Here is a 57,671-nt window from a genome sequence, read left to right as displayed (position 1 = left end):
CTCAGCCACACCTGCTCGCCCTCGTGCACGACAGGTCCGAAGCTGCGGTTCTGGGCGAAGACCGTGACCACCCCGAGCCCGGGCAGACTCACCTGGTACGAGGTGCTGACTCCGCTGAACGACACGTCGGTGACCCGTCCGGGACCGACGATGTTGATTCCGGATGCCGGCACCGGCTCGTTCGCGTGGAGCTCGATCTTCTCCGGGCGCACGCCGACTGCGACCTCGCCGCTGTGGCGCTGCGAGCGTGCGCGAGGAACCTCGACCCGGTAGCCGTGGACATCGACCACGATCGACTCGTCGCTCGACGAGACCACCTTGCCGCCGAACAGGTTCGACTGTCCCAGGAAGTTGGCGACGAACGCCGTGCGCGGGCGCTCGTAGAGCTCTTCCGGGGCGCCCATCTGCTCGATACGCCCCTTGTTCATGACCGCGACGGTGTCGGCCATGGTCATGGCCTCTTCCTGGTCGTGCGTGACGTGCAGGAAAGTGAGGCCCACCTGCGCCTGGATCTCCTTCAGCTCGAGCTGCATCTGCCGACGCAGCTTGAGGTCGAGCGCGCCGAGCGGCTCATCGAGCAGCAGGAGCGCCGGACGGTTGACGATCGCTCGCGCGAGGGCGACGCGCTGCTGCTGCCCGCCCGACAGCTGGGCGGGACGGCGCTGAGCGACGTTCTCCAGCTCGACGAGACGCAGCGCCTCGCGCGCCTTTCCCAGCGGATCCTCGATGCGCCGACGGCGCAGCCCGAAGGCGATGTTCTCGATCACCGTCATGTGCGGGAACAGCGCGTAGCTCTGGAACACCGTGTTCACGGGACGCTGGAACGGCTTGGCGTCGGTGACGTCCTTGCCGCCGATGAGAACCCGACCCGTGGTCGGCTCCTCGAGGCCCGCCACGATACGCAGCGTCGTCGTCTTGCCACAGCCGGACGGCCCGAGCAGCGCGAAGAACGATCCGGCCGGGATCGTCAGATCGAGCTCCTCGATCGCAGTGAAGCCAGGGAACCGCTTGGAGACCCCGCGCAGCTCGAGGTCGGCACCTGAGGTGCCGAATTCGTTCTTACTCATGTATCAGGCTCCGAGCAGGATGCTTTGGAACTCGGCGCCGAACTCCTGCTCCTCGCCGCTGTCGAGGGTGCGGAAGGTGTGCGCCTTCGCGAGCGTCTCGTCGCTGGGGAAGATCAATTGGTTCTCGGCGAGAGCAGGGTCGATCGCAACGGCCGCCTCGCGGGCGCCAACCACCGGGCTGATGTAGTTCACCCAGGCGGCGACTTCTGCCGCGATCTCGGGCTCGTAGTAGAAGTTGATGAGCTTCTCCGCGTTCGTCTTGCGGGGAGAGCCGATCGGTACGAGGAAGAGGTCGTTCCACAGCGTGCAGCCGGCATCCGGAATCGCGAACTCCCACTTCTCCTCGCCCGCCTCCGCGTTGAGAATCGTGATGTCGCCCGACCAGCAGATCGCGGCAAGCGTGTCTTCGTTCGCGAGATCCTCGCTGTACGAGTTGCCCTTCACATTGCGAATCTGCCCCGAGCTCACCTGCTCACGCAGTACGTCGAGGGCCTTGCCGAATTCTTCGGCACCCCAGTCTCCGCTGATGTCGACGCCCTGCTCCAGCATCAGCAGGCCCATGGTGTCGCGCATCTCGCTGAGCACGCCGACGCGACCCTTGAGCTCAGGGTTCCAGAGATCACTGACGCTGCGGAGGCCGTTCGGAACCTTCTCCTTGTTCCAGCAGATGCCGGCGAAACCGCCCTGCCAGGGCATGGTGCGCTTGCGACCCGGGTCGTAGTCGGGATCCGCGAGGGCCGGGTTCAGGTTCTTCATGTTGGGGATGTTGTCGTGGTTGAGTTCCTGGGTGTAGCCGAGACGGATCCACCGCGACACCATCCACTCCGTCAGCACGACCGTGTCGGCCTTGATGTCCTGCCCGAGCGCGAGCTGGTCCTTGACCTTGCCGTAGTAGATGTTGTTGTCGTCGACGTCGACGCTGTAGTTGACCTTGATGCCGGTCTCATCCTCGAACTGCTGCAGCGTGGGGTGATTGCCGCTCTCGTCTTCATCGAGGTACAGCGGCCAGTTCACCCAGTTCACGGTCTTGTCGGATGCCGACTTGTCTTCGGCGGGCTTCAGTTCCGTTCCCGTGCCTCCGGCGCAGGCTGTGAGCGACAAGGCCGCGGCGCCGCCGCCGACACCGGTGAGCAGTGCACGCCGCGACAGTTGCGCACGGCGCGCCTCGATCACGAGCCGGCGGATGAGCGGGTCTTCGGGAAGATTGCGGGCGGCCATCGGGGAACTCCTTCGATCCAAGGGCGTCCTGCGCCCCATCGTTGAGAGCGCTGGAACGATCGTTGCATATCAGCGGCACTGCAGTGATAACGAAACGAGCAAATCGCCGGTTTCTCGCTCAGATTCTTCGGATTCAGTCTCCGTTGCACCATCACTACGACGAAATCCATCGTGAAACGCGCTTGCAAAGCGCTACGCTGGGCTCGTCGGAGGCGCTCGATCGGCCGGGCGCATAGCCGACGTGTTCGCACGCCCGACGTCGCGGGCGCCCGATTGACAGGAGTAGCGATGAGGGTCGCGGTTCCAAGCGAGATCAAGAACAACGAGTACCGGGTGGCGATCACCCCATCGGGAGTGCACGACCTTGTCGCCTCAGGCCATGAGGTGTTCGTGCAGCAGGGTGCCGGCGAAGGAGCGTCGATCAGTGACGCCGACTACGCCGCGGCCGGAGCGACGCTGCTTCCGGATGCCGCGAGTACATGGCAGCGCGGCGAACTGGTGCTGAAGGTCAAGGAGCCGGTGGAGAGCGAGTACCGGTACTTCCGCGACGATCTCGTGCTCTTCGCCTACCTTCACCTCGCGGCGGAGCCCGCGCTGACGCGGGCGCTGCTCGAGTCGAAGATGACAGCAATCGCCTACGAGACGGTGCAACTGCCGAACAGGGCGCTGCCGCTGCTTGCGCCGATGAGCGAGGTCGCGGGGCGACTCGCTCCCCTCGTGGGCGCGCAGGCGATGTTCCGGCCTGCCGGCGGTCCCGGCAAGCTGCTCGGCGGGGTGCCTGGCACCTACCCGGCGAAGGTCGTCGTGCTGGGCGGCGGTGTGGCCGGCACGAACGCGGTGGCGGTCAGCGTTGGCCTCGGCGCCGACGTCACCGTGCTCGACACGAATCTGCAGCGCCTGCGCGAGATCGACGCCCACTACGCCGGACGCGTGCGCACCGTTGCGTCGAACTCGTTCGAGATCGATCGAGCCGTGATCGATGCGGATCTCGTCATCGGCTCCGTGCTGATCCCTGGCGCCCGAGCGCCGAAGCTGGTGACCGATGAGATGGTCTCCCGCATGCGACCCGGCAGCGTGCTGGTCGACATCGCGATCGACCAGGGCGGATGCTTCGAGGGCAGTCGCCCGACGACGCACGCAGACCCGACCTTCCGGGTGCACGAGTCGATCTTCTACTGCGTCTCGAACATGCCTGGAGCGGTTGCTCACACGTCGACCTATGCCCTGACCAACGCGACCATGCCATATGTGCGAGCGCTGGCGAACCTCGGCTGGAGGGACGCGCTGCGGGCGGACGCGGCGCTCGCGGCGGGCCTCAACACGCACGATGGCGGCATCGTGAGCGCGCCGGTCGCCAGCGCGGCCGGGCTCGAGCACTTGCCGCTGGACGAGGCGCTGGCCGCCTGAGGTCACGCGAGGCTGATGCGCTGCGGGCGCTGGCCCCGGCGCAGCAGCCAAGCGGCATCCGCGCGAGTGATCGGCGGGAGCGCGCGGCGCTCGCCCGTCAGCTGGCGCACCTGCGAAGCCGTGATCTCGTGCGCAATCACGTCGTAGTCACGCTGCAGGTTCTGCAGCACTCCCCAGGCGGCGAGCCATTCGTCGGGGTGCGCCACGAGTGCGCGCCGCACCCCTCCCTCTGAGACGGCGAGCTCGGCCTGCGAAGGGAGCGCGACGATGAACTGCCGATCACTGAGATCGCGGCCCTCGTCGGCTGCTCGTCGCAGCAGTTCAAGCGCCCGCTCGGGCGCGCCTGTCACGACGGCGTAGTCACGGTCGTCGCGGAGCTGGAACAACCGAGCGTCGAACCCGGCGGCGGCGGAATCTGACGAGCGCGGCCGCGCAGCGTCGTTGCTCACCGACTCTGGGTTCACCGACTCTGGGTTCACCGACTCTGAGTTCACCGAGCATGGCGAGTCTGCTCGTGAGTCGCCGCGGCCATCGCCCGAGAACGCGTGGCCCCCGTCGGGAATGGCCAGCTGGATGCGTGCGCCCCGCCACTCTCCCGCTCCGGGGCCGAGTACAGACGAGTACAACTGCGGGTCGCCGCCCAGCATCAGGTGGTCGTGCCGGTCGGTCAGCCTCAGCAGGAGGCGCGAGTCGAAGTGGTGCAGCAATTGCTGCACCACCGGTGCTGCCCGGCGAGCCGTCATGACGACCACCGCACGATCGGCCCGCATGATGCGGTTCAGGCGGGCCGTCAGCTCCGCCCGCTGTTCCTCGTCGAGCAGCCCGTGCACTGCGTCGATGTCGTCAAGGAGCAACATCCGCGACATCTCTCGGGGCCCCGGACTCGCGGCATCCGCAGCTTCCACGGCGTCCCAGACCGCTTCGACGCCGCGCGCCGGCATCGGCTGATGCGGCAGAGCCGATTGCAGCGATCGAAGCAGCGTCGACTTGCCGGAACCGCGGGCGCCGACGATCAGCAGAGGCCCATCCCTGTGCGGCGCATACACCGCCAACTCCCGACGCTGCTCGCGCGGGAGGTCGACCGCGCCGATCGCGAACGGGCTCGCGAAGGAACGCGTGCACGGCGCTGCTGTCGGGCTCGTGTCGGTCTTGCGCGAGACGCGCCCTGCCACGCGGGCGAGCTCGTTGTGCGTGATGAACGACGGCAGCGGGTCGAGCCAGGGCCGTCGGAGCGGTGCGCTGGGGGCCGGCGACCCTGCCACGATTCTGTCGACGTCGGAAGCAGTCGCCATGGCGAGCTGGACCGGCGACTCCCGCCCGGCGATCCAGGCGCGGCCAGGCGTGTCATCGGGGTCGTGCGCCGTTCCGTCGCCGATCACAGCGACACTGTCGGCACGATTGTTGACGCGCAAGCACACCCTGATCCCTGTATTCGAGAGCACATCGTCATCGACCACCCCTGTCGGTCGTTGTGTGCACAGCACCAGGTGCACTCCGAGTGACCGACCGCGGGAGGCGATGTCAGCGAGCAGCCGTCCGATGGGGGGATGCGCTCGCATGAGCGCCGCTGCTTCATCGATCATGACCACGAGCCTGGGAAGCCCGTGCCCGTCATCGTCGATGCTGCGGCACCGACGCTCCGAGAGGCGCTCTTCGCGGAACCGGAGTTCTGCCTCCAAACTGTGGAGCGCGCGCGCCGCGCCTGCGTGGTCGAGATCGGTCACGATCCCGACGCAGTGCGGCAGCGCGGCCAACCCGGCGAAAGTGGCGCCGCCTTTGAAGTCGACGAGCAGCACGACCACGTCATCAGGGGAACGGCCTCGCACCAAAGAGAGCACCCAGGTGATGAGCAACTCGCTCTTCCCCGTGCCGGTCATCCCCGCCACGAGCGCGTGGGGTCCGCGCACGAGGTCGAGCTCGACGGGACGACCGTGGCGGTCAGCGCCGATGACGGCGCTGAGCGATCCTGGTGCAGGATCCACCGATCCATGAGGCAGCGACGAGAAGGTGAGCCGCCCGGGCAACTCGGGGTCGGTGGCCGTCGTCGAGCCTGCGTCTGCCGCGTCAGCGGATGGAGACTTCATCCGCTGCAGTTCGCGAGCGATCGCGCGCGCGTGGGCCTCATCGACATGACGAACCGCGAGCGCTCGCCGCTCACCGGCGCGCATGCCGAGTGCTCCGCGAACCGCGGTCGCGCGCACCAGCACACCTTCGCCCGACTCACCCGGGAGTTCGATCGCCGCTGCGGCACTCGGCAGACCCGCACGCAGCCGATAGGCAGGGTCCCGCGCGAACCAGCCCAGTTCGTTGCCGTCCGCTCGTCGGATCACGCGCACCGCATCCGGGTCGCCGTCAGGATCAGTGTGTGGAAGGCTCGGAGCGTTCGGCGAGCGCTGGCACTCCTGAGCGAGGAGCGGCCCTGCCCACGCGCGATGCGTCTCGCCCGCCTCGATGATGGCGTCAGCATCGGAACGCGCGAACAATTGCAGCGCGAGTGAACGGATCACCGCCTTCGCCGCGATAGCCGGCCCGCGAACGATCACGCCGTTCGACGCATCGGCGAGCGCAGGAGCATCGGCCAGCAGTGCGGCACGGTCGGCGAGCGATTGCACAGCGGTGTCGAAGTCGTCGTGCGAGCCCGACGCTTCTGCCGACCCAGCAGCGTCGCTCGGCGTGTCGAGGCGGAGCCTGCTCGTCAGCGGTGCCGAGCCGAGCACGATGGGCTCGTCGGCACGAGATGGGAGGCCCGCAAGAGCCCCAGGTGATGTCAGCACCGCCTCCACCGCTCCGAATCCTGGCGAGGCCGCCCAGGCTTGGCGGCGTTCTCTCGCATGCGCTTGATCGATCTGCTGCCCGGCGCGCTCCAGGGCCTCTGCATGCTCGCGCCTGCTGCGCCTGAGCGCCTTGCGTCGCTGACGTCGCGCGTCGACCATGGTGCCGAGGGCGATGACGGGGCCCAGGACCGCGAAGACGAGCGCATAGGGCGAGCGGGTGACCGCCCACAGCACCGCCGCTCCGAGCACCGGCGCGATCAGCGCCATGAGCGGGAACGCCGGCGGTGGGGGCGGTGCGGGTCGCGCTGGCAGCGTGATGCGCGGTGGAGAATCCTGCATCGGGCGAGTCCAACAGGCGGGATGCCGCGAAGTAGCCGTCAACTGTCGGCCACTCGATTCGATGCCACCAGCCGGCGGATGTGGAGGGCACCGCTTGCCATCGGCGCGGGCGCTCTCACCGCCGGTGGACCTTGCGCCAGACGTCGAACGCGCGAGGTCGCGAGCGAGGCTTCCCGCCGGAGAAGGGGCGCCTAGCTGATCACGAAGAACTGGTCGCCGATGTCCACTCGGGTTCCGCGGGGCACCGCGTACCGTTTTCCGCCCTCGCATCGGCGAGGCTCGGCATCCGGCACGCGCACCACGGAGCCGTTGCCGGAGAACCGGTCGAGCACCCAGAACCCGCCATCCTCCTGCCCGAACTCGAGGTGGGTCTTCGATACTGAACGGGCGGGATCGCGGATGACCACCAGATGCTCAACGTGCTCTGCCGGCTCAGGCTGCGGGTTGCGTCCGATGAGACCCCGTCCTGTGACAGTGAACTGCTCTCCAGTGCTGAACTGCAGCACGAAGCTCGCCAGGCGCGAGGCCTTTCGCACGACACGGGTCGCGTCGTGCTCGACTGGATCGCCCGGCGGTGCGAATCCGTGCGGGCCCGCTGCAACAGGGCGCTCCAACGCGTCACCCGCGACGGGCATCGTGTCGCTCGATACACCAGCGCTCGGAAGGGTCGGACCGGGCTCAACGATCGTCGGCAGTGAGCCGGCCGTCGCGGCCGCACGGCCGCCGTCAGCGGCTCGAGCGGAGAGGTCTCCCTGCCCCGGTTGCCGCGCTCGACCGGCCGCCCCGGCATCCATCGACCACGCTTCCGTGACCGAGGAGGCGACGTGCCCGCACTGAGCGCAGAAGATGTCGTTGGGCCCCATCGCCTGGCCACAGGCGTCGCAGTGAAGCGCTGCGGCGGCCGCGGCCCGATTGCGAGCCGGAGCGGTGACGGTTGCGCCGCACTCACCGCAGAACATGGCCGTCGACGGCAACTCGGCGCCGCACCGCTCGCACACCATGCCCGCGGTCGTCATGACACTGCCTCCCCCGCTTCTTCGCGCCGCCCGCCAGTTCCGCGCGCAGGCGTGCGGCGCACGCGTTTGCCACTATAACGATCGACGCTGGAACGGCCCGGCGTCGGGGCGCCGGGTGTGGAGCGCTCGTCGGCTTCACGCGCGCGCTTGGATGAGCCCGGGCGAGCGCGGCGGAGGCTCGCCGGAGAGGCCAGCGCTCGCAACCGCTCTCTCCGATTCCGCGCCTCATTCAGTTCTGCACGCAGCACATCGACCGCATGCCAAACGCTCGCCGCATGGTCCTCCGCAGGCGCTTCTGGCGCGAATTCGGCGCGGTCGACCGCATACGCGAGCGCTGCGGCGGTGGCAGACCCGGCGGCCACCGCGACTTCGCTGCGGGTGGCGCTTGCGGGCAATGAGAACCCATGGTCGATGAGCGCGTCTTCGAACTCGCGCCATGCTCCGTCGATCTGAGCGGCGGGCGTTGGCGCTCGGCGCCGCGCGCGCCTGCGCCGCGCCTTCATGAGCGCGACAGCGGCGAGGGGCGCGAGCACGACCAGCGCGAGCACGAGCACGGCACCAACCGATCGCAGTACTCCGAGCAGCACGCCGAGCCAGGCATCGGCAGAGGGCTGATCGAACTGCTCGGCGGATGGCGTCTGCACCTCTGGAACGGGCGGGTCCTGCTCATCTGGGGGCGGAACGACGCTGCGCGGATGCGACGTTTCGGGCTGCGGCTGGGGCTCGCGCTCGGGCACTGGACGAGGGTCGGGATTCGGGTCGATGGCCACCCAACCGAATTCGGCGGTGTCCACCTCGATCCACGCGGTCGCGTCCTCGCCCGTCACAGCGATCACGCCGTCGCCTGGCGCGCTGATCGGTGCGAAGCCCACCACCACTCGGGCGGGGAACCCGATCTGGCGCGCCATGAGCGCCGCCGCGACCGCGTATTGCTCAGCGTCGCCGACCATGGGTCGCGCGGTGAAGAGTTCCCCGATGCGGTCGGCGGAATGACCGGAACGGCTCGGCGCTTCGCCTTCGAGACCATGGCTGACGTACCCCTGCCGACGCAGCTCGGCCATCGCCGCGAAGAGTCTTGCGCCAGGCCGCTCGATCGCCCCGACCGCCTCATCGAGCCAGGCAGTCAGCGCTGCGGGGGGCGTCGCGGAGTCGGGGAGGAACGCCGTGCCCGGCGTCACTGCAGCCAGTTCGGACCCACGAGGCTGCGCCTGGAGCACGCACTCCATGCGGTACGCCGTACCGCGTTGCAGCGTGCCGGTGACCGCCGCCGCGCGAGCCCCCTCGCCGTAGTAGAAGCGGTCGGCGAGAGCGCGCGGCTCGATCGCCTCGAACGACTCCAGCACCCCGACTGTCGGCAGCCAAGGTCCCGTGTACTCCCCGATCTCCACCTCCACCCGGAAGCGACTGCCCGCGCTCTCGCGCTCGACCCGGTAGGGAAACCGTTCGAATGCGTTTCCCGGATTCCTTGCCGTATCGGCGAGGCCGTACACGACGCCGTCCCAGCGATCGAGCGCGGTCAACCGCACTCGCGCGTCTTCTGGAAGCCCCCGCACCGTGAACAGCACCTCTCGACTGCGCTCAGGTTGAAGGTTCGTGCGATATCCGACGAGGGGGCTGACGAATCGGCTGTGGTCGAAGGGCTGCTCGACGATGGTGCGCGCCACGGTGCGATCGGATGCCGGGGGCGCGAGCACGACCAGGCCGAGCGCGGCGAGCGAAGCCACGGCGAACACCGCGCCTGCGCCGAGCAATGAGCCCCCGCCGGTTCCCGCGAGTGCCGCTGCGCTCCTCTCCGGTGCCGCCTTGGCCTCCACCCCGTCGCCCGGCGCCGCCTCCGCAGACGCTCCTCCTGCGGCCAGCACCGCGAGCGCGGCGCGACGCCGTTCCCGTCGGCACCACATGAACCAGAGCAGGCAGACGGCGAGCAATCCGAGCACGACGATTGCCGGCATCCACGCCGACTCGGGGCCGAAGGCGATGCCGAGACCCGCGAGCGCGATCGAGGGAAGCATCGCGAGCTCAGGCCTCCGGCTGCGGAGCGCGATGGTGGCTGCCAGCAGTGCGGCGCAGAGCGTCGACACCATGGCGGGCACGAGCAGCGCCTGGTACTCGCCGACAGGCAGCGAGATCGTCAGCAGGCGTTTCCAGCCGAGCGGAACTGCGGCGAGCAGTTCCACGATGCCTCGCGCGGAAGGGAGCAGTCCTGCTGTCGCGCGGTCAGGTACGGCGAGCGGCACGCCGATGATGAGGAAGACGAGGGATGCCGTGATCGTCAGCGCGGCCGTGCCGAGCTTCCAGCGGTACCCCGCGTACGCGACGGCGAGCGCCGCCGGGATCGTCGCCGCCGCCATGACGACGAACGCCGGGGCCCGGTAGATCGGCCACCAACTGCACAGTGCTATCCCGGTCGCGGCCGTCACTGCGACGAGTGCGACCAGGGCGTTCCGTTTCTGGCCGGCGGATCGCGGGGGTCGGGTGCTCGACCTCATGGCAGGCGTGCGGTTCGGGCCGAGGCCAGTGACCTCGACAGGGCCGACTTCAGGTCATCGAGGTGCCCGATGGTGAGAACTGTCATTCCGTTTGCGCTCCGGATGCCCGGCACGGCCTCCGGCTCGCACACGACGACGATGACCTGCACGCCGAGGGGAAAGCGCGCCGCAGCACCGCGGAGCGCTCGAAGCGTGGGTGTGGAGCCCACAACGAGGAACACCACCGAGGTATCGGTGGCGCGATCACCGATGGCTCTGGCCAGGTCGGCGATGGGGAGCGCCGTCAGGGCAGCCCCCACGGCGGCGAACTCGTCGAGCAGGCGCACGGGTGTGGTGCTCGGCAACGTGCGCACCTCGGCCACCCGGCGCTTGGCGTACTCCGGCGTGAGAGCGCTCACCATCACTGAGAGGTCACGGCCGTCGCGCACCGCTCTCACTCCGAGGCTCGCTGCTGTGCTGACGCCGAGTTCGAACTCCGCTTCGTCGGCGAAGTCGGCCTGTGCGAGGCTGAGCGCCACGATGATCCGGCTGCGCCGGGTCTGCTCGAATTCGCGGACCATGAAGGTTCCGGTGCGCGCGCTCGCCTTCCAGTGGATGTTGCGGCGCTCGTCGCCGGCCACGTACTCGCGCAGAGCGTGGAACGAGATGTCGCTCGAAGAGAGATCCCGCGTCGGGTTCCCCTCGAGGTCGCGGATGAGGCCTGAGCTGGTCGCCGGCACCGCGATGGTTCGGGGGTGCACACGGAGAAGCTGCGGTGCTCCCCACTCCAGCTCGCGGCGCACCAGTCCAAAAGGGTCAGCACGAATCGTTCGCGCCGGACCGATTTCGTATGCACCGCGATCGCGGATCCCGATCGTGAACTCCTGGTGCTGCCGGACCCCCGGCCCGACGGGCGGGATGATCACCTCGCTGAGGCCCTCTCCCACTGGGATCTCGACGATGACCGAGCCGTGCCGGCGAGCGGTGCTGGTAGCGGTGATCGTGCCCTTGGCGACCTCGCCGGCCACGATGCGGTCACGCGCAAGCCGCAGTTCCAGACGCAGCGGCGCGCGGCCGATGAGGTAGGCGGTGGCCGTAGCAAGGAGCACCAGGCCGGCCGCGCCGAGCAGTACGAGTTCGACGATGCCCAGGAGATACCCTCCGGCGAGCGCGAACGGTGTGATGGCCGCGAATGACCAGCCGAGCGGTGTCACACCCGCTCGCAATCGGTGGATGACCGCGTCAGCTGCTGCTCGCAATGATTGGAGGAATCGCGCGCTGGCCACGACCGCATCTGCGATCGGCCCTGTGCGGGAGCCGACGATCCGCTCCCGCCGATTGCCGATCGCCGCGGTGGCGGTCGCGTAGTCCCCCGGATCAACATCGGCAGCGGCAGCGGAGGTGCCCCATTCGCTGCGGGTGGCCGAGCGGTGCGGCGTCACCCCGATTGCCGTTCACTCGGGGGCGGTGTCTCGAGCACGACCTGCGCGATGACGCTCGAGGCACTTACCCCGTCGAACTCCGCCTCGGCGTCGAGCACGAGTCGGTGCGCGAGAACCGGATCGGCGAGCTGCTTGATGTCGTCAGGCACCACGTAATGGCGGCCGTTCGCGGCCGCGAGCGCGCGTGCGCATCGCACCAGGGCGAGCCCACCCCGCACACTGACCCCGAGGCGCACTTCCTCGGCGCCGCGAGTGGCATCGATCAGGCGAGAGACGTAGTCATTGATCGAGACATCGACATGCACTCCTCTTGCGAGCCCCGCCATCTCAGCGACGACCTCGGCGGTGACGATCTCCGGCACCTCAGTGTCGTGCGCCCGGATGGCGGCATCGCCCAGGATGCGCATCGTCGAGGCGTGGTCGGGGTAGCCAATGGTGGTCTTCATGATGAACCGGTCGAGCTGCGCTTCGGGGAGGCGGTAGGTACCCGCCTGCTCGATGGGGTTCTGGGTGGCGATGACCATGAAGGGCCGAGGCACGGGGTGCGACTCGCCGTCGACGGTGACCCGTGACTCCTCCATCACTTCAAGCAGCGCGGCCTGTGTCTTGGGGCTCGCGCGGTTGATCTCGTCCGCGAGCACGATGTTGGCGAAGACCGGCCCGCGATGGAACTCGAACTCGCGGGCGCGCTGGTCATAGATGCTCACACCGGTGATGTCGCCGGGAAGGAGATCGGGGGTGAATTGGATCCGCGAGTTGGTCCCGCGCACCGACTGAGCCATTGCTCGAGCGAGCGAGGTCTTCCCCGTGCCGGGGTAATCCTCGATGAGCAGGTGTCCCTCGCTGATGAGCGCGACGAAGGCCAGGCGGATCACATGCGACTTGCCGAGCAGCACCCGTTCGACGTTCGTGACGAGCCTGCCGAAGGTGTCGGCGAACCATGCGGCCTGCTCAGCTGTCGTCGTCACTCGGTCTCCTTGTCGTGGTGATCACTGGCATGCGAACGCGCCTCCGAAGGCGGGGTCGGTGTACCGCTCGCCGCCGAGCGACACCGTAGCCCGAACCCTCACCTGCGTTGCACCGACCGGGACTCGGTCGCGCTCGTCGAAGGCGAACGCACCGAACACGCCCTGCGCGTCGGCGTAGCTGAAGCGATAGGTCACCTGCCCGGAATTGGCATTTGCCGGCGGGGCTGCGACCGGAAGTTCGCCCGGCGTGCACGTCGTCATGCTCGCCACGCGAGTGTTCACCGGTGTCACGCTCATGGGACTCGACGCGGCACCACAGAATTGCGAGCCGGAGTCGCGGCATCCGCGGATCTCAACGCGCTGAGCGACTCCGTACACGGAAGCATCCGCAGCCGAGGTGAGCCAATCGCCGACCGCCACCGGGCGCCACGCTCCCCCACCGAGTCGGGCCTCGTATCGCACGGCGGTTCCGCTCGCCACGCCGAGCGCGTCGACACGCACGTCGAACTGGCCGGTGTCGCCATGGGCCTGCACGCTGACCGAGCCACGGCCCTCTCCCGGCGGCCGCTTGGACTCGACCGGCGGGCTGGCCGACACGGTGCAGTAGAGCCCGTTGTCCGAGTACACGACATAGCGGTAGCCCGCGCCATCGGAGGTGTCCGAGTCCACCCAGCCGGAACTGACCGCGGCGCCTGAGATCTGGCCCGGCTTCGCAGAACCCGGGCTGCACGCCGCCGGCAGGGCCGCACCGGCATCGAAGCGGGCGACGGAGTACGTCACGGATGCCGCGCCGTTCGGACGGCTGGGACCCCATTGCACAACGATCCGGCCCGAGCCGTCGGGCAACGATGCGGCGCTCGGCGCCGGCTCGGTCGGGGACGGCGGGCCGACCGGTCGCACCACAGCGGAACCCCGGCGCCACTCCTCGGCCCCCGCATGCGCACCGTTGCGCGCATGCACGGTCACGGTGTAGTCGACGCCCGGTCGCAGCACCATATTCGTTGCCGTCGTACCACGCGGTGCCTCGCGCCGCACGACATGGCCATCTGCCCCAGTGGCGATGATCACATAGTCGATCACTGCGGAGCCCGGCGAGGGGTCGGGGACGGCGGCCCACGACACGTCGACAGCGCCTCCGGAGGGCGCTGCAGCGGTCGCCGTCGCGGTGACTCTCGCGGGGGCGGCGGGCAGATAGTCCGAGCCGAGCGGCGCACTGGCGGCACTCGGCTGGGAGGCTCCGATGCCGTTCACCGCTACCACGACGAACTCGTACCGTGCCCCCGGCACCAGGTCGGTGAGGGTGCAGCGCAGCGTCGCACCGCAATCGTGTCGGTATCCGCCATTGCTGTTGCTCGACACCTCGTATCGCACGATGGGCGAGTTGTTCGCCGGAGGCGCGGTCAACTGCAGGGTGAGCGATCCGTCCTGATGCGCACCTGCGGCACGCACCGGCGGCGTCATCGAACCCGGAACGTCCTGCACGGAGATCGTGACGGTGCCCCATACTGCCCGTTCTGGGTCGCGGGTCGCGTCTTCGACTCGATACTGGAGGGTCGCGTCGATCGGTTCGCCCTGGGCCGACGCCGAGACGGCGAGCACGCTGCCGCCCCCGCCGGGCGCGACCGTGATTCCGGCCGGGAGCGAGGCGCCGTCGATCCCGCGGATGGCGGTCACGGTGAGCGGAGAGCCCGGGAACGGGTTGCCCGCCAAGTCGTTGGCGAGCACGTCGACCGACGTCGAGCCGCCGCGTTTGACGGTCGCGGTGTCGGGAGCGGGCTTCGCAAGTGGCCGACTCGACGCGACGACTCGCATTCGTATGCGCCCCGAAGTGCCGTCCGCGGCGGCGTCCGCAACGCCGATCGACACCGCCGCAGCGGTTCCCTTGGGAGTCGACTCGTGTGCGCGGACGGTCAGCGTGCGCTCCGACAGCGATACGTCGAACCCGCTCGGTCGGGGGTCGAGGATCGAGAACCGGAGCTCGCCGAGGTCGTGGGGGTACGGGTACGTGGTGAGGCGCAGGAGGTCGAATGTGCGTTCCTGGCCCGGCTCGAAGTCGACGAGGGCGCCTCTGAACTGCGGAGGCTGGTTCTCTTGCGGCATCACCGTGATCGGCACGACGAGCGTCGCAACACGGCCTTCGGGATCGTCTGCGCGCCTGCCGTCGGTGACCTCGACCGTGATCGACGCCGGGCCGAAGTACAGGGGCGCCGACACGAAGCGGAGCGTCTCGGAATCGACGACCGGATTCGATCCGTCGGAGTGCGTGGCAACCACTCTGGCGGTGTCGGTGATCCGCACGCTGCCGCCGACGGAGATGACTCGGTCGTTCAGCGGCACGATGAGCTCGTCTCCGCTCACGACGGTGAGTGGAGGCGCCGTGCGGTCGAGCTGCGGCAGGGCATCGGCGAGACCGGGCACCTTGATGAAGGCGTAGCTGACGATCGAGGTGTCGGCTGGGTGGGCGACGGCGAACGGGATCACTTGGCGTCGCTGAGCGACGGCCACTCGCACGGTGCCGTCATCCGTGATCTCTGCGTTCGCCGAGAACCCTGGAACGAGCGAGAGCCGCAATTGCGAGACGGGGCCGTCGGCGAAGAACACATTGGCGAGCACATCCACGTCGACCTCGTCACGGTCGAGGATGTCGGCGAGCTCGAGCGCGGTGTCGCGCACGACCGGCCGGGCGAGCGGCGCTTCTGGATCGACGACCACCGTGATGTAGTTGGAGCTTCGCCCGCCGAAACGATTCTCGATGGTGTACACGACGCCGTAGCGACCGGCGCGGTCCGGAGGCGTCACCCGCACCGCGTCGCCCTCGACGATCTCCGCTTGGACCGTGGCCTCGCCGGGTTCCGCAGCCACGACGACGAGTTCGGTGCCTGCTGGGTCGATGTCGTTCTCGAGCACGGGCACGAGCACGCTTCGACCCGGGCGCACGGCGACGTGATCCTCCACCGCGACGGGCGCGGGCAGAGCACCCGTGCGGGGCACGATTCCCACCCTCACGAGCCCGGTAGCTCGTGCACCAAGCCCATCAGCCACTGTGTACCGGAACTCATCCGTGCCGGCGGAGTAGTCTCCAGCCCGGTAGGTGAACGACGAGTCGCCCACTGCCGTCACGGCGCCGCGCTCCGGGCTCGTCTCCTGCCCGAGCAGCTGCACCGGGTCGCCGTCGGGGTCGATCCCCTCCAAGGGGATGGCGATCTCGATCTCGTCGCCGGCGAAGGCGCGCGCGGTGACCGTACGAGGCGAGGGCGCTCGGTTCGACGTGTCGACGACCTCTCGCACATTGAGCGTCAATTGCGCCTGGGCCGCGCCTCCTCCGGGTCCTGTGATCTCATATACCGCGGTATAGACGCCGGGCACTGCGGGCGCGAGATACCGCAGCACAGAGCCGGAGACGAACAGCAGGCCGCCGCCGGTCCCGACTTCCTGCACGAGCTGAGGCGAGAGCGTGATCGAGTCGCCGTCGGGGTGATAGTCGTTGGCGAGCACCGGAATGTCGATGGCCGCTCCAACGCGGACATCCGCAACATCGTCGACAGCAACCGGCACTTGCGGCCTCTGCGGCGGTGGGATCTCGATGATCGTGACCGTGCCCTCGGCTGAGGCGACCCCGTTCGACACGGTGTAGCCGAGTTGCGCGGTGCCGCCGGTCAGCGGAGCCGTGAGCGTCACACGCACCGCCCGCTGTTCCACGATCTCGGCTCGGATGCCGGCGCTTGCCGGCGTCTCCTCGATCGCCGTGAGCAGCAGCACGCCACCCGCCGGGTCGACGTCGGTGAGCGTGACATCGATCGCCTGACTGGAGAGGGTGCGCACGAACAGCGTCTTCGGCACCGTGATCGGTTTCGCACCGGCATCCGGCCTGGGCTGCACTTCGATCCGCACCACTCCCGAGGCGGTGCCGTTGGCGTCGGCGACAACGTATTCGACGAGGTGGGTGCGCACCTGCTCGCTTCGGAAGCTGAACGTGCCCTTGTCGAAATCGGGCGAGATCACTGATCCGGGACGGGCTGGCACGGCGTTCAGTCGCACTGTGCCGCTGCCGCCGCGCACATGAGAGAGAGGGGCGACGGTGACCGGATCTCCTGCGGTTGCGATCACGGCGAACGACTCGGCGTTCAGCGGCGTCGATGAAGAGGGATGAACCTCGACGGTCAGTGCGCCGGCCGCCTCCGCGAGCCCGTCCGATACGACCAGCGCGGCCGTTCGCACAGCGCCCACGCCACCGCGCTCGCTGAAGATGACCGACCCTGAGGGCCGATGGGTCACTGTGTCGGGGGCCGCCGTGGACGCCGACACCAGATACACCGGGTCGCCATCAGGATCGACCCAGTCGCCCAGCACATTGACCGTCGCCGCGCCCCCGGTCTCGACGACGGCGGTGCTGCTGCGGACCTGAATCGGGGGCGAGTTCTCACCGGGAGCCCGAACTGTGACGGTGACCGTCGCCGACGCGGTGCCGCCTCGTCCGTCGCTGATCGTGTAGGAGAAGGAGAACACGCCCTGCGCGTCCGGCACGAGCATGAGCTGCACACGCTGGCGCTCCGCGACCAGTTCGAGCCGGCCGAGCGTCTCGTCGATCTGGGCGACGGAGTCGATCACCAGCGCATCGCCGTTGGCGTCGTAATCGTTGAGCAGCACCGGTAACGCCGTCGTGCGCCCCGGGCGGACGCCGAACTCGTCATCGACAGCGACCGGTGCCCGCTGGGTGCGCTCGAGCTCCGGCGGGGACTGCGCGTCATCGGGCTGAGGCGACTCCGATTCCTCGCGCTCGTGAACCAGCCCGTCCCAATTGTCGACGAGTTCTCCTCGGGCCTGCGCCGCCCAGCTGGCGCCGCCCTCCGTATCGTTCAGCACGACATGGTCGCCGTTCACCGCGAACTCGAGCGCGGCTCGACCGGACATGCCTTCGAGCGGCAGGATCTCGTTCGCCCCACCACCGCAGTCGCGCCACAACGCGCCGCCGCTCCACGCCGCGAACGAGCAGGATTCGACGACGACCGGCCTGGCTGGAGCCCCGACCACCGCGATCTCCTCCTGGCGCGGCGAACCGCCCCCGAGCGGCACACTGATGATGGCGTCGCCGGTGGCGATGAGGGCGTGGTCGCCTGACGCCGACGACGACTGCAGCTGAGCGATGGATGCCGGCGCCAGCACGTCTTGCAGATCGATGCGCCCTCCGGGCACGAACAGGACGCGTTCGCCGCGATCCAGCACCGCCCAGCCGTCGCCGATCACCGCGAGCTGATAGTCGCCCTGCCCCTCGAGCGGGAGGTCGATGCGTTCCTCGAGAGCGCCGGACGAGCCGTCGATGACGTTCAGCCGACCGCCTTCCGGCGTGAGCACGATGACCGCTCCCCCATCGGATGCGGCGAGCATAGACCCCGCTCCGAGGCTGAGGGACGGCGGATCCGTCGAATCGAAGCCGCCGGCATCCTGCACTGGGTGGAGCCACAGCTCTCCCGTGTCGCTTGCGAGCACGGCGAGCGTCTCTCCCGCGATGGCGAGCTCAGGCGCCTGTGGAGGGAGTGCGACGCTCTCCGCCGGCTCCGCAGTCGCCGGGTCGATCACGTCGAGCCTCGCATTGGCGCTGTCGGCCACGAGCAGCGCTGACGGCGTCTGGAGGATGCGAGTGGCCGGCGCGTCGAGCTCGACTGCGGTGTCCAGTGCCGGGAGCTGCGTGTTCAGTCGGCCGATGACCTGCTGCTCACTGTTCGAGACCCAGACCGAAGCGTGGTCGAGGTCGAGTTGCTGCGCCGAGTATCCGTCCGAGAGCACCGCCGCGCCCGTGATCGCCCCAGCGATCAGCGAGGCGCTCAGGATCGTCGCGATCCCGCGCCGCCTCGCCGTGAACCAGGACTTGTCGATCATGCGGCGGAATCACTCATCCTGCAGCGTCACTCAGGGAGCTCAACGCACTTCTGGTCGGACGGCTCCCCGTTCCGGCCGTCGCGGTTGACCACGACCATCAGGCAGACGCGTTCACCCGGCTGCGCGTCGACGATGAACTCGTTCGTGCGCTGCATCACGGGCGGGTTGTCGCCGAGGTGCACGGAGTACTGGTCGGCGTTCGTCATCCCCGGATCCGCCCAATTGAAGCGCACCGAGTCTGCGGACCGTTCGGCTCCGATGTTGGCGACGCGGGGTATCTCACCGGGCTTCGCCCTGATGAGCGACATGGTCGCGACGGTGCCGACGGCGATGAGCACGATCGCGACCGTTGCGAGGAGCCAGGTGAGCAGTTGGTTGCGGCGCTGCTCGGGCGATGGGCCGGTGCCGGGCGCGTGCGTGTCGGATGAGTGGCGCACGAGCGTCGCCACGGAGGGGGAGCCGCTTCGGCGACGGCGACGGCCGCCGGCCACGGCACGGCCGCCGTTGCCGCGCACGAGCGTGCGGTCGTCGAGTTCGGCGATGGATGCCAGCGCCCAGTCGTCCATCGCGACGTCGATCGGGGTGGCCTCGCCGCCGAGCTCGCGCTCCGCAGCCTGGAAGTCGCGCACCAGCTCGAGCACGCTCCGTTGACGCTGCTCGGGACGGCGCGACATCGAGCGCTTGAGTGCCGCCTCGAGGCTCGCTGGGGCGTCGGGTCTGCCGAGCGGCGGTAGCTTTGCTCGCGCGATGCGTGCCCTGAGTTCGTTGGCTCCGTTCTGCTCACCTGGAATCTCGAACGGCGAGCGCCCGGCGAGCAGCGAGTACACGGTGGCGCCGAGAGCCCACACTTCGCTTGCGATCGAACCGGCGGTCTCCTCAGCGAGCACCTCGGGCGCCGACCAGGGAATGCTGATGCCGACGAGCTCGTCGTTCGCCAGTTCGCTCAGCGAAGCCGCGATACCGAAGTCTGCGAGCACGGGGTGACCATACGCGGTGAGCAGGATGTTCGACGGCTTGATATCGCGATGCAGAACCCCGGCCCGGTGAGCGGTCTCCACCGCGCTGCCGATTCGGATCGCGATACGCAGTGCTTCGAGCACCGACAGGGGCGCCCGTCGATAGCGCTCGGCCAGCGCTCCCGAGCAGAGCTCCATGACCAGATACGGACGGCCGTCGGATGCGACGCTCGCCTGGTAGACGGTGAGGATCGACGGATGAGAGCTCAGCTGCGCCATGAGATTCGCCTCGGACTGGAACATGCGGCGCACGTTCTCGTCGACGACCTCGCTGAGCAGCACTTTCACGGCGACCTTCCGACGCGGCATCCCCTGCTCGTAGAGGAACACGTCGGCGAAGCCGCCCGAACCAAGGGCGTGCAGGTACGAGAAACCGGGGAGCACCGGGGGTTGTGACGGGAGCCGTCGAGTCAATGCCCCTCCCCCCGGGTAAGCCGGCCTCGATGGTGCCAATTGTAGGCAGCGGCTTCTCTCGCGCGCACCCTTCTGGCCCCCGAAGGGGCGTGGGCCGCGCGTCGGCCAGAGCCCGCGGAGGCATCCGAGCGGAACTACGCCTCGGCGACCTCGGCGACGTCGACCAGGATGAGCGTGACGTTGTCGCGGCCGCCGTGCTCGAGCGCCTCTTCGACCAGTGCGCGGGCGGTGTCCGCCGCAGCGCCACGCTCGGCGAGCCTGCTCTCGAGGCGCCCGAACGGCACCTCTTTCGTCAGCCCGTCGGAGCACACCAGGAGGCGCTGGCCCGGCCGCAGTGCGATCGTCCAGTAATCGGGCTGCGGCGCGGCGCCGAAGCCGATCGCCCGGGTGATGACGTTGCTGTCCGGGTGCTGTTCCGCCTCGTCGGCGCTGATCAGCCCTGCGTCGACCATCTCCTGCACCACCGAGTGGTCGACCGTGACCTGGTGCAACCGTTCGTCGTCGTAGAGGTAGACGCGGCTGTCGCCCACGTTGAACACCAGGAAGGAGGGCACGCCCTCGTGCACGACGATGGCAGCCCCGGTGACGGTGGTGCCGACACCGAAGAGCGCTGTCTCGGATGCCTTGTCGATGTCTCCGGATGCCGCGACCAGCGACTCCTCGATCTCACTGATCGTCGCGACGGTGCCGACGAGACGCTCGGCCAGGCGCGAGACGACCGCGTCGCTCGCGATATCACCGTAGGAGTGGCCGCCCATCCCATCGGCGATGGCGAAGATCGGCGCCTGAGCGATCACGCTGTCTTCGTTGTGGTCGCGCTTGCGACCGGTATCGGTGACAGCCGCCCAGGAGAGTGTCACCGAGCCGGCTTCACCTGGCAGCACGATCCGGTGGTCGGTGACGTCGGGGCCGATCTGGGTCACGGTGTGCTTTCTGAGTCTGGGCGCTCCCCGTCATGGTCGCGGGGGCGCCGCGGCGGCGATGGCGCAGAGCGGGCGGTCCCGAAACGGAGACCGCCCTTCAACTCTATTGCGCACCGCCGACGTGATCACGCACGAACTGGGCGAGCGGCCGAGATCGCGCGAGCCGAAGCGCGCGCGCTCTCGGCTGCGGCCGTGCATCGACTCTGAGGGGTCACTCCCCGATGTACGACATGACGTGCTTGATGCGCGTGTAGTCCTCGAACCCGTACATCGAGAGGTCTTTGCCATAGCCCGAGTGCTTGAAGCCGCCGTGGGGCATCTCGGCCACGACCGGCAGGTGAGTGTTGATCCATACGCAACCGAAGTCGAGCGCCTTGGCGCTGCGCATCGCCCTTCCGTGGTCGCGAGTCCACACGCTCGACGCGAGCCCGTACTGCACGCCGTTCGCTGAACGGAGCGCCTCCGCCTCGTCGCCGAAGCGCTGCACGGTGATCACGGGGCCGAAGATCTCTTGCTGGCTCGCTGGGTCGTCGTGCCGCAGCCCGCTCACGACGGTCGGCTCCAGGAAGTAGCCCCGGTCGCCCTGGCGCTGCCCGCCCGCGCGAATGGTCGCGTGGTCGGGAAGCGCTTCGAGCATGCCGGTGACCCGGGCGAATTGGTCGGCGTTGTTGAGCGCCCCGTACAGGATGCCTTCGGCATCCGGTGCGCCCGTCTTGACGTTCGTCGTCGCGTACTCGGCGAGCGCCGCCACGAACTCGTCATGGATGCCTGCCTGGGCGAGCACCCGCGTGGCCGCGGTGCAGTCCTGGCCCGCGTTGAAGTACCCGGCTGAGACGATGCCCTCGACGGCGCGACTGATGTCCGCGTCGTCGAAGACGATGACGGGTGCCTTGCCTCCGAGTTCGAGATGCACGCGCTTGAGGTCTCCGGAGGCCGCCCGCGCCACTTCCATGCCGGCGCGCACCGATCCGGTCACCGAGACGAGCTGCGGTGTGCGGTGATCGATCATCTTCGCGCCCGTGCTGCGGTCACCGAGGATCACGTTCAAGACCCCGGGCGGCAGGAACTCCGCCGCGATCTCGGCGAGCAGCAGGGTGGTCTGCGGCGTCGTATCGCTCGGCTTGAGCACCGTGGTGTTGCCGGCCGCGAGGGCGGGCGCGAACTTCCACACGGCCATGTTGAGCGGGTAGTTCCAGGGGGTCACCTGCGCGACGACGCCGATCGGCTCCCGGCGGATCACCGAGGTGTGGTCGCGCATGTACTCGCCCGCGCTGCGCCCTTCGAGGTTCCGGGCGGCCCCGGCGAAGAATCTGATCTGATCGACGGAGAGCATGATCTCGTCCTCGACGAGCGATGCGCGCGGCTTGCCCGTGTCCTGCGATTCGAGATCGGCGAACTCGTCCGCCCGCCGTTCGAGTTCGTCCGCGATGCGGAAGAGCGCGAGCTGCCGCTCGGAGGGCGTGGCGTCGCGCCATTCGGGGAACGCCGCCTCGGCCGCGGCGAAGGCGCGATCGACATCGTCAGCGCCGCTGATCGGCGATGACGCGTAGGCGGATTCGGTGGCTGGATCGATGAGGTCGAACCGCTCGTCGCTGAGCGCGTCGACCTTCTGACCCCCGATGAAGTTTCCAAGGATTCGGCTCATGCGGCCACCCTAGCGGCGGCCGCGCGGAAGTCGAGCACCTACTGCTTCGTTTTCAGTGGCATACCGGCCGAAACAACACTGATTCGCTTGAGATGTGCGTATATCACTGTCAGAATCGACGCATGGCATCCCGTAAGGCGCCGCCGCTTGACGACGTCTCCAAAGCGATCATCCGGCAATTGCAGAGCGATGGCCGCAGGTCGTACGCCGAGATCGGCAAGGCCGTCGGTCTCAGCGAGGCCGCGGTGCGGCAACGCGTGCAGAAGCTCACCGACCAGGGTGTCATGCAAGTGGTGGCTGTGACAGACCCGATGCAACTCGGGTTCTACCGTCAGGCCATGGTGGGCATCCGCGCGAGCGGAGACACGACAGTGCTGGCCGAACAATTGGGCCGGTTTCCGGAGGTCGACTACGTCGTGCTCACCGCCGGCACCTTCGACCTCATGATCGAGGTCGTCTGCGAGAACGACGACCAATTGATCGAACTGCTGAACAAGCGCATCCGCTCACTCGAGGGTGTGCAGGCGACCGAGACGTTCGTCTACCTGAGGCTCCACAAACAGCACTACGACTGGGGAACACGATGACCGACACGATGACTGGACCTGCTCGAACCGACGTCGATCGTCTGCAGCAGCAGGCGAAGGACCACCTGTGGATGCACATGGCGCGCCACTCCGTGCTCGAGCAAGGCGGCTCGGTGCCCATCATCACACGCGGAGACGGCCACTACATCTGGGATGCTGACGGTAAGCGCTACTTCGACGGCCTGAGCGGCCTGTTCGTGGTGAACGCCGGCCACGGCCGCCGCAGGCTGGCACAGGCGGGCGCGAAGCAGGCAGAGGAACTCGCCTTCTTCCCGCTGTGGTCGTACGCCCACCCCACCGCGATCGAGCTCTCGGAGCGGCTCGCGGGCTACGCGCCGGGCGACCTGAACCGGGTGTTCTTCTCCACCGGCGGGGGCGAGGCCGTCGAGACGGCGTTCAAGCTCGCGAAGCAGTACTGGAAGCTGCGCGGTCGTCCGATGAAGCACAAGGTGATCTCACGGGCGGTCGCCTACCACGGCACGCCGCAAGGTGCATTGGCGATCACCGGCATCCCGGGCATGAAGGAGATGTTCGAGCCGGTCACGCCGGGCGGCTTCCGTGTGCCGAACACGAACTACTACCGCGCGCACGAGATGGGGTTCGACGGGTCGCTCGAGGAGTTCGGTCTCTGGGCCGCGAACCGCATCGAGGAGATGATCCTCTTCGAGGGGCCCGAGACGGTCGCCGCCATCTTCCTCGAGCCGGTGCAGAACAGCGGCGGATGCTTCCCTCCCCCGCCCGGGTATTTCAAGCGGGTGCGCGAGATCTGCGACCAGTACGACGTGCTGCTCGTGAGCGATGAGGTCATCTGCGCGTTCGGCCGTATCGGCGAGATGTTCGCCTGCAATGCATTCGATTACGTGCCCGACATGATCACGTGCGCCAAGGGCATCACCAGCGGGTACGCTCCCCTCGGTGCCACGATCGTCTCCGATCGCATCTTCGAGCCCTTCCGTCATGGCGACACGACCTTCTATCACGGGTACACCTTCGGCGGGCACCCGGTTGCGACCGCGGTGGCACTCGAAAACCTCGACATCTTCGAGGAGGAGGGGCTCAATCAGCGCGTGCGCGAGAACTCGCCGCTGTTCCGCGCCACGCTCGAACGGCTGCTCGACCTGCCCATCGTCGGCGATGTGCGCGGCGCCGGCTACTTCTTCGGCATCGAGCTCGTGAAGGACAAGGCCACGAAGGAGACGTTCAACGATGAAGAGTCGGAGCGGCTGCTGCGAGGCTTCCTCTCGAAGGCGCTCTATGACGCCGGTCTGTACTGCCGTGCCGACGACCGTGGCGACCCGGTCGTGCAACTCGCGCCGCCGCTGACGATCGGCCCCGAGCAGTTCGACGAGATCGAGGGCATCCTTCGCGAGGTGCTCACCGAAGCCGGAAACCGCATCTGACGTGGCTCCCGCGACTGAGGCGGCGTCCACCGTGTCGCTCTGGCACGACACGGTGGAGGCCTCGGTTCCTGCTCGTCCTGCCGTCACGGGCGAGCTCGCTGCGGATGTCGCGATCGTGGGCGGTGGGCTCACAGGGCTCTGGACGGCCTATTACTTGCTGCAGGCTCGCCCCGGGTTGAGTGTGCGCGTCCTGGAGCGCGAGCAGGTCGGGTTCGGCGCCTCCGGGAGGAACGGCGGCTGGTGCTCCGCACTGTTTCCCGCGTCGGCGAGCGCGCTCGAGCGGAGGCACGGCCGCTCGGCTGCCATCGCCATGCGGCAAGCGATGCTCGACACGGTCGATGAGGTGGGCCGCGTCGTCGAAGCCGAAGGCATCCGCTGCGATTTCGTGAAAGGCGGCACGCTGAGCTTCGTGCGCGGACGTGCGCAAGCCAAGCGCGCGGAGGCGGAACTCGCCGAAGCCGCCGAGTACGGCGTCGACCGCCTCGAACTCGTGCCGCACCGCGGGGCGACGAGGGCGATCCGGGCCGTCCACGACCCCGCCACTGCACGGCTGCACCCCATGAAACTGGTGCGCGGACTCGCCGAACGGGTCGAGAGGCTCGGCGGAGTCATCCACGAGGGCACCGAGGCGCTCGAATGGCAGCCGGGACTCGTGCGCACGGCGGAGGGCAGCGTGGCCGCCGACCAGATCGTGATCGGGCTCGAGGGATACAGAGCGCGGGTGCCCCAGACCGAGCGCGATGCCCTGCCGCTGTACTCGCTCATGATCGCCACCGAGCCTCTACCGGACGCGTTCTGGGACGAGATCGGCATCGAGCACGGTCACACCTTCGGCGACTTCAGGCACCTGCTCGTGTACGGCCAGCGCACTGCCGACAATCGCTTCGCCTTCGGAGGCCGCGGAGCCCGCTACCACTGGGGCAGCCGAATCGACCCCGCCTTCGACCGTGATGATCGCGTGTTCCGTCACCTGCGCCACGCGCTCGAGGACCTGTTCCCCGCAGTCAAAGGCGCAGAGATCACGCACCGGTGGGGTGGACCGCTCGGAGTGCCGCGCGATTGGCACGCATCGGTGCGGTTCGACCGTGACAGCAGAATCGCCACCGCCGGCGGCTATGTCGGCGACGGGGTCAGCACGACCAATATCGCGGGTCGCACGCTTGCCGCGCTGCTCACCGATGCCGAGGACCCCTTGACTCGGCTGCCGTGGGTGGACCACCGGTCGCCTCGGTGGGAGCCCGAGCCGTGGCGATTCATCGGCGCGAATGGCGGGTTGGTCGCGACTGCACTGGCGGACGCCGAGGAGCGCCTCACCGGCAGACCGTCGCTGATCGCCCGCGCCATCGCGCCTCTCACAGGCGGGTGACGCGAGGCGAAGGTCGACCGAGTCTGATGGCGCCCGACCGCGCGGCAACGTGCCGCGCGACGAGCACGCTGCACAGCGGAGCACGCTGCACGGTGGAAGGCTTCCGTGGCGATCAGGCATCGGGGTTGAACGCCCACTCTGGCAGCTTCCCTGAGCGCAGCACCTGCCCCAGCAACTCAGCCATGCCGTAGTCGGGCTCGAGCTCTCTCGCGCGGTCGAGCACTTCACCGGCGACCGAGCCGAGCCCGCAGGTCCAGTGCAGCCAGGCCAGCACGGTGAGCGCGGGCGCGGCCAATTCCTTCGCGGCTCCTGCGAGCCACGAGAACACCTCGATCGCGCGCCCGAGCCGAGCGCGATCAGGCCGCGGACCCTCGCCGATCAGCAGGCGAGACGCCTGCTCCAGAGCCTCTGCGTACGCCGCCGAGTCTTCGGCGTGCGAGGTTGGGAGGACGCTCCTGGCGATGTCACGGCTGTGGACCTCGCTCTCGAGTCGGCTTCCGACGAAGGCGCTGTTGCCGAACGCGCTGTTGCCGAACGCGCTGTGGAGCATCATCACATCGCGCAGCACAGGACTGTGCGAAAGAGCGACGAGCGCCGCGGCATGCTCTGCGGGCATCGGCTCTCGCTGCCCGGCATCCGGCTGCAAATGCTCATCGAGGATCCGCAGCACCTCGTCGCACGCCCTCTCGAGCGACGGCGGCGGATCGAAGCGGTCGAGGGCACCGTCGAAGGCTGCGAGGTACGCGGCCGGGGGCAGCCGCACTTCGGCGAGGGAGGTGATACTCGGGGAGTCGGGCAGGTCGGCCTGCGCCCGGTGCTCCGTCAGTGCCTCGTCGATCAACGCGAGCGGCCGCGGCGCGGATTCCGGCTCGAAGTACGAGCCCCAGCCTTCCGCACCCACCCAGAGGGCGTCGCGCACGCCGAAGCCTGCTCTGTCGGCGGCATGGAGAGCGGCAGCCACCAGTTGCGAGCCCGGCTCCCCTGCCGAGCCGGTCGAGCTGTAGACCACAAGCGCCACCGAGTCGACCTCGCGCACCTTGCACAGCGTGCCGATCGCCCAGGCCGCTGCGGCAGACGCCGGCTCATGCTCATCAGGAGGAAGCGAGATTCGCAAGGCCCCCTGGCTGCGCTTGCCACGAAACGCGACGAAGACCGCGCTCTCGACCGGTTGCACACCGACGAGGATCGGCACGATCGCCAGCAGTTGTTCGGGACGCGAGGCCTTGACGATGGTTTCCATCCGGCGACTCTCGCGAACGGTTCACGGCCGTGAATGCGCGTCGCGGGATCGGTGCAACACCATGGGCTGTGGAGGGGTTGCGAACAGCGCCCCGACCAAGACGGCCGGGTCGCTCGCCGAGTCAGACGACGAGCTCGAGTTCGCCTGGCGCACCGTGGCCGATGCGGATGCCGGCATCCGCTGCCCAGCTCAGCAGGGAATCGGCGCCCGTGTGCTCGATGCCGGCTTCGATGATCGAGCGCACGAACTGGCCCTTCGCCTGCTTGTTGAAGTGGTTGAGCGCGCGCCTGCGACCATCTGCGTCTTCGGTCACGACCCGCACGAAATACGACCCATCAGGAGCTGGACCGAGTGCGGTGTACGCCTCGGAACGCAGGTCGAGCACCAGTCCGTGCGCCTCGCTGAGGGCCTGCCCCACCGCTGCACGCCAATGACGTTTCAGCGGCATCCCGGGAAGGCGGGAGTCGTGCGATAGCCGGTACGGAGGGATCGCGTCGAGCGCGCTGAGCGGGCCGAACAACGCCGAGTGGATCGCGATGTGCCGCCCCGCGAAGCGACGTTGCTCAGCGTCGAGCGATGAAGCATCGAGCGCGTCATAGAGCACCCCTGTGTACCGGTCGATCGCGGCGAGCAGCGGCGCCTCGGTCAGGCGCCTGTTGCGCTCAACCTCGTCGCGCTGCTTCGGCCCCAGCTTGAGCGCCGCGATCGCGGCCTCGTCGTCAGCGCAAAGACGGACCAGCGCCTCGATCACGGCGGTGCGCTCAGGCGAGAGCGCAGCGAACGCCAGCGAATCGACAGCGAGTCGGGTGCCTGCCTCGCCTCCGTCGCGTTTGGTCTCGGAGGGCGGCAGGAGCAGGAGCACCCGACAAGGATACCGGCGGGCGGATCCGGATGCCGGGCGGGCACTCGACTGCTCCCCGGGAACTCGACCGCTCCCCGGGAACGCGAACGGCCGGCATCCAGCGCGTTGACGCGGATGCCGGCCGTTCGTCGGCGGGATCAGACCAGTTCGGCCTGGCCCGCCAGGATCGTCACGTTGTCGTGCTCGACCGAGAAGAAGCCCCCGTCGGCCTTGGCGGTCGACACGGTGCCGTCGAGGTTGGTGATGCGCACCTCGCCAGTCGAGAGGATCGCGAGCATGGGCTCGTGACCGGCGAGGATGCCGATCTCACCCTCGGTGGTGCGGGCCACGATCTGACGAGCGGGACCGCTCCACACCTCACGGTCGGCCGAGACGACACTGACCTGGAGCTGAGCCATGATCAGCCGTTCTCCTTCTGGATCTGCGCCCACTTCTCTTCGACGTCGGAGATCGCACCGACGTTGAAGAAGGCCTGCTCGGCAACGTGGTCGAAGTCACCGCGAGCGATGGCGTCGAACGACTCGACCGTGTCCTTGAGCGGCACCGTGGAGCCCTCGACACCGGTGAACTTCTTCGCCATGTAGGTGTTCTGCGAGAGGAACTGCTGGATGCGGCGCGCACGCGACACCGTGATCTTGTCTTCCTCCGAGAGCTCGTCGACACCGAGGATGGCGATGATCTCCTGAAGCTCCTTGTTCTTCTGGAGGATCTGCTTCACGGTCGTCGCGACGCGGTAGTGGTCCTCGCCCAGGTAACGGGGGTCCATGATGCGGCTCGTCGAGGTGAGCGGGTCGACCGCGGGGTACAGACCCTTCGATGCGATCTCACGGCTGAGCTCGGTCGTCGCATCCAGGTGGGCGAACGTGGTCGCCGGGGCCGGGTCGGTGTAGTCGTCGGCCGGCACGTAGATCGCCTGCAGCGAGGTGATCGAGTGACCACGCGTCGAGGTGATGCGCTCCTGGAGGATGCCCATCTCGTCGGCGAGGTTCGGCTGGTAGCCCACCGCCGACGGCATGCGGCCGAGTAGCGTCGACACCTCAGAGCCCGCCTGCGTGAAGCGGAAGATGTTGTCGATGAAGAGCAGCACGTCCTGCTTCTGGACATCGCGGAAGTACTCCGCCATGGTCAGCGCCGACAGCGCGACGCGAAGACGCGTTCCGGGCGGCTCATCCATCTGGCCGAAGACCAGCGCGGTCTTGTCGAAGACGCCGGCCTCCTCCATCTCGTGGATGAGGTCGTTGCCCTCACGGGTGCGCTCGCCGACGCCGGCGAACACCGACACACCACCGTGGTCCTGCGCCACGCGCTGGATCATCTCCTGGATGAGCACGGTCTTGCCGACGCCTGCGCCACCGAAGAGGCCGATCTTGCCGCCGAGCACGTACGGGGTGAGCAGGTCGATGACCTTGATGCCGGTCTCGAAGAGCTGCGTCTTCGACTCGAGCTGGTCGAATGCCGGGGGCTTGCGGTGGATCGGCCAGCGCTCGGTGATCTCGAGCGTCTCGCCCTCGGGGAGGTTGAGCACGTCGCCGGTCACGTTGAAGACCTTGCCCTTGGTCACGTCGCCGACGGGCACGGAGATGGCCTCACCCGTGTCGGTGACCTCCTGACCGCGCACGAGGCCGTCAGTGGGCTTCAGTGCGATGGCGCGCACCAGGTTGTCGCCCAGGTGCTGCGCAACCTCGAGGGTCAGCTGGCTCGTCTGCTCGCCGATCGTGACCTGCGTGGTGAGCGCGTTGTAGATGTCGGGGATCGCGTCCTGCGGGAACTCGATGTCGACGACCGGTCCGGTCACGCGGGCGATACGGCCGACGCCGGCAGCGGTCTGCGACGCGACCGGCGCGGTTGCGGTGTCAGTCATGTCTTCTCTCTCCTGTGCTGGTGCTAGTTGGCCGAGCTGAGGGCGTCGGCGCCGCCCACGATCTCGGAAATCTGCTGGGTGATCTCGGCCTGGCGGGCGTTGTTGGCCAGACGGGTGTAGTCGCGGATGAGCGCATCGGCGTTGTCACTCGCCGACTTCATCGCCTTCTGGGTCGCCGCGTGCTTGCTCGCCGCCGACTGCAGCATGGCGTTGAACAGGCGGCTCTCGATGTAGACCGGCAGCAGTGCATCGAGCACCGCGTCGACCTCGGGTTCGAACTCGTACAGCGGGAGGATCTCGTGCTCGCCCGGCTCTTCGACGCCCTCGACGACCTCGAGCGGAAGCAGGCGGACGACCTCGGGAACCTGAGTCATCATGCTGACGAAGCGGTTGTACACGATGTGGATCTCGTCGACGCCGCCCTCGCTCGCAGGCTGCACGAAGCGCTCGACGAGCGCCTGGCCGATCTCCTGCGCGGTCGCGAACTCCGGCTGGTCGGTGCCGCCGGTCCACTCGCGCTCCCACTTGCGCTGGCGGAAGCCGAAGTAGCCGACAGCCTTTCGACCGACGAGGAAGTACACGACGTCCTTGCCCTCGCTGCGAAGCAGCGCAGCCAGCTCTTCGGCCTCGCGCAGCACGTTCGCGTTGAACGCGCCAGCAAGACCCCGGTCGGAGGAGAAGATGACGATCGCGGCGCGCTCGATCTTCTCGGGCTCGGTGGTGAGGATGTGCTCCACGTTCGAGAAGGTCGCGACCGCCGAGACGGCGCGGGTCACTGCGCGCGAGTACGGCGCCGAGGCCGCGACGCGCTGCTGGGCCTTCTGGATGCGCGACGCGGCGATGAGCTCCATCGCCCGGGTGATCTTCTTCGTCGTCTGGGCAGACTTGATCTTCTGCCGGTAGACCCGAAGTTGCGCTCCCATGTGTCTCTTTCTCTCAGTCGGTTGAGCTTCTGTAGGCCGAGCCCCGGCATCTCATCAGAGTGGATGCCGGGAGCTCACGCCTGCGGATCGTCGCCTCAGCGGCGACCCTTCACGATCTTCTCCTGGTGCACGTCATCGGCGTCGATCTCGTCGAACTCCTCGCGCCCGGCGCTGATGAGCGGCTTGCCGTCGCCCGTCTGGAACTCGAGCTTGAACTTCGCGACCTCGGCGCCGAGGGTGTCGACGGTGGCGTCATCGAGCACGTTCGTCTCACGAAGCGTGTCGAGCACCTTGGTGTTGCGACGCAGGTAGTCGAGCAGCTCGCGCTCGAAACGGAGCACGTCCTCGACCGGCACCTCGTCGAGGTGGCCGTTCGTGCCTGCCCAGATCGAGACAACCTGGTCCTCGACCGGATACGGCGAGTACTGCGGCTGCTTCAGCAGCTCGGTGAGGCGGGCGCCGCGGGCGAGCTGACGCTTCGAAGCAGCGTCGAGGTCGGAGGCGAACATCGCGAACGCCTCGAGCGAGCGGTACTGGGCCAGCTCGAGCTTGAGCGTGCCAGAGACCTTCTTGATGCTCTTCACCTGGGCGTCGCCACCAACACGCGAGACCGAGATTCCCACGTCGACCGCGGGACGCTGGTTGGCGTTGAACAGATCGGACTGCAAGAAGATCTGGCCGTCGGTGATCGAGATCACGTTGGTCGGGATGTAGGCCGAGACATCGTTCGCCTTGGTCTCGATGATCGGCAGACCGGTCATCGAGCCGGCGCCGAGCTCGTCGGACAGCTTCGCGCAACGCTCGAGCAGACGAGAGTGCAGGTAGAACACGTCACCCGGGTATGCCTCGCGGCCCGGCGGGCGGCGCAGCAGCAGCGACACAGCACGGTACGCCTCTGCCTGCTTGGAGAGGTCGTCGAACACGATGAGCACGTGCTTGCCCTGGTACATCCAGTGCTGGCCGATGGCCGAACCGGTGTACGGAGCGAGGTACTTGAAGCCCGCGGGGTCGGATGCGGGCGAGGCCACGATGGTGGTGTACTCCATCGCGCCGGCGTCTTCGAGCGCGCCCTTCACGGCCGCGATCGTCGAGCCCTTCTGGCCGATCGCGACGTAGATGCAGCGGACCTGCTTGGTGACGTCGCCCGACTCCCAGTTGGCCTTCTGGTTGATGATGGTGTCGATCGCGAGCGCGGTCTTACCGGTCTGGCGGTCGCCGATGATCAGCTGGCGCTGGCCGCGACCGACCGGGATCATCGCGTCGATCGCCTTGATGCCGGTCTGCAGCGGCTCGTGCACGCTCTTGCGCTGCATCACGCCAGGAGCCTGAAGCTCGAGCGCGCGGCGGCCCTCCGACGCGATGTCTCCAAGGCCGTCGATGGGGTTGCCGAGGGGGTCGACGACGCGGCCGAGGTAGCCCTCGCCGACCGGAACCGAGAGGACCTCGCCGGTGCGCGTGACTTCCTGGCCCTCTTCGATGCCGGTGAACTCGCCGAGCACGACGACACCGATCTCGTTCTCGTCGAGGTTCTGCGCGAGGCCCAGCGTGCCGTCCTGGAAGCGCACCAACTCGTTCGCCATCACGCCGGGGAGTCCCTCGACGTGGGCGATGCCGTCGGCGGCGTCCTTGACACGGCCGACCTCGGTCTTGGTCGCACCTGCCGGCTCGTATGACTGAGCGAATTCCTTCAGCGCATCGCGGATCTCATCCGGGCTGATGGTGATATCTGCCATGTTCTTTCCTATTCGTGTGCTGGATCAGCCAGCGAGCTGGAGTCTGAGGTCGTGCAGCTTGGCCGCAATGCTGCCGTCGATCACGTCGTCGCCGATCTGGAGGCGGATACCGCCCAGCACGGCTGGGTCGACGATCTGGTTGATGCGGATGGTCCGGCCGTACTGCCCGGTCAGTCGGTTCGCGAGCCGTTCGAGCTGAGCGCTTCCAAGCGGCTGCGCCACCGTCACGTCGGCGACGATCGCGTCGGACTGGTCAGCGACCACGTCGGTGGCGAAGCGCACGAGTGCGCTGATGCGCCGCCCGCGCGGCTGCTGCACGAGGCTCGAGAGGATCTCGACGGCCTGTGCGCTCGCCTTGCCTCCGAGGAGACGGCGAACCAGTTCGGCCTTCGCCGTCGGCTCGCCGCGCTTGCTTCCGACCGCGAGTTCGAGCTCAGCGCTGGAAGTCACGGCGCTCCCGAACGCGAAGATCTGGCTCACGAGGTCGGTGCCGGCGGGTGCCGATTCGGCGGTGGCCCGGATGCCGAGCTCTTCGATGCCCGCGAGGAGGTCATCGGAACTCGACCAGCTGTTCGCAGCGACCGAGTCGAGCACGGCGCGAGCGGCAGGGGTGAACCCGGAGAACACCTTGGCGACGACCGCCTGCTTGGCGGCGGGTTCGGCAGCCGGATCCGCGAGAGCGGCGCGCAGCTGAGCAGAGTCGCCGATGGCCCGGCCGGCGGCGAAGAGCTGCTCACCGGTGGTCAGGTCGACCTGCCCCTGCTGAGCGGACAGTGCCGCCTTCGCACGGGCGAGTGCCTCTCTCGTTGCGGATCCCATCGCTACTTGTTCGCCTTTGCAGTCTCTTCGGCCTCGAGCTCGGCCAGGAAGCGGTCGACGATCGCCGACGCCCTCTTGTCGTCGCTGAGGCTCTCACCGATCACACCGGATGCCAGATCGATCGCGAGCGAGCCGACCTCGGAACGAAGCGAGACGAGTGCCGCCTGGCGCTCCGCCTCGATCTGCGCCTGTGCCGACGCGGTGATGCGCGCAGCCTCGGCGGCAGCCTGTTCCTTGAGCTCGTTCAGGATCTTGGTGCCGTCGGCACGCGCCTGATCACGGATCTTCGCGGCCTCGGCACGAGCCTCGGCGAGCTGGGCGTTGTACTCATCGAGCGCCGCAGCGGCCTCGGCCTGCGCGGTCTCAGCGAGCTGAATGCCGCCCTCGATGGCCTCGCTTCGGGCCTCGAGCGTCTTCTGCATGCGAGGAAGCACGAGCTTCCAGAACAGCAGCAGAATGAGCGCGAACGGCACGAGCGACCAGACGATGTCGTAGATCGCCGGGAACAGCGGGTTCGGGGCAGTCCCCTCCTCCGCCGCGAGAACGATTGCCTGGAGCATCGCGGGCCTCAGGCGGTGAAGATGAAGTACGTCGCGATGCCGATGAAGGCGAGCGCCTCGGTGAAGGCGATACCGATGTACATCAGGACGGTGAGGCGACCCTGCAGTTCAGGCTGACGCGCGACCGACTCGATGGTCTTGCCGACCACGATGCCGATACCGATACCGGGGCCGATTGCGGCAAGGCCGTAACCGACGGTCGCGATGTTGCCGTTGATCTCGGCGAGAACGGAGGTTGCGTCCACGTTTTCTGTTTTCCTTCCGTGATGGCAGTCCTGGCGTGTGCCGGAACCGTTTAGTGCTCTTCAGCCAGCGCGAGCTGGATGTAGACAGCGGTGAGCAGGGCGAAGATGTAGGCCTGGAGGAGGGCGATCAGCACTTCGAACAGCGTGAACACGATGCCGAACGCGAGGCTGCCGAGCCCGAAGAGGCTCCACCAGCCCTCCATGGTGAAGAAGAAGAAGTGCGTCGCCGCGAAGAACAGCACGAGCAGCAGGTGGCCGACCACCATGTTCATCATGAGACGCAGGGTGAGCGTGATCGGCCGCAGGATGAAGGTCGAGACGAACTCGATCGGCGTCACCAGGATGTACAGCGCCGGGGGCACGCCAGGAGGCGTGAGCGAGTTCTTGAAGAACGCGCCCGGGTGCTTCTTGACGCCGGCGTAGATGAACGCGATGTACGCGATCACGGCGAGCGTCAGCGGCATCCCGATGACCGAGGTGCCCGCGATGTTCATGCCCGGGATGATTCCGGTGAGGTTCATGAACAGCACGCCCCAGAAGATGGCGGTGAGCAGCGGCAGGAACCGCTGACCGTCCTTCTTGCCGAGGAGATCCTCTGCGATGTTCACCCGCACGAAGTCGAGCGCCATCTCGATGAGCGACTGGAACTTGCCGGGCACCATCTTCATGTTGCGCGTGCCGAGCCAGAACAGCAGGGCGAGGATGCCGAGGGCGATGACCCGGATGATCATGATCCGGTTCATCTCGAATGGCGTTCCCGCGAAGAGGACTACATCCGGGAAGAACTCGAGGATCGACGGCCCGTGGAACTCCCCATCATCAGTCGCCGAAGGAACAACAAGGCTGAGAGCGTTGAGTAGCAGCGCTGTCTCCAAGTTCAGGGCATGGGTGATCATGCGCGAGTGATTGGGGGGCCGTCGAAAACCCTATCAATACTGCAGGGCCAACGACGAATCGAGCGGGGTGCCACTGGCCGGGAATCCGCTGCGGATCGCACGATGCCGAGCGCGAGCAGGTGCTTCGACGGCGCGACGATCGATGTTCGACTGGGCGGCAAAGGCGCGACGAGCGGCATCATGCGGAGCGGTCGCGCGAGTCGGGGTCGCCCGGCATCCGCACGTCGCTCACGTACGGCACGCGTGCACGGCTGACGGCGATGAGGTCGACGGCGAGGCTGCCGATCACGGCCACCACGATCGTCCAGAACAGCACTGCGGGGTTGACGAAGGGCTGGTCGCGCAGCACGAACACCAGCACGAGGAACACGATGAACTTCACGAGCCAGGCGCCCATCACGATCCCGAAGAACGCGGGGCTGAGCATGCCTGTCTTCGACGTGCGACCGGCGAGCAGGATGCTGCCCGCCGTGATGGCGACGAACACCGCCGACATGGCGGTGCCGATGAGCGCGCTCGTGACGCCGACCCATCCATCGATGAACCCGCCGACGACGCCTCCGACGACGGCGATCACGCCGGCGAGCACGAGTCCGTAGACGAGGGCCTTCTTGAGGGCGGGTGCGGCGCTCATTGACTTGGACTCTCTTTCGTTCGGGAGTGTTCGATGACGGGCACGGAACCGGTGGATGCCGCGTCGAGCTGATCACGATAGGCGGCGCCCGCGCCGGCCGGAGCCCGCTGCGCCGCGGTCTCTTCTCGTTTGCGCCGGCTCAGGGGGGCGAGGGTGAACACGGCGCACACGATGAGGCCGCCGAGGATGATGCCGAAGGTGAGCCACTGGTCGAGGAATAGGAAGAGCAGGCAGCCCACCGCCACGACGAGCGTCCATGAGTAGAAGATCAGCACCGCGTGCAGATGAGAGTGACCCATGTCGAGCAGGCGATGGTGCAGGTGCTTGCGGTCGGCGCTGAATGGCGATTTTCCCGCGCGGAGACGCCGCGCGACGGCCATGCCGAAATCGAGCAGCGGCAGCAGCAGCACCGCGAACGCGATCGCGATGGGGATGAACGCCGGCAGCAGCGAGCTGCGATCGGTGGCGAAGCTCGACGGGTCGATCTGCCCGGTGACGGCGATCGTCGACGCCGCCATCAGCAGGCCGACGAGCATCGATCCCGCATCGCCCATGAACAGCTTGGCGGGATGCCAGTTCAGGACGAGGAAGCCGGCGCACGCGCCGACGAGCAGCACCGACAGCAGACTCGCCAGGTTGAAGAACTCCGTGCTGCCGCCGAGCTGCAGCAGGTAAGTGTAGATGAAGAACACGCCGTTGCCGATGAGGGCGACGCCGGCTACGAGACCATCGAGACCGTCGATGAAGTTGACGGCGTTCATCACCAGCACGACAAGAACGACGGTGATGATGAGCGACATGAAGGCCGACCCCACCGCGACGCCGTCGACGATCGGCAGCGAGACGAGCTGCACCTGCCAGGCGAGCACACCTGCGGCGATGAGCTGACCGGCGAGCTTGGTCACCCAGTCGAGATCCCAGAGGTCATCCGCGATGCCCAGCAGCACCACGATGGTCGCGGCGCCGATCACCGCCCAGACCTTGAGAGGCTCGCTGAAGACGAGCGAGAAGGTCGGCAGCTGCGATGCGAGCCCGATCCCGACCAGGATGCCGACGAACATCGCGGCGCCGCCCAAGCGTGGAGTCGGGGTGGTGTGCACGTCTCGCGCGCGGATCTTCGGATAGAGGCGGTACCGCATGCTGAGGCGCCAGATGAAGTAGGCCACCGCACCGGTGACCACCGCCGTGACGATTCCGACGAGGGCGTAGATGACGCTGCGCGGCATTGGAAGGGAATCGGCCGCGGTGGCGGTCTCGAGCACGCCGCGCCAGAGGTGCGCGACAGCCGGATCGACGAGGGGGGTCATACGAACCGGTCGGTCCCGGCGACGTCCCGGATGGCCTGCTCCGGGATCACACCGTGGCGCACGATCCTCAACTTGCCCTCGGGAAGGTGCAAGGAACTGGCGTCGACGATGGTGGAGGGGTCATGCCCCGCCACGCCGCCGTCGAGGTACACCGCCACGGAGTCGCCGAGCATCGTCTCGGCCTCGGCGGCAGTGGTGGCGGCCGGCTGTCCGGTGAGGTTCGCCGACGAGACGGCGAGGGGCCCGGTCTCGCTGAGCAGTTCGAGCGCGATGCGGTTCGCCGGCATCCGGAGCGCGACCGTGCCGTGGGTGTCGCCGAGGTCCCAGTGGAGCGCGGACTGCGCAGGGAGGATGATGGTGAGCCCTCCCGGCCAGAACTCGGCCACCAGCGCGCGCACTTCGTCGGGCACCGTGTCGGCGAGCGCATCGAGGGTCGGGATGCCGGGGATCAGCACGGGCGGTGGCGATTGCCGGCCGCGGCCCTTCGCGTCGAGCAGACGCTGCACGGCACGCGCGTTGAACGCATCCGCTGCGACGCCGTAGACCGTGTCGGTGGGGATGACGACGAGCTCGCCACGGCCGATGGACGCTCGTGCGAGCCGCATGCCCGTCAACAGATCGGAGTCGTCCGAGCAGTCGTAGATGCGTGTCATATCCGCTCGATTCTATGCCGCGAGCGCTGGGGGTGATCAGACGCCGCGCACCGCACCCGCGGTGGACATCAGCGCAGGGCCGAGGTTGCGCGGTCGCGATGAAGCAGGTCCTGGTGGGTGGCGATCGCGCGCCAGCCGTCGTGGGCGAGTAGTTCGGCGATCGCAGCGGCCTGCTGCTCACCGTGCTCGATCACGAGCGTGCCTCCCGGTCGGAGCAGGCGACGCGCAGTGGCTGAGAGGCGCCTCACGACGTCGAGACCGTCGGTGCCGCCGTAGAGGGCGTGCGCTGGGTCGAAGAGCCGCACTTCCGGGTCGCGCGGAACGGCCGCGAGAGGGATGTACGGCGGGTTCGAGACGACCACGTCGACGGTCCCATCGAGTTCGGGCAAGGCGTCGGCGAGGTCGGCGAACACGAGGTGCGACGTCGGGGTGCCGAGCGCGCGGAAGTTCCTGCGGGTCCAGACGAACGCGCGTGGCGAGTTCTCAACGGCCCAGACCTCTGCGTGCGGCACCTCGTTCGCCAGCGCGAGCGCGATCGCACCCGAACCGGTGCCGAGATCGACTGCGCGCGGCGTCCCGGGGACTTCGGCGAGCACGTCGAGCGCGAGCTGGGTGACGGACTCGGTCTCAGGGCGCGGCACGAAGACGCCAGGGCCCACCTGGAGTTCGAGCGAGCGGAACGCGGCGGAGCCGGTGATGTGCTGCAGCGGCTCACGTCGCGCGCGGCGCGAGAACGCCTCCACGAGCTCCGATCGAGCACGGTCGTTCAGCGCTGCGCCGGTGACGGCTGCTGCCTGCACTCCCCCGCGGCTCAGGCCGAGCACGTGTCCGATCAGCAGCTCGGCGTCGGCCTCTGCCGTCGGCACACCGGCCGAGCGCAGCCAGGCAGAGCCCGACTCCCGCGCTTCGGCAACGGTGCGAGCTCGGTCGAGACTCGTCACGGCGTTGGGGAGCCAGTGGTAAGCGGGAGCCGCGACGTCATGAGTCGTGCTCGCCGAGCTCGGAGAGCCGAGCCTCCTCGTCGGCGCGGATGCACGAATCGATCACGGCGTCGAGGGCTCCGTCCATCACCTGGTCGAGGTTGTACGCCTTGTACCCGGTGCGGTGATCAGCGATGCGGTTCTCGGGAAAGTTGTACGTGCGAATGCGCTCGGAGCGATCCATCGTGCGGATCTGGCTCTTCCGGGCGTCGGATGCCGCGGCGGCGAGTTCCTCCTGCTGACGCGCGAGCAGGCGTGCGCGAAGCACGCGCATCGCCGCCTCGCGGTTCTGCAACTGGCTCTTCTCGTTCTGCATCGACACCACGATGCCCGTCGGCAGGTGCGTGATGCGCACGGCGGAGTCGGTGGTGTTGACCGATTGGCCGCCTGGGCCGCTCGAACGGTACACATCGATCTTGAGGTCGTTCTGATTGAGTTCGACCTCTTCGGGAGCGTCCACCTCGGGAAAGACGAGCACACCGGTCGTCGAGGTGTGGATTCGCCCCTGCGTCTCCGTGACGGGAACGCGTTGCACACGGTGAACACCGCCCTCGTACTTGAGGTGGGCCCACACTCCCTGTGAGGGGTCGGAGGCGTTCGACTTGATCGCGACCTGCACGTTCTTGTAGCCGCCGAGGTCGCTCTCGTCGCTCTCGAGCAGTTCGGTCTTCCACCCCTTGTGCGCGGCGTACTGCAAGTACATGCGCAGAAGGTCGGCTGCGAAGAGCGCGCTCTCGGCGCCCCCCTCACCGCCCTTGATCTCCATGATCACATCGCGCCCGTCATCGGGGTCGCGCGGGATCAGCAGGCGACGGAGGCGCTCCTGCGCCTCGGCCTGTGCTTCCTCGAGTGACGGCACCTCCTCGGCGAAGGCGTCGTCCTCCTTGGCGAGCTCCCGTGCTGCCTCGAGGTCCTCGCCCGCCTGCACCCAGTGCTCGTGCGCAGTCTTGATCTGACTCAGCTCGGCGTAGCGCCGGTTGAGCTTTCGCGCCCTCGAAGGGTCTGCGTGCACTGCCGGGTCGGCGAGCTGCTGCTGCAGCTCCTCATGCTCGGCCAGCAGCACTGCTACTGACTCGAACATGCTCAGTCGTCCTTCGAGTGCGCGCCCTGCGGCAGCGACTTCTGGATCTGCATGAGGAACTCGACGTTCGACTGCGTCTCCTTCAGCTTGCCCAGCACGATCTCGAGCGCCTGCTGCTGCTCGAGCCCCGCGAGCGCACGGCGGAGCTTCCAGGTCACCTTGACCTCGTCGGTGCCGAGGAGCATCTCCTCACGACGCGTTCCGGATGCGTTCACGTCCACCGCGGGGAAGATCCGCTTGTCGGCGAGTGCCCGCGACAGACGGAGCTCCATGTTGCCGGTGCCCTTGAACTCCTCGAAGATCACCTCGTCCATCTTCGACCCCGTCTCGACGAGAGCGGTGGCGAGGATGGTGAGCGAGCCACCGTTCTCGATGTTGCGCGCCGCGCCGAAGAACCGCTTCGGCGGGTACAGCGCGGCCGAGTCGACTCCACCCGAGAGGATCCGGCCGGAGACCGGCGCGGTGATGTTGTAGGCGCGACCCAGTCGAGTGATCGAGTCGAGCAGCACGACGACGTCGTGGCCGAGCTCGACCAGTCGCTTCGCCCGCTCGATCGCGAGCTCGGCGACAGTCGTGTGGTCTTCTGCGGGACGGTCGAAGGTCGAGGCGATGACCTCTCCCTTGACCGAGCGCTGCATGTCGGTGACCTCTTCGGGACGCTCGTCGACGAGGACAACCATCAGGTGCACTTCGGGGTTGTTCTTCGCGATGGAGTTCGCGATCGCCTGCAGCACGAGCGTCTTGCCCGCCTTTGGAGGCGACACGATCAGCCCTCGCTGACCCTTGCCGATCGGCGCGACGAGATCGATGATCCGCGTCGAGAGCCGCGCGGGGTCGGTCTCGAGTCGCAGCCGCTCCTGGGGGTACAGCGGGGTCAGCTTGCCGAACTCGACGCGGGCAGCGGCTTGCTCGGGAGTCTGCCCGTTGATGGAGTCGATCTTGACGAGCGCGTTGTACTTCTGACGCCCGCCCTGGCCCTCTCCGTCACGCGGCTGCCGGATCGAGCCGACGATGGCGTCACCCTTGCGAAGGTCGTACTTCTTGACCTGTCCGAGCGATACGTAGACGTCGCTCGGTCCGGGCAGGTAGCCGGTCGTGCGAACGAAGGCGTAGTTGTCGAGCACATCCAGGATGCCGGCGATCGGGATCAGCACATCGTCTTCGCTCAGCTCGGGCTCGACGTCGTCCTGCTGCGTCCCGCGCCCGCGCTTGCGATCGCGGTTGCGACCGCGGCGGTGCTCGGCGTCATCCTGTTGCTGCGCCTGCCGCTGGCCCCGCTGGCCGCCCTGCTCCTGCTGCGACTGCTGGCCCTGCTCCTGCTGTGCCTGCTGGTCCTGGTTCTTCTGAGCCTGCTGGTCCGCGCTCTTCTGAGCCTGCTGGTCCTGCTGCTGGCCCCGCTGCCGACCACGGCGGTTGCGGCCTCGGCCCTGACGCGGTTCCTCGTCGCCCTGAGTCTCGCGACCGCCGCGATCAGACTCTTCGCGGCCCTGGCGGCTCTTGTCGTCGCCGGATGCGGCTTCCCGACGGCCCTCGGCAGGCTCGGAGATCTGCTCGGCGGTGGTCTCTGCAGTGGCGGTCTGCTCAGCGGTGTCGCCGCGCTCGTCGCCCCGCGGCTTGCCGCCGCGTGCTTCGGCCTGGCGGCGCCCATTCGCGCGATCGTCGCGACGGGCGGGGGTCTCATCGCTCTTCGCCTCGCCGACGTGCTCCTGGGCTTCTTCCGCCGGCGCTTCGGTCGCGGACGCGTCAACGGCTCCGGCGGCCGGAGTGCCCGCGGCGGCGGTCACGCGACGAGAGCCGCGGCGACGGCCCTCGTCGGCGCGAGACTGCTCGCGCTCGGAGGCCTGGGCCTCGGCGGCCTCGGGCTGCTCCTGGGCTGCTTCGGGCGCCGCACCCGTGGCGCCTTCGGCGCGCTCGGGTTCGTCGGACGAGAGCTGGTCGATGGGCAGCTGCGCTGCCGCTTCGGCCGGCGCACCGGCCTCGGCAGCTTCGCCGCGGGCTTCGGTGATGCGCTCGATCAGGTCGCTCTTGCGCAGCTTCGCGGGGTCGATGCCCAGTTCGGTGGCGAGTTGCTGCAGTTCGGCGAGCTTGAGGGTGGTGAGTTTGGAGGACCCGCGCTTGGGTGCGGGCGTGCTGTCGTTGACGTCAGTCACGGAGAATGGGTTCCTTTCGGCCCGGCGACAGAAACTGCCGGGTTGATGGGGTGACGGCGTCTCGAGATTCGGAGCGCCGCAGGACGCAAGCGCAAGCGATGGACAACGTTCGCGACTGGACGCCCTCCGGATCGAAGAGCCGAGAGCCGGGTGAAACGCACACCGGGAGACTGACTAGGCCAGGACTCCGACCGGGTGCGGCACAACTGTAGCACCTTTGAAGTCAACGGCGAGCATGAGCGACTGCCACGGGGTCAGCGCTTCGCGCTCGACGAGAGCCGTCGCTTCGAGGCGCTGCTGGGGCTCGTCGCACAGCAGGAGGATCGAGGGACCCGCCCCGGAGACCACTGCGGCGTAGCCGGCATCCCGGAGCGCTCTGATCAGCTGGTCGGTCTCGGGCATCGCACTCGCCCGGTAGCTCTGGTGCAGTTTGTCCTCAGTGGCCTCGAGCAGCAGCTCGGGGCTCTGGATGAGGGCTGCGACGAGCAGCGCCGACCGCGAGACGTTGAAGATCGCGTCTTCGTGAGGCACGCTCTCGGGCTGGAGGCTGCGCGCGAGCGCGGTCGACATGGTGTGCTCGGGGACGAAGACGACCGGCGAGACGCCGCGGTGCACGATGAGCTTCTTGGAACGAGGGCCTTCGGGGGTGACCCACGCGATCGTGAGCCCGCCGAAGATCGCCGGGGCGACGTTGTCGGGGTGACCCTCCATCTGGGTGGCGAGCGTCAGCACCGCCTGCGCGTCCATCTCGACGTTGCCCTCGAGCAGGCCCTTCGCCGCCATGATGCCCGCCACGATGGCCGCACCGGACGATCCCATGCCACGGCCATGCGGAATGTGGTTGCGGGCGACGATGTCGAGGCCCGGCATCTCGATGCCGTAGGCATCGAAGGCGTGCTTGATCGCGCGCACGACGAGGTTCCGCTCGTCTGTGGGCACCTGGCCCTCGCCCACGCCGTGCACGTCGACATGCACGCCGGGCTCCTCGCGAACCGTGACATCGAGCTCGTCGTAGTACGCCAGCGCGAGGCCGAGCGTGTCGAAGCCCGGTCCGAGGTTTGCCGTGGTGGCGGGCACCTTCACGTGCACGCCGGTGCCGACCTCGATGGTGCGATTGATCATGGTGTCGCCGGTCATCAGGTTGTCGTGGATCATGCGGCGGTGAGTCCGAGCACCTGCGCGACCTCTGCCGTGTCGACGGCCACGCTGGTCGGCTTCACTTCGCCGCCATCCGCGGTGCGCAGCGCCCACTGCGGGTCCTTCAGACCGTGACCGGTGACGGTGAGCACGACCGTGGAGCCGCGGGGGATCTGCCCGGCTTCGCTGCGCTCGAGCAGTCCGGCGACGCTCACCGCGGAAGCCGGCTCGACGAAGATTCCGACCTCCGAGGAGAGGATGCGGTGCGCTTCGAGGATGCGCTCGTCGCTGATGGCCCCGAAGTAGCCGTCGCTGTCGTCGCGGGCCTTCAGTGCGAGCTCCCATGAGGCGGGATTGCCGATGCGGATGGCGCTGGCGACAGTGTCGGGGTCTTTCACGGGGTGGCCGAGCACGATGGGAGCGCTCCCTGCCGCCTGGAACCCGAACATGCGAGGAAGCTTCGTGGTGGCGCCGCGCGCCAGCTCCTCGCGGTATCCGCGGTGGTACGCCGTGTAGTTGCCGGCGTTGCCGACCGGCACGATGTGGAAGTCAGGTGCGTCTTCGAGCACATCGACGACCTCGAAGGCGCCGGTCTTCTGCCCCTCGATGCGGTCGTTGTTCACCGAGTTGACGAGGTGCACGGGGTATCCCGCTGCGAGCTCGCGCGCGATGTCGAGGCAGTCGTCGAAGTTGCCGCGCACCTGCAACAGGTGCGCGTTGTGCGCGATCGCCTGTGCGAGCTTGCCCATGGCGATCTTGCCCTCCGGCACCAGCACGGCCGAGGTGATGCCCGCGTGCGTCGCATATGCGGCGGCGGAGGCGGAGGTGTTGCCGGTCGAGGCGCAGATGACCGCCTTCGCGCCGTGCTCGACCGCCTTCGACACGGCCATGGTCATACCGCGGTCCTTGAACGAGCCGGTGGGGTTCATCCCCTCGTACTTCACCCAGACCTTGGCGCCGGTGCGCGACGACAACGCGTCAGCGGGGATCAGCGGCGTACCGCCCTCGCCCAGGGTGACGATCGGCGTGGCATCCGTCACGTCGAGACGATCAGCGTATTCGCGCAGCACTCCGCGCCACTGCTTGGCCATTACAGTCCTTCAACTCTCAGCACACTCGCCACGCTCCGCACGACAGGGGTCGCCTCGAGCGCCGCCACCGTGGCGGCCAGATCGGCCTCCTGAGCCCGGTGGGTGACGACTACCAGCGTAGCGGTGGCCGCATCCTCATCGTGACCGCCCGCGGGCTCGACCTCGGTCAACTGCACCGCCGTGTGCGACTGGATGGACTGCTCGACCGCTTCGACCGAGACGCCGTGCCTGCTGAACTCGGTGGCGATCGCCGCGAGCACACCCGGCTGGTCTTCGACGGTGAGCGTGATCTGGTAGCGGGTGTGCACCTGTTCGATGGGCAGCACGGCGAGATCGGCGTGGGCCGACTCCGCGACCCCGGGGCCGCCGACCACGTGACGGCGCGCGGCCGACACCACATCGCCGAGCACGGCGGATGCCGTCTGCACGCCGCCCGCGCCGGCGCCATAGAACATGAGGTCGCCCGCCGCCAGCGAGTGCAGGAACACCGCGTTGTTCGCGCCGTGCACGGCCGCGAGCGGGTGATCCTCAGGGACCAGGGCCGGGTGCACGCGCACGCTCACGCCCTCGTCGCCCGCGGCATCCGTGATGCGCTCGCAGATCGCGAGGAGCTTGATGACATACCCGGCCTTGGTGGCCGCGGCGATCTGCTCTGCCGTGATCGACGTGATGCCCTCGCGGTGCACATCGCCCACAGCGACCCGCGTGTGGAACGCGAGGCTCGCGAGGATCGCCGCCTTCTGCGCCGCGTCGTAGCCCTCGATGTCGGCCGTCGGGTCGGCCTCGGCGTAGCCGAGCTCGGTCGCCACCGCCAGCGCCTGCTCGAAGCTCGCACCGGTCGAGTGCATGCTGTCGAGGATGTAGTTCGTCGTGCCGTTGACAATGCCGAGGATGCGGTCGACCCGGTCGCCCGCGAGGCTGTCTCGCAGCGGGCGGATGATCGGGATCGCTCCCCCCACGGCCGCCTCGTAGTAGAGCTGCGCACCGACCTGCTCGGCGAGTTCGAAGAGCTCTGGGCCGTGCGTGGCGAGCAGCGCCTTGTTCGCGGTGATGACGTCTGCGCCGGACTCGAGCGCCTTCAGGATGTAGCTGCGTGCAGGCTCGAGGCCGCCCATGAGCTCGATGACGATGTCGGCTCCGAGGATGAGCGCCTCGGCATCCGTCGTGAAGAGTTCCTTCGGCAGTTCGACATCGCGCTCCGCGTCGAGATCGCGCACCGCGATGCCCACGAGTTCGAGTCCCGCCCCTGAACGTGCGGCCAGCTCATCGGCGTGCTCGAGCAGCAGCCGTGCCACCTGGGCGCCGACGCTTCCTGCTCCGAGCAGGGCGACGCGGAGGTTGCGGTACTCGATCATCGGGGGTTCACTCCAGGGTCTCGGGCCAGCAGGTCGTCTTCGGTCTCGCCGCGCACGATGACGCGCGCTTCCCCATCACGCACGGCGACCACCGGCGGACGAGTGAGGTAGTTGTAGTTGCTCGACAGCGAGAAGCAGTACGCCCCGGTGGCGGGGACGGCGAGCAGGTCGCCGGGCGCGATGTCGGCGGGAAGATACTCGGCGAGCACGACCAGGTCGCCGCTTTCGCAGTGCTTCCCGGCCACGCGAACGAGCGCGGGATCGGCGTCGGAGGTGCGGCTGGCGATGCGGGCGGAGTAGTCGGCCTCGTAGAGAGCGGGCCGCGCGTTGTCGCTCATCCCGCCGTCGACGCTCACGTACTTGCGGATAGCGGTCGAGGACGACCCCGGTGCCGTGCGTTCCTCCGATTCGAGCGCGACGACGACATCCTTGATCGTGCCGACCTCGTACAGGGTCGCGCCCGCAGGACCGATGATCGAGCGACCGGGCTCGATGGCGAGCACAGGCACCGGGATGCCTCGGGCGCCTGCCGCGCGAGCGACCGCCTCGGCGATGCCGCGCGTGACCTCCTCGATGGGAGCGACTTCATCGGCCACCGTGTAGGCGATGCCGAAGCCCCCGCCGAGGTTGAGTTCGGGGATCTCGCCTCCGTCGAGGAGCTCGGCGTGGACAGCGATCAACCGCTCAGCAGCCTCGGCGAATCCCGACGGATTGAAGATCTGCGAGCCGATGTGGGAGTGCAGGCCGAGCAGACGCAGTGACTTGAAGGAGCGGATGCGATCGACGTGAGAGGGCACGTCGGCGAGGGGAATGCCGAACTTCTGGTCCTCGCGCGCCGTGGCGAGGTAGTCGTGGGTGTGAGCGTGCACACCGCTGTTGACGCGCAGGCGCACGGCTTGCACGCGGCCGTGGCGAGCTGCGGCATCCGCGATCCGCTCGATCTCGATCCAGCTGTCGATCACGATGGCCCCGACGCCGGCCTGCACGGCACGATCGATCTCGGCGATGCTCTTGTTGTTGCCGTGGAAGCCCAGCAGTGCGGGATCCACACCCGCGGCGAGTGCGACGGCGAGCTCTCCCCCGCTCGCGACGTCGAGGTGGAGCCCGTCTTCGGACATCCAGCGCGCGACCTCCGTGCAGAGGAATGCCTTGCCGGCGTAGTACACCTTCGCGGTCGTACCGACGTCGGATGCGGCTGCCTCGAAGGCGGTGCGGATGCGGTGTGCGCGAGCGCGCGCATCCTGCTCATCGACCACGTACAGGGGCGTGCCGTAGCGTTCCGCGAGCTCGCTGGCGCGCACGCCCGCGAACGCGAGTTCACCGGATGCGGTGCGGGCAGCGCCCGACGACCAGATGCCGTCGTGCAGCGCGTTGGCGTCGCTGGGCGCTTGCAGCCACTCGGGAGCGAGCGGGTTCGACGTCAAGGGCGGACTCCTCACGGTGTACGAGAGATACGTGTACGCGATCGGCCACGCCGAGGTGGTCGGCGAGGCGCTGACGGGGCGCAGGGCCGCGCCGCGGATCGAGGTGAGGCGAGCGGACCCGGCTTGGTCCCTGAAGCCCGTGGAATTCTATCGCGCGCGCGGCGCAGGACCGATTCGTGACCGCTCGTCCGCAGCTCAGCAGTGGCCGAGCGCGCCGCCGCTTCGGGCCAAGGCGGTGCCCCGCGCGGTGAAGAAGGCGACTGCTTCGCGTTCGCGCACGTCCACCGCAACGACGTCGACGCCCTCGGGGAGATACTCCGCGGCACAGAACTCGAACGCGAACCGTGACAGGTCGACGACGTCAGCGATGTCGGCCGTGAACGAGCTGTCGAGCACCTCGATGCGCCGCGGCTCGAAACGCACACGACTCTGATCGACCACGTGCGGCTCGAGATCCACCGCGATTCCGATGCTGAGCCCGAGGACCGACACCTCGGTCTCGTAGTGGATGAGGCCTTCGCCGAGCGTGACCGAGCCGGTCACGCCCCCGACCGAGTCGAGCGCGCGCGCGAGGAGCGATTGCACTTCCTGCTCGCTGATCGTGAACGACCCATTGATCCGATGCGCAGGTACGGAAGCATCGAGCGGAACGCCGAAGGCGATGATGTGGGCGTCGACGGTCGTGTCCACGCCTGCCGAGCGAACCGCGATGGAATCGAGGTCGAGGTCGAGCTCGTCGAACTCCTGACGCAGCAGTTGCAGCGTCATGGACCCGGGGATGCCGGCTGAGACCGGGCCCGAATCCGGCGGCAGTTGCTGCTCCACTCGCTCGGCCACCAACTGCTGCGCGATCGCCCGGCCCGCCGTCTCGACAAGCAGCATCGCGATGACCAACAGCCCGGCTATGGCGATCAACACGCCGAGCAGCGCTCGGCGACCGCGACGAGGGCGGCTCTGCGCGGCATCCGTGGCAGTCATCGTTCGACTCTACGTGGTGATGGCCATACAACGAGCGCGGTCAGGGCGCGCTCGCGCTTCGTTCACATGCGGTCCGGCGCGCTCACGCCGAGCAGGGCGAGGCCGTTGCGGAGCACCTGGCCGGTGGCGTCATTCAGCCAGAGACGGGTGCGGTGCACCTCGGTGACCGGGTCTTCGCCGATGGGCGTGACGCGGCAGTTGTCATACCAGCGGTGGTAGAGCGCAGCCAGTTCTTCCAGATACCGCGCGACGCGGTGCGGCTCACGCAACTCAGCCGAGTGCGCAACGATGCGGGGGAACTCGGCGAGCGCACCGAGCAGCGCGCTCTCGGTCTCGTGATCGAGGAGTGCCGCGTCGAACGTCGAACGGTCGACGCCCAGGGATGCCGCATTGCGGCCGACGTTGTGGGTGCGCGCGTGCGCGTACTGCACGTAGAACACAGGGTTGTCGTTCGTGCGCCGGCGCAGCACCTCCGGGTCGAGCGTGAGGGGCGAGTCGGCAGGGTAGCGCGCGAGCGAGTAGCGCAGCGCGTCGGTGCCGAGCCACGCCTGAAGGTCGTTGAGCTCGATGATGTTGCCGGCGCGCTTCGAGAGCCTGGCGCCGTTGACCGACACCAGTTGTCCGATGAGCACCTCGATGTCGCGCTCCGGGTCATCTCCGGCGGCGCCCGCAATGGCCTTGAGTCGATGCACATAGCCGTGGTGATCGGCGCCGAGGAGGTAGATCTTGTGCGCGAAGCCGCGGTCGGTCTTGCTCAGGTAGTAGGCGGCGTCGGCGGCGAAGTAGGTGTAGACGCCATTCCCGCGTTTGATGACCCGGTCCTTGTCGTCGCCGAAGTCGGTGGTGCGCACCCAGATGGCGTCGTCCTCTTCGTACACATGCCCCTGGGCTCGAAGGCGCTCCACCGCCTGATCGATGGCGCTCGTGCCGTCAGCCCCGGTCGCGTGCAGTCGGCGCTCTGAGAACCACACGTCGAAGTGCACATTGAAGCGCAGCAGCGACTCCTTGAGCTCGGCAAGCTGCAGCTCGTACCCGATCTCGCGCGCGGCCTCGAGCGCGGTCGCGTCGTCGAGTTCGTCGAGGTTCGGCACCTTCTCACGGACTGCAGCAGCGAGATCTGCGATGTAGGCGCCCGGGTAGCCGTTCTCCGGGGTCGGCTCCCCCTTTGCCGCGGCGAGAACGCTCGCGCCGAAGTTGTCCATCTGCGCGCCGGCGTCATTGATGTAGAACTCATTGGCGACCTGAGCGCCTGACGCGCGCAGCACACGACCGATCGAGTCGCCGAGCGCGGCCCAGCGGGTGTGACCGATGTGCAGCGGCCCCGTCGGGTTCGCCGAGACGAACTCGAGGTTGATGCTCTGCCCCGCGAGCTGGTCGTTGCTTCCGTACGCATCGCCCTGCTCGACGATCGTGCGCGCGAGCGCACCGGCGGCGGCGGCATCGAGCGTGATGTTGATGAACCCCGGACCGGCCACCTCCACTGAGGCCACACCGTCGACCGCCGTGAGCTCGGCGACGATCTCACCCGCGAGCTCACGGGGGTTCGTCCCGAGCCGCTTCGCGAACTTCATTGCTGCGTTCGACGCCCAGTCGCCGTGGTCGCGGTTTCGGGGACGCTCGAGCACGACGTCGTCAAGAGAGACGCTGACCTCCTGCTGGGCCCCGCGTCGCTCGACCGCCCGGGTGACGATGGCAAGCAGGGCGGCGGAGAGTTCAGCTGGGGTCACGGAGGTCGATCCTACCGGCGGGTCGCCGAGGGGCCGCTCGGCGAGGTCGGGTCGCCGAGGGGCCGCCCCGGGTGGTACAGGTGAGCGACGTTCCCGCCTGCAACGTCGTGGCGAGCGTTCGTGTGCCGGCCTCGCTCCTAGCATTGAGCGCATGGCACGCTCAAGCTCCGCAGGGTCCCTTCTCTCCGACGCTCGCGACGGAAGAACGCGGTTGACCGGTGCGGTGACCGGTGCGCTGCTGGTGAGCGGTCTGCTCGCCGGCTGCGCGCCCACAGCCGAAGGGCCGGAGCCATCGGGCACGGCGGGGCCGCCCCCGACGCCGACCGCGTCGCAGGAGCCGACGGCCCCGGCATCCCCTGCTCCGACTCCGTCGAGCACGCCGGAGCCTTCGACACCGCTCGCGATCGGCTGCAACGATCTGCTGAGCCTGCAGGCCGTCTATGACTTCAATCCGAACTACGGGGGCGCTCCCGACTACTCGCCGGCCTCCGGCACATCGGCTGCCGAGGCGGTCGCGCGCCAGGGCACGGCGTGCGGCTGGATGAACCAGACGAGCGGCGACACGTTCGAGGTCGCCGTGTCGAAGCCGAGCGCAGCAGACCTGGCGAGGCTCACCGCTGCGGCCTCGGCAGCAGGGGCTCGCGCGCAGGTCGCGGGAGCGCAGGGCGCCTGGTTCATGGAGCGGGCTGGTCAGGGCGAGATCGTCGCGCAGGTGGGCGACGTCTGGCTCGTCGTCGCGAGCGAGAGCTTCATGAGCGCTGGTGACGCAGAGCAGCTGGCCTCGGCGGCGGCTCGCGCCTTCCGGTAACGCCCGCCCCGGGCTGCTGCGCAGTCGCGCGGTCGCAGGCTGGTACCCTTGTCGAGCCTCCATAGCTCAGGGGATAGAGCGTTGGTTTCCGGTACCAAAGGTCGCAGGTTCGAATCCTGTTGGGGGCGCCATGTGATGTCTCAAGACATCCCGGACAGCTCGGGGCGCCCCTTCCAGCGGATAGCGTCCGGCCTCCGGATCTGAGGGACATCGGAGTTCAGGCCCCGCTACGGAATATCGCTCGTCTGCCCGGTTCGACCTGGAGACGGATCAACGCGTCATACCGCGACGAGCGAGGTGCCGAGATCGACGATCAGGCACCGAATCGACGCTGCAGTTCGGCGTAGCCCACGACGCCGTCGAGGAATCCGAGCGTTCCCGTCGCGCGCAGTTCCTCGCCGGCACGCTCGAGCGCGCTGAAGGCCACGAGCGCGAGGCTCCCCCCCGAGGCTCACGCGCTTCACGCCGAGCGAGAACAAGGTCGGCACATCGATCTTCGTCGCGGCGAGTCCCGCGACGATGTTCAGTGGAGCGGGGATCTCTTCGACCAGACGACGGATCGTCGCGGCATCCTCCACTCCCGGCACGAACACGCAGTCGGCGCCCGCTTCGACGTATCGCAACGCGCGCTCTACCGTCTCGCGGAAGGGGTCGTCTGAGCCTCCTGCGAAGTAGGCATCCGTGCGCGCATTGAGCACGAAGGTTGCCGCTGGGGCAGCGGCGCGAGCGGCGGCGATCCGTTCGGCCGCTTCATCGATCGGGAACAGGATGCCGTCGACAGCGTCCTCGATGTTGCCGCCCACGACGCCGAGCTCGCCTGCGCGACGCACGGTTGCGGCCACATTTTCCGGCGCAGGCCCATAGCCCGCCTCGAGGTCTGCGGATACGGGCACGGAGACGGCCGCAGCGATCTCCGCGAGGCGATCGAAGGCGGCAGCACTCCACCATCGGGTACGCCGCACGACCACGCGATGCCCGCGCTCGTTGTGGCGATCGCGGGGAATCCGAGTTGCGCGAGGATGCGGGCGGAGCCCGCGTCCCAGGCATTCGGCACGATGAATCCGCCGCCGGAGTGCAGCGCGCGAAACGTCGCGGCACGGTCGTCTGGCATCCGCATCATGTCGTCACGCCTCCTGGAGGAATGGCTCGTGGCGGTATCCGTTCATGTCGAGAATCGCGACCGTCGACTCCGGCACTTCATGAAACGCGTCGGGAAGGTCGCTGAGCGGCTCTGAAACGATGACGCGACTCTGCTCGCCGTAGCCCTGGAGCCGCTCGACCTCGGGATACAGCATCCGCAAGGTGGTCACGTCTTCGGAATGGAACAGGGTGCGCGAGCGACGCTCGGACGAGTATCGGAACGCCCACACCGTTGACCCGTTCGAGATCGCGAACGTGCCCTGCACTGGGTAAGGGATGCCGTGAGCCCGCCCCACCTGCTCGACCTCGCGGATCGCGCGCGCGAGCCCGCCCACCGGATCCTCTCGAAGGCCGTGCGTGAGGGCGAGGAAGAACAGCACCTCGGAGTCGGTGGTGCCGCGGACCGATTCGAACAGTTCGGGCGCGATCGCCAATGCCAGTTGCCTGTGCAGACGGGGGAACTCACGGATCACCCCGTTGTGCATGAACAGCCAGCTCTCGTAGCGGAACGGGTGGCAGTTGGTCTTCTGGACCGGCGGCAGAGTGGCCGCGCGCACGTGAGCGAAGAACAATGGCGTCTCGATCGCTCGGCTGAGCTCGCGCACGTTCTCGTCGTGCCAGGCAGGCTCGATGCTGCGGAACACAGCCGGCGTGCTCTCGGCCGTGGCGTCCGGATACCAGGCGAGTCCGAATCCGTCTCCGTTCACCGTCTGCGCGCCGAGCGGCGAGTTGAGGGATTGCGCGACGAGCGAGTTCGGCGTGTCGACGATGAGCTTCGAGGGCTGAATGGGCTCACCGAGGTACGCGAGCCACCGGCACATCCATCTGCTCCCCTCTGCTCCCGACTCCGCCACGGCCGCAACACGTGCAGCGCTTGGTCACCCACCGGTTCGCCGGGTCGTGAACGGATCAGGCGGGCGGAGTCGCGTCGAGGCTACGCTCGACCAGCCACTCGCGGTACGTCTGCACACCGACCTCGTGCGGGCCACGGGGCAACAGACCGCCCTCGGCCATGCGTCGACCGCCAGGACCGGGCACCGGAACCGGCACTCTCAGCAACCGTCTTCCGGTCGCGCGACAGAACTCTCGGGCCATCTCCGGCACCGTCATCGTGTCAGGGCCGGCGAGTTCGAGCCGATGCGGCACCTCGTCGGCGAGCGCGAGCTCTACCAGACGATCAGCGACCTCCCGCGATGCGACCGGCGCTGAGGTCATGCGCGGCACGAGGGCGATCGGCCCCACCCTCATGCGCCCGAGCATCTGCTCGGCGAATTCGTGGAACTGCGTCGCGCGAAGGATCGAGTACTCGAGCCCGCTTCCCTCGATGACCGACTCCTGCGCGCGCTTGCCCTTGTAGTAGCCGAACTCGATCTCGTCGACGCCGATGATCGACAGCAGCACGTAGCGGCCGACGCCGTGCTGCCGGCATCCGTCGACCAGCGTTCTCGCCATGCGAGTGAAGCGCTCGACCGCGACGGCTTCGTTCTGAGTCAGCACGTTCGAGACGTCGATGAGGGCGTCAGCGCCCGGCAGTGACTCGCCTACTCCACGGCCGGTCATGAGATCGACACCGAGCGATCGGGCCATCGGCACGACGCGCGCACCCCGTTCCTCGAGTCGACGGACGACTTGGGCACCCACCAGGCCCGTCGCGCCCGCCACCGCAACCGTCTTCGGTCGATGCTGCGAAGTCATGCCTCCAGTATCGCGAGGGGCGCGACGCTTTCGGCCGACTCGCCAGACGCGAAGCGAACCTCAGGCGCCCGCAGGGCGGGTCAGAAGGTGGACCCGCTCCTCTAGGTACTCGTCGAAGCGCACTAGGATCTGCGCTTCGGGCGTCCAGCGCACCCGCAACCCGCCGTGGTGCACGACAAGGGGCCCCGGCCCATCGATGAGCGCACCGAGGCCTTCGGGGGTGAGCATGATCTCGCGCGCGTCGAAGTTGATGGTCTCGCCATCCTCGAACCGGCTCCTCGATGCTGCGGCGCGAAACGCCCGCCGTTGCTCGGCCGAAACCGATTGGTAGCCCGGATGCCCCGGCCGCACGGCCCGGGTACTCGTTCCCGTCGCGTAGAGCCTGCCTTCGCGGTCGAGCAGGAACACCCCGAGCCGCCACACCCGCCCCAGCGGACGGAAGACGGCATCCCGGGGAATGACCTTTGCGACGCGACGCGGCGGCACGTACTCGGCGAGGGCCTCGTCGCGGGCGCCGGCTTCCGCGAGCCGACTCGCGATCTCGCGAAGCCGCTCCCTCAACGAAGCGAGGAGCGACTCCAGGGCGTCTTCATTGACTGCGGCCGGAGCGCCTGCCAGGTCGGTCGCGACATCGTCTGGTCCGCTGTCCTCAGCACTGACAGCGACGTCGGCGTCGGCTACTGCTTGGGCCTCGGCCGCTGATGGTTCGCCTGCCTGCTCCTGCGCGTCGCGGTTCACGCCACGGATTGTACGTCCACCGGTCGGCGCCGGCCGGTGCGGCTACTCCTGGCCGCCGCCAGACTTCTCCTGCGCGGCCTTCTGGGCAGCGACATCGGCGTGCACTTTCTCCATGTCGAGCCCCTTGACGGCGTCGATCAGCTGCGTGAACTGCGCGTCGCCGAGAGCACCAGGCTGCGAGTACACCAGCACGTTCTCGCGGAACGCCATGAGGGTCGGGATCGATCGGATGCCGGCCGCTGCCGCCAACTGCTGCTGCTCCTCAGTGTTGACCTTGCCGAAGACGATGTCGTCGTGCGTCTCCGAAGCGCGTTCGAACACCGGGCCGAATGCGCGGCAGGGCCCGCACCACTCCGCCCAGAAGTCGAGGAAGACGATGTCGTTCTCGGAGATGGTCTCGTTGAGGTTCGTTTCGGTGATCTCGATGCTCGCCATGTCGGTTGCAACGCGAGGAATGCCGCGACTATTCCAACAGTGGTGGAAGGCCCGGCACGTCGGTCAGCGGGCCGCACTTCGGCGGGCCGCACTTCACCGGGAAGACGGACGAGCCCGGGCCGCGCGTCTCTCTCGAGAAGCACGAGCCCGGGCTCGTCAATGCATGCGGTGTTCAGCTGGCCGCTCTCGGCATTGCCGCAGGTGAACCGGCGACCGCTCAGCCCATCGACGACAGCAGGTTCGGCAGGAACAGCACGATGTCGGGGAACACCAGCAGGAGCACGATCAGCACTGCCTCGCAGAGCAGGAACGGTGCCACGCCCTTGAATACCGTCTCGAGACGGATGCCGGTCACCCCCGAGATCACGAAGCAGTTCATGCCGACCGGCGGCGTGAGCAGCCCGACCTCGATCAGCTTGACGAGCAAGATCGCGAACCAGACTCCATCGAACCCGAGCGCAGTGACCGTCGGGTACACGATGGGCACGACGATGACCACGATCGCGAGCGAGTCGAGGAACATGCCAAGCGGCACCATCATGAGCAGAATCAGCACCACGATGAGCAGCGGCGGCACATCGAGCTCCGCGAACCACCGCGACAGGTTGTTCGGCACGCGGGCTGACACGAGGAAGTAGGCGAAGATGCCCGCTCCCACGACCACCGCGAACGCCATGCTCGTGACGGATGCCGACTCGGCCAGACCGTCGCGGATCTTGCGCATGACACCGCGCACACCCGAGCGGTAGTGCTCGAATACGAGCGCAACCGTCGCCACCACCGCGGCGATGCCGGCCGACTCAGCCAGCGTCGTGATACCGGTGAAGATGCTGATCACCACTGCCGCGACGATCGCGAGCAACCAGAACAGCGACCGCAACTCGGAGAAGAGCGATGACTGCTCGACAGGGGCAGCGGCGCTCGCCTCAGCACCGAGGGCGACCTCGGCAGACCGGCCGACCCGCATCGACGGAGCGTCACCGCCCGCGATCGCCTCGGCGCGTGCCGCATCGGCAGCGGCGACCGATCCGGCCGCGACCGTCTCGAGCACCTCCTGCTTCTCAGCGATGGCGACCCCGTGCTTCTTTACGAGGATCAACGCGGTGACGATGTACGCGATCGCCGAGAGGACTCCCGGCACGATGCCCGCGCTGAACAGCGCAGCAATCGACTCGCCGCTCATGATCGAGTACATGATGAGGATGATGCTCGGCGGGATGAGAATGCCCAGCGTCGCGCCGATGGCAACGATTCCGGTGGCGAGCTCGGCGCGGTAGCCGTGCCGCATCATCTGCGCCACCGAGATCTTGCCGAGCGTTGCCGCCGTGGCCACGCTCGACCCGGAGATCGCGGCGAAGCCACCGGATGCACCGATCGTTGCGATCGCGAGACCACCCTTGAACCGGCCGGCCACCCGGTTGATCATCGTGTAGATGCGCTCGGGGATCCGGGCTTGTGTGGCCATGGCCCCGAGCATGATGTAGAGCGGGATCACCACGAGCGAGTACTTCGCCGTGGACTCGAATGGCACATTGGCCAACACGCTGTCGGCGACCTTGAACGAGTGCAGCAGCACTGTTCCGACCGCACCGGAGGCGCCGAGCGCCAGGGCGACCGGCATCTCGATGGCCAGCAGCAGGAAGAACAGTGCCAGCACGATGACCACGATGAGCTCAGGCGACATGCGCCACACCTCCTTCGGCCGACGTGGTCGCACTCGCGGGAGCGCGACCGGTCATCAGGACCAGACCTTTCACCAGCAGCACGATCGAGAGAAACGCTGTGCCGGCCGCGACGAACGATCGAGAGGGCCACATCGGGAAGTTCAGCAACCCAGTGCGGAACTCGCCGACGTTGAACGACTCGATGGCGCGCTCGATGAGCTCCCACCCCATCCAGGCGCAGAACACTGCGCCGAGGATGAGAGCGACACCGCGCACGCGGCTCGCCGCGGCCGGCGACAGCCGGTCTGTCAGCAGCGTCACTCGCACGTGCGTCAAGTCGACTTCCGCATTGGCGAACCCGAGGAAGACGGTCATGACGAGCCCGAGTTCGGCGATCTCGAAAATGCCGCGGATCGACTCGCCGGTGAAGCCGCGAAGCACGACCTCCGACGTGACGAGCAGGGCGAGACCGCCGCAGAGCAGCGCGGAGATCACCGCGAGCCCGCGCGTCATCGGCTTGATGACGCGTTCCCAGAGTGCGAGGACGACCACTGGAGTCAGCCTCGGTTCAGGCAGTACTCGACGGGCGGCACGTAGTCGCTGTCAGCCGACGCGACTTCGAGCTTCTGGAGGTAGTCGGCGTAGAACGCATCGATCTGCTCGTCGCTGGCGCCGGCCGACTTCGCCTCGGCGCGCCAGTCGTTGACGAGGGTGTCGCCCACGGCATCCGCCCACTTCTGTGCCTCAGCGTCGGACCACGTGCTGAGCTTCACGCCCTGCTGGTCGACCTTGTCGCAGGTGGCGTCGAAGATCGCGTCGAGGTACTCGCCCGAGAGGCCGCCCCACACCTTTGCGCTGGCGTCGTTCATGATCTTCTGGATGTCGGCGGGCAGCGTGTCCCAGACATCCTTGTTGATGACGGCCATCACGTTGATGAACGAGCCCGACTGGGTGTCGATCATGTACTTCGTGACCTCGCCGAGGTTCCACTCGGTGACCGCCGACTCGAGGCCGGTCGACGACCACGCGTTGATCACGCCGTTCTCGATCGACTCGTAGATCTCGCTCACCGCGATGGCCGAGGGGTTGGCGCCACCGATCTCGAGCGCCTTGAGCATGCGAGCGGTGCCGCGCACCGACAGGCCCTCGAGGCCCTCGTAGCTGCTGATCTCCTGCTTCGCACCGAGGATCGACGTGGTGACCGGCGCGAAGTACAGCGCGTGCACGCCCTGCTTGTCGAACTCGGCCGCGTAGTCGGCGTTGGTGTTGTAGAGCTCCTGCTGGGTCGCGGTCTGAGCGACAGGGTCCTTCGCGACGAACGGCACCGTGACGACGTTCGCCAGCGGGAACTCTGCGGGGTGGAAGGCCGGCGAGGTGTACGCGATGTCGGCGCGGCCGTCCTTGGCGCAGGCGAGACCGTCAAGGGTGGCGCAGAGCGAGCCCATGTAGAACGGCTCGATGTTGACGCGACCGTCGGTCTCTTCCTCGACGATGCTGATCCACTCGTCCATGGCCATCGAGTAGTAGCCCTCGGGCGTCGTGTACGACGTCCAGGTGAGGTCAAAGGTCTCGGCGTCGCCGCTGCCGGAGTCTCCGCCGGTGCCGCTG

Annotated in this window: 45 protein-coding genes, 1 tRNA gene and 1 pseudogene (2 of these 47 running past the window's edge); 6 read left to right on the top strand and 41 right to left on the bottom strand. The window is 68.0% G+C overall.

Going from position 1 to position 57,671, the window contains the following annotated elements:
- Together QF206_RS00755 and QF206_RS00750 are read right to left on the bottom strand one after the other, a co-directional pair.
- A protein-coding gene (locus tag QF206_RS00755) for an ABC transporter ATP-binding protein (RefSeq protein ID WP_281487290.1) crosses the window boundary here: on the bottom strand, positions 1 to 1,067 show its 5' portion. It extends 133 nt beyond the left edge of the window; the window shows 1,067 of its 1,200 coding nt (coding positions 1-1,067); the start codon lies at positions 1,065 to 1,067; its stop codon lies beyond the left edge, outside the window.
- A gap of 3 nt (positions 1,068 to 1,070) precedes the next feature.
- The gene (locus QF206_RS00750) at positions 1,071 to 2,285 is read right to left on the bottom strand and encodes an ABC transporter substrate-binding protein (RefSeq protein ID WP_281487289.1); all 1,215 of its coding nucleotides are present in this window, start codon (positions 2,283 to 2,285) and stop codon (positions 1,071 to 1,073) included.
- Between the two features lie 288 nt (positions 2,286 to 2,573).
- Between QF206_RS00750 and ald the strand changes: the two genes are divergently transcribed.
- Entirely contained in the window at positions 2,574 to 3,692 is a 1,119-nt protein-coding gene (gene ald / locus QF206_RS00745; RefSeq protein WP_281487288.1) for an alanine dehydrogenase, read from the top strand.
- A 2-nt stretch (positions 3,693 to 3,694) separates the two neighbouring features.
- Here the strand turns inward: ald and QF206_RS00740 are convergent, their stop codons facing one another.
- The 9 genes from QF206_RS00740 to QF206_RS00700 all read right to left on the bottom strand — a co-directional run bounded on the left by QF206_RS00740 (position 3,695) and on the right by QF206_RS00700 (position 22,574).
- Positions 3,695 to 6,805: an FtsK/SpoIIIE domain-containing protein gene (locus QF206_RS00740; RefSeq protein ID WP_281487287.1), complete on the bottom strand. Its 3,111-nt coding sequence runs from the start codon at positions 6,803 to 6,805 to the stop codon at positions 3,695 to 3,697.
- Positions 6,806 to 6,996: 191 nt separating this feature from the next.
- Complete coding sequence (locus QF206_RS00735) at positions 6,997 to 7,821, bottom strand: zinc-ribbon domain-containing protein (protein ID WP_281487286.1); 825 nt, start codon at positions 7,819 to 7,821, stop codon at positions 6,997 to 6,999.
- Positions 7,818 to 10,241 carry a transglutaminase-like domain-containing protein gene (locus tag QF206_RS00730; protein WP_281487285.1) on the bottom strand — a complete coding sequence of 808 codons (2,424 nt, stop codon included), beginning with the start codon at positions 10,239 to 10,241 and terminating at the stop codon, positions 7,818 to 7,820. Before QF206_RS00730 ends, QF206_RS00735 begins: the two co-directional genes overlap by 4 nt.
- A 65-nt stretch (positions 10,242 to 10,306) precedes the next feature.
- Complete coding sequence (locus tag QF206_RS00725; protein WP_281487284.1) at positions 10,307 to 11,731, bottom strand: DUF58 domain-containing protein; 1,425 nt, start codon at positions 11,729 to 11,731, stop codon at positions 10,307 to 10,309.
- Entirely contained in the window at positions 11,728 to 12,699 is a 972-nt protein-coding gene (locus tag QF206_RS00720) for an AAA family ATPase (RefSeq protein ID WP_281487283.1), read from the bottom strand. The genes QF206_RS00725 and QF206_RS00720 overlap by 4 nt, the downstream gene beginning before the upstream one ends.
- Before the next feature lie 21 nt (positions 12,700 to 12,720).
- Positions 12,721 to 18,576, bottom strand: a complete 5,856-nt coding sequence (locus tag QF206_RS00715) for an Ig-like domain-containing protein (protein WP_281487282.1) — start codon at positions 18,574 to 18,576, stop codon at positions 12,721 to 12,723.
- A 26-nt stretch (positions 18,577 to 18,602) separates the two neighbouring features.
- Positions 18,603 to 20,006 (bottom strand): serine/threonine-protein kinase, encoded by a 1,404-nt coding sequence (locus tag QF206_RS00710; protein ID WP_281487281.1) that lies wholly within the window; start codon positions 20,004 to 20,006, stop codon positions 18,603 to 18,605.
- Between the two features lie 134 nt (positions 20,007 to 20,140).
- The gene (locus QF206_RS00705) at positions 20,141 to 20,929 is read right to left on the bottom strand and encodes a PP2C family protein-serine/threonine phosphatase (RefSeq protein ID WP_281487280.1); all 789 of its coding nucleotides are present in this window, start codon (positions 20,927 to 20,929) and stop codon (positions 20,141 to 20,143) included.
- A 211-nt stretch (positions 20,930 to 21,140) separates the two neighbouring features.
- On the bottom strand, positions 21,141 to 22,574 hold the full coding sequence (locus QF206_RS00700) for an aminobutyraldehyde dehydrogenase (protein WP_281487279.1): 1,434 nt from the start codon (positions 22,572 to 22,574) through the stop codon (positions 21,141 to 21,143).
- A gap of 122 nt (positions 22,575 to 22,696) precedes the next feature.
- Here QF206_RS00700 and QF206_RS00695 point away from each other — a divergent pair, with 122 nt between their 5' ends.
- The 3 genes from QF206_RS00695 to QF206_RS00685 are packed head-to-tail and all read left to right on the top strand — an operon-like array spanning position 22,697 to position 25,927.
- Positions 22,697 to 23,161, top strand: coding sequence for an Lrp/AsnC family transcriptional regulator (locus QF206_RS00695; protein ID WP_281487278.1), 465 nt, complete (start codon positions 22,697 to 22,699; stop codon positions 23,159 to 23,161).
- The gene (locus QF206_RS00690; RefSeq protein ID WP_281487277.1) at positions 23,158 to 24,561 is read left to right on the top strand and encodes an aspartate aminotransferase family protein; all 1,404 of its coding nucleotides are present in this window, start codon (positions 23,158 to 23,160) and stop codon (positions 24,559 to 24,561) included. The genes QF206_RS00695 and QF206_RS00690 overlap by 4 nt, the downstream gene beginning before the upstream one ends.
- Positions 24,562 to 24,592: 31 nt before the next feature.
- The gene (locus QF206_RS00685) at positions 24,593 to 25,927 is read left to right on the top strand and encodes an NAD(P)/FAD-dependent oxidoreductase (protein ID WP_281487276.1); all 1,335 of its coding nucleotides are present in this window, start codon (positions 24,593 to 24,595) and stop codon (positions 25,925 to 25,927) included.
- Between the two features lie 112 nt (positions 25,928 to 26,039).
- On the opposite strand, the gene QF206_RS00680 is transcribed toward QF206_RS00685, so the two are convergent.
- The 22 genes from QF206_RS00680 to QF206_RS00575 all read right to left on the bottom strand — a co-directional run bounded on the left by QF206_RS00680 (position 26,040) and on the right by QF206_RS00575 (position 49,583).
- On the bottom strand, positions 26,040 to 27,167 hold the full coding sequence (locus QF206_RS00680) for a DUF4192 domain-containing protein (RefSeq protein ID WP_281487275.1): 1,128 nt from the start codon (positions 27,165 to 27,167) through the stop codon (positions 26,040 to 26,042).
- A gap of 121 nt (positions 27,168 to 27,288) precedes the next feature.
- Positions 27,289 to 28,029 carry a YaaA family protein gene (locus QF206_RS00675; RefSeq protein ID WP_281487274.1) on the bottom strand — a complete coding sequence of 247 codons (741 nt, stop codon included), beginning with the start codon at positions 28,027 to 28,029 and terminating at the stop codon, positions 27,289 to 27,291.
- Between the two features lie 137 nt (positions 28,030 to 28,166).
- Positions 28,167 to 28,427, bottom strand: a complete 261-nt coding sequence (locus tag QF206_RS00670) for a F0F1 ATP synthase subunit epsilon (RefSeq protein ID WP_281487273.1) — start codon at positions 28,425 to 28,427, stop codon at positions 28,167 to 28,169.
- A 2-nt stretch (positions 28,428 to 28,429) separates the two neighbouring features.
- On the bottom strand, positions 28,430 to 29,890 hold the full coding sequence (gene atpD / locus QF206_RS00665; RefSeq protein ID WP_281487272.1) for a F0F1 ATP synthase subunit beta: 1,461 nt from the start codon (positions 29,888 to 29,890) through the stop codon (positions 28,430 to 28,432).
- Between the two features lie 23 nt (positions 29,891 to 29,913).
- Positions 29,914 to 30,813, bottom strand: a complete 900-nt coding sequence (locus QF206_RS00660; RefSeq protein ID WP_281487271.1) for a F0F1 ATP synthase subunit gamma — start codon at positions 30,811 to 30,813, stop codon at positions 29,914 to 29,916.
- 95 nt (positions 30,814 to 30,908) lie between these two features.
- Positions 30,909 to 32,546 (bottom strand): F0F1 ATP synthase subunit alpha, encoded by a 1,638-nt coding sequence (gene atpA / locus QF206_RS00655; RefSeq protein ID WP_281487270.1) that lies wholly within the window; start codon positions 32,544 to 32,546, stop codon positions 30,909 to 30,911.
- Positions 32,547 to 32,570: 24 nt separating this feature from the next.
- On the bottom strand, positions 32,571 to 33,365 hold the full coding sequence (locus QF206_RS00650; protein ID WP_281487269.1) for a F0F1 ATP synthase subunit delta: 795 nt from the start codon (positions 33,363 to 33,365) through the stop codon (positions 32,571 to 32,573).
- A 2-nt stretch (positions 33,366 to 33,367) separates the two neighbouring features.
- The gene (locus tag QF206_RS00645; RefSeq protein ID WP_281487268.1) at positions 33,368 to 33,925 is read right to left on the bottom strand and encodes a F0F1 ATP synthase subunit B; all 558 of its coding nucleotides are present in this window, start codon (positions 33,923 to 33,925) and stop codon (positions 33,368 to 33,370) included.
- An 8-nt stretch (positions 33,926 to 33,933) separates the two neighbouring features.
- Positions 33,934 to 34,170: an ATP synthase F0 subunit C gene (gene atpE / locus QF206_RS00640; protein WP_281487267.1), complete on the bottom strand. Its 237-nt coding sequence runs from the start codon at positions 34,168 to 34,170 to the stop codon at positions 33,934 to 33,936.
- 50 nt (positions 34,171 to 34,220) lie between these two features.
- Positions 34,221 to 35,066: a F0F1 ATP synthase subunit A gene (atpB, locus tag QF206_RS00635; RefSeq protein ID WP_281487266.1), complete on the bottom strand. Its 846-nt coding sequence runs from the start codon at positions 35,064 to 35,066 to the stop codon at positions 34,221 to 34,223.
- Between the two features lie 178 nt (positions 35,067 to 35,244).
- Positions 35,245 to 35,700, bottom strand: a complete 456-nt coding sequence (locus QF206_RS00630; RefSeq protein WP_281487265.1) for a Cg1360 family ATP-synthase-associated protein — start codon at positions 35,698 to 35,700, stop codon at positions 35,245 to 35,247.
- Complete coding sequence (locus tag QF206_RS00625) at positions 35,697 to 36,926, bottom strand: MraY family glycosyltransferase (RefSeq protein ID WP_281488094.1); 1,230 nt, start codon at positions 36,924 to 36,926, stop codon at positions 35,697 to 35,699. Before QF206_RS00625 ends, QF206_RS00630 begins: the two co-directional genes overlap by 4 nt.
- Before the next feature lie 77 nt (positions 36,927 to 37,003).
- On the bottom strand, positions 37,004 to 37,660 hold the full coding sequence (locus QF206_RS00620; RefSeq protein ID WP_281487264.1) for an L-threonylcarbamoyladenylate synthase: 657 nt from the start codon (positions 37,658 to 37,660) through the stop codon (positions 37,004 to 37,006).
- 68 nt (positions 37,661 to 37,728) lie between these two features.
- On the bottom strand, positions 37,729 to 38,601 hold the full coding sequence (gene prmC / locus QF206_RS00615) for a peptide chain release factor N(5)-glutamine methyltransferase (protein ID WP_281487263.1): 873 nt from the start codon (positions 38,599 to 38,601) through the stop codon (positions 37,729 to 37,731).
- 37 nt (positions 38,602 to 38,638) lie between these two features.
- The gene (prfA, locus tag QF206_RS00610) at positions 38,639 to 39,721 is read right to left on the bottom strand and encodes a peptide chain release factor 1 (protein WP_281487262.1); all 1,083 of its coding nucleotides are present in this window, start codon (positions 39,719 to 39,721) and stop codon (positions 38,639 to 38,641) included.
- A gap of 2 nt (positions 39,722 to 39,723) precedes the next feature.
- Complete coding sequence (gene rho / locus QF206_RS00605; RefSeq protein ID WP_281487261.1) at positions 39,724 to 41,871, bottom strand: transcription termination factor Rho; 2,148 nt, start codon at positions 41,869 to 41,871, stop codon at positions 39,724 to 39,726.
- A 174-nt stretch (positions 41,872 to 42,045) separates the two neighbouring features.
- Positions 42,046 to 42,993 (bottom strand): homoserine kinase, encoded by a 948-nt coding sequence (gene thrB, locus QF206_RS00600; RefSeq protein WP_281488093.1) that lies wholly within the window; start codon positions 42,991 to 42,993, stop codon positions 42,046 to 42,048.
- Between the two features lie 29 nt (positions 42,994 to 43,022).
- Positions 43,023 to 44,099: a threonine synthase gene (thrC, locus tag QF206_RS00595; RefSeq protein ID WP_281487260.1), complete on the bottom strand. Its 1,077-nt coding sequence runs from the start codon at positions 44,097 to 44,099 to the stop codon at positions 43,023 to 43,025.
- On the bottom strand, positions 44,099 to 45,454 hold the full coding sequence (locus QF206_RS00590) for a homoserine dehydrogenase (protein WP_281487259.1): 1,356 nt from the start codon (positions 45,452 to 45,454) through the stop codon (positions 44,099 to 44,101). Before QF206_RS00590 ends, thrC begins: the two co-directional genes overlap by 1 nt.
- A complete protein-coding gene (gene lysA / locus QF206_RS00585; RefSeq protein ID WP_281487258.1) occupies positions 45,451 to 46,878 on the bottom strand; it encodes a diaminopimelate decarboxylase in 1,428 nt (475 codons plus the stop codon). The genes QF206_RS00590 and lysA overlap by 4 nt, the downstream gene beginning before the upstream one ends.
- Before the next feature lie 195 nt (positions 46,879 to 47,073).
- Complete coding sequence (locus QF206_RS00580; protein ID WP_281487257.1) at positions 47,074 to 47,856, bottom strand: LmeA family phospholipid-binding protein; 783 nt, start codon at positions 47,854 to 47,856, stop codon at positions 47,074 to 47,076.
- 62 nt (positions 47,857 to 47,918) lie between these two features.
- On the bottom strand, positions 47,919 to 49,583 hold the full coding sequence (locus QF206_RS00575) for an arginine--tRNA ligase (RefSeq protein ID WP_281487256.1): 1,665 nt from the start codon (positions 49,581 to 49,583) through the stop codon (positions 47,919 to 47,921).
- A 151-nt stretch (positions 49,584 to 49,734) separates the two neighbouring features.
- On the opposite strand from QF206_RS00575, the gene QF206_RS00570 reads away from it, so the two are divergent.
- Together QF206_RS00570 and QF206_RS00565 are read left to right on the top strand one after the other, a co-directional pair.
- Positions 49,735 to 50,391, top strand: coding sequence for a hypothetical protein (locus QF206_RS00570; RefSeq protein ID WP_281487255.1), 657 nt, complete (start codon positions 49,735 to 49,737; stop codon positions 50,389 to 50,391).
- A 55-nt stretch (positions 50,392 to 50,446) separates the two neighbouring features.
- Positions 50,447 to 50,522: transfer RNA gene (locus QF206_RS00565), tRNA-Arg, on the top strand.
- Positions 50,523 to 50,669: 147 nt separating this feature from the next.
- Here QF206_RS00565 and QF206_RS00560 read toward each other — a convergent pair.
- The 8 genes and pseudogenes from QF206_RS00560 to dctP all read right to left on the bottom strand — a co-directional run.
- Positions 50,670 to 51,502: pseudogene (locus QF206_RS00560) on the bottom strand (isocitrate lyase/PEP mutase family protein).
- Between the two features lie 13 nt (positions 51,503 to 51,515).
- On the bottom strand, positions 51,516 to 52,352 hold the full coding sequence (locus tag QF206_RS00555; RefSeq protein WP_281487253.1) for a class II glutamine amidotransferase: 837 nt from the start codon (positions 52,350 to 52,352) through the stop codon (positions 51,516 to 51,518).
- An 88-nt stretch (positions 52,353 to 52,440) separates the two neighbouring features.
- Positions 52,441 to 53,226, bottom strand: coding sequence for an SDR family oxidoreductase (locus tag QF206_RS00550; protein ID WP_281487252.1), 786 nt, complete (start codon positions 53,224 to 53,226; stop codon positions 52,441 to 52,443).
- A 60-nt stretch (positions 53,227 to 53,286) separates the two neighbouring features.
- Positions 53,287 to 53,964: a hypothetical protein gene (locus QF206_RS00545; RefSeq protein ID WP_281487251.1), complete on the bottom strand. Its 678-nt coding sequence runs from the start codon at positions 53,962 to 53,964 to the stop codon at positions 53,287 to 53,289.
- 42 nt (positions 53,965 to 54,006) lie between these two features.
- Positions 54,007 to 54,399, bottom strand: a complete 393-nt coding sequence (trxA, locus tag QF206_RS00540) for a thioredoxin (protein ID WP_281487250.1) — start codon at positions 54,397 to 54,399, stop codon at positions 54,007 to 54,009.
- Between the two features lie 217 nt (positions 54,400 to 54,616).
- Positions 54,617 to 56,083, bottom strand: coding sequence for a TRAP transporter large permease (locus QF206_RS00535; RefSeq protein WP_281487249.1), 1,467 nt, complete (start codon positions 56,081 to 56,083; stop codon positions 54,617 to 54,619).
- Complete coding sequence (locus QF206_RS00530) at positions 56,073 to 56,615, bottom strand: TRAP transporter small permease (RefSeq protein WP_281487248.1); 543 nt, start codon at positions 56,613 to 56,615, stop codon at positions 56,073 to 56,075. The genes QF206_RS00535 and QF206_RS00530 overlap by 11 nt, the downstream gene beginning before the upstream one ends.
- Before the next feature lie 5 nt (positions 56,616 to 56,620).
- A protein-coding gene (gene dctP / locus QF206_RS00525; protein ID WP_281487247.1) for a TRAP transporter substrate-binding protein DctP crosses the window boundary here: on the bottom strand, positions 56,621 to 57,671 show its 3' portion. 86 nt of this gene lie beyond the right edge of the window; 1,051 of the gene's 1,137 nt are visible here — the last part of the coding sequence; the start codon falls outside the window, past its right edge; the stop codon is at positions 56,621 to 56,623.

Source organism: Ruicaihuangia caeni (genome assembly GCF_029952955.1).
GTDB classification, from domain to species: domain Bacteria; phylum Actinomycetota; class Actinomycetes; order Actinomycetales; family Microbacteriaceae; genus Ruicaihuangia; species Ruicaihuangia caeni.
Note: the sequence above shows the minus strand (reverse complement) of the source record. Positions and strands in the feature narration are given on the sequence as shown.

Coding starts and splice junctions, on each gene's coding strand:
- QF206_RS00625 (WP_281488094.1), bottom strand. CDS start 36,926: ATGCCGCGCAGCGTCATCTACGCCCTCGTCGGAATCGTCACGGCGGTG.
- thrC (WP_281487260.1), bottom strand. CDS start 44,099: ATGGCCAAGCAGTGGCGCGGAGTGCTGCGCGAATACGCTGATCGTCTC.
- QF206_RS00740 (WP_281487287.1), bottom strand. CDS start 6,805: ATGCAGGATTCTCCACCGCGCATCACGCTGCCAGCGCGACCCGCACCG.
- QF206_RS00750 (WP_281487289.1), bottom strand. CDS start 2,285: ATGGCCGCCCGCAATCTTCCCGAAGACCCGCTCATCCGCCGGCTCGTG.
- QF206_RS00690 (WP_281487277.1), top strand. CDS start 23,158: ATGACCGACACGATGACTGGACCTGCTCGAACCGACGTCGATCGTCTG.
- QF206_RS00735 (WP_281487286.1), bottom strand. CDS start 7,821: ATGACGACCGCGGGCATGGTGTGCGAGCGGTGCGGCGCCGAGTTGCCG.
- QF206_RS00555 (WP_281487253.1), bottom strand. CDS start 52,352: ATGTGCCGGTGGCTCGCGTACCTCGGTGAGCCCATTCAGCCCTCGAAG.
- QF206_RS00645 (WP_281487268.1), bottom strand. CDS start 33,925: ATGCTCCAGGCAATCGTTCTCGCGGCGGAGGAGGGGACTGCCCCGAAC.
- QF206_RS00580 (WP_281487257.1), bottom strand. CDS start 47,856: ATGACTGCCACGGATGCCGCGCAGAGCCGCCCTCGTCGCGGTCGCCGA.
- prfA (WP_281487262.1), bottom strand. CDS start 39,721: ATGTTCGAGTCAGTAGCAGTGCTGCTGGCCGAGCATGAGGAGCTGCAG.
- QF206_RS00650 (WP_281487269.1), bottom strand. CDS start 33,365: ATGGGATCCGCAACGAGAGAGGCACTCGCCCGTGCGAAGGCGGCACTG.
- atpD (WP_281487272.1), bottom strand. CDS start 29,890: ATGACTGACACCGCAACCGCGCCGGTCGCGTCGCAGACCGCTGCCGGC.
- ald (WP_281487288.1), top strand. CDS start 2,574: ATGAGGGTCGCGGTTCCAAGCGAGATCAAGAACAACGAGTACCGGGTG.
- atpA (WP_281487270.1), bottom strand. CDS start 32,546: ATGGCAGATATCACCATCAGCCCGGATGAGATCCGCGATGCGCTGAAG.
- QF206_RS00680 (WP_281487275.1), bottom strand. CDS start 27,167: ATGGAAACCATCGTCAAGGCCTCGCGTCCCGAACAACTGCTGGCGATC.
- QF206_RS00550 (WP_281487252.1), bottom strand. CDS start 53,226: ATGACTTCGCAGCATCGACCGAAGACGGTTGCGGTGGCGGGCGCGACG.
- QF206_RS00630 (WP_281487265.1), bottom strand. CDS start 35,700: ATGAGCGCCGCACCCGCCCTCAAGAAGGCCCTCGTCTACGGACTCGTG.
- QF206_RS00590 (WP_281487259.1), bottom strand. CDS start 45,454: ATGATCGAGTACCGCAACCTCCGCGTCGCCCTGCTCGGAGCAGGAAGC.
- QF206_RS00715 (WP_281487282.1), bottom strand. CDS start 18,576: ATGATCGACAAGTCCTGGTTCACGGCGAGGCGGCGCGGGATCGCGACG.
- QF206_RS00700 (WP_281487279.1), bottom strand. CDS start 22,574: ATGAGCCGAATCCTTGGAAACTTCATCGGGGGTCAGAAGGTCGACGCG.
- QF206_RS00535 (WP_281487249.1), bottom strand. CDS start 56,083: ATGTCGCCTGAGCTCATCGTGGTCATCGTGCTGGCACTGTTCTTCCTG.
- QF206_RS00670 (WP_281487273.1), bottom strand. CDS start 28,427: ATGGCTCAGCTCCAGGTCAGTGTCGTCTCGGCCGACCGTGAGGTGTGG.
- atpB (WP_281487266.1), bottom strand. CDS start 35,066: ATGATCACCCATGCCCTGAACTTGGAGACAGCGCTGCTACTCAACGCT.
- QF206_RS00660 (WP_281487271.1), bottom strand. CDS start 30,813: ATGGGAGCGCAACTTCGGGTCTACCGGCAGAAGATCAAGTCTGCCCAG.
- QF206_RS00620 (WP_281487264.1), bottom strand. CDS start 37,660: ATGACACGCATCTACGACTGCTCGGACGACTCCGATCTGTTGACGGGC.
- thrB (WP_281488093.1), bottom strand. CDS start 42,993: ATGATCAATCGCACCATCGAGGTCGGCACCGGCGTGCACGTGAAGGTG.
- QF206_RS00570 (WP_281487255.1), top strand. CDS start 49,735: ATGGCACGCTCAAGCTCCGCAGGGTCCCTTCTCTCCGACGCTCGCGAC.
- QF206_RS00695 (WP_281487278.1), top strand. CDS start 22,697: ATGGCATCCCGTAAGGCGCCGCCGCTTGACGACGTCTCCAAAGCGATC.
- trxA (WP_281487250.1), bottom strand. CDS start 54,399: ATGGCGAGCATCGAGATCACCGAAACGAACCTCAACGAGACCATCTCC.